Origin of the sequence: Paraliomyxa miuraensis, assembly GCF_026337845.1 — a bacterium.
Taxonomy (GTDB): domain Bacteria; phylum Myxococcota_A; class Polyangia; order Nannocystales; family Nannocystaceae; genus Paraliomyxa; species Paraliomyxa miuraensis.
Genome location: NZ_JAOVZF010000142.1, coordinates 115,344 through 173,014, shown reverse-complemented (window position 1 = coordinate 173,014; position 57,671 = coordinate 115,344). Strand labels below are relative to the sequence as shown.

Sequence of the window (57,671 nt, the reverse complement as noted above, 5' to 3'; positions counted from 1 at the left end):
GCAGCCCTCGGGCGACCGCAACGCCCAGTACGCCGAGGCCCTGCGCCGCGCCAAGGAGGGCGTGTTCGAGGACGGCCACGACCCCGAGCGCTGGGCCAAGGCGCCGTTCATCGTGGTGTTCGACCTCGACTCGACGCTGCTCGACCAATACATGGATCCCAAGGTCGCGCCCTCGTGCCACGACATCGCCTGGGGCAAGCAGAACCCCGACGGCACCAAGGGCAGCGAGCACTTCGTCAAGCTCGCCCCCGGCTGGGACGACGCCTTCCGTCGCATCGCGAAGCTCGGGGGCCTGGTGGTGCTCTACACCGCCAACACCGACGACCTGAGCTACACCAACGCGGCCGGGTGGCGGCTGGACGACCAGCCGATCCTGAAGCACCCCGCGGTGGGCGGCATGCTGACCAACAGCCACCTGGTGCTCGTGCCCAAGAAGGACGGCACGCCGGTGGTCGAGCCCTCCAAGGATCTACGCCTCGTCGATCCCGATCTCACTCGCGCCATCATCGTCGACGACAACCCGCGGCGGCTGTTCCAGTTTCGCAACGTGCGGGTGATCAAGAAATTCGACGCCAGCCAGTACTGCACCACCAAGGATCGCAACGCCAAGAAGGCCCATGACCAGTCGCTGAAGGTGGTGGTCGACGAGGTCGAGGACTCGCTGCGCTACATGAAGGCGCACCCCGGCACGAGTTTCGTGGATGCGTACCTGCCCTACTCGGCGCTGGGCCAGGATGCGGTGCGGTGGCTGCAGACCGGCACCGGGCGCAGCGAGGCCAAGGCGGTCGAGTACCTGCGCACGCATCCCGAGCTGGTGGATCAAAAGTACTGAAGGAGCGGGACTCGCCGGTCCCAGGCAATCCCGTGGGGGGGCTGCGCCTCCTACGCGCGAAGAGATCTCCTTCGTTACGTCTCTCGAACATCGTGCGGGACGTCGCTCCTGGGCATCCCACGACCCTGCGCCATGCGCGAAGCCGAGCAACCGCGCTCCGCACGGGCTACCATCGATTTCCGTGAGGCGGAGTCTGCTCGGCTTGGCGCTGGTGCTCGGGTGCAGTCCCCCGGGCTCGCCCGATGCCGAGGGCTCCGACGCCCCGATCCTCCAAGATCCCCAGGGCTCGATCGGGCTCTTGCTCAACGCCCCGCAGGGCGTGGGCCCCCAGCCGCAGTGCGTGGCCGAGCTTTGCACCTCGCTGGCCGGCCTCATCGACGGCGCCGAGAAGACGATCGACTTTGCGGTCTACGGCGTGCGCGGGCAGCCGCGGATCGTGGAGGCCATGCAGCAGGCCCAGTCTCGCGGGGTGCTCGTGCGCGGGGTGGTCGACCGCGACGCCGATGGCCTGAACTACTACGCCGACACCGAGGCGTTCGTGAAGACCCTGGGCGACGTGCGCGACGACGGCAAGGTCGACCAGCGGCGGCTGAAGGAGGCCCAGCGCACCTCGGTGCCCGAGCCCCGCTGCGCCCGTCCCGAGGGCTACCTCGGCCCGGTGCAGTGCCTGGCCTACGACCTGGGCGACCGGTGCCTGCTGGCGGCGCACTCGAGCCGCGACCACCTCGATCAGGGCGCGGCCATCATGCACAACAAGTTCGTGGTGGTCGACTCGCGCTTCGTGTGGACGGGCTCGACCAACGTCAGCGACACCTGCTCGGGTGGCTACAACGCCAACCTGGTCACGGTGCTCGACTCGCGCCGGGTGGCCCAGGGCTACCTCGCCGAGCTCGACCAGATGTACGAGGACGGCCTGTTCCACGACGACAAGGGCTCGCGGGGCCGCTTGCGCGCGATGGTGGGCGACACCGAGGTGGAGCTGTTGTTCTCGCCGCAGGACAGCCCGGTGCGCGAGCGCCTGCGCCCGATCATCAAGGCGGCCAACGAGCGCATCGACGTGGCCGTGTTCTACCTGACCCACAAGCTGATCACGGCCGATCTCATCGACGCCCACCTGCGCGGGGTGGAGGTCCGGGTGATCATCGACGCCACCGCGGCCAGCAACGGCTTCACCAAGCACGAGCTCTTGCGAGCGGTGGGGATCCCGGTGAAGGTCGAGAACTGGGGCGGCAAGATGCACATGAAGTCGGCGGTGATCGACGGCCACACCGTGATCACCGGCTCGATGAACTGGACCACCGCGGGTGAGGACACCAACGACGAGAACGTGGTGATCATCCACAGCGAGGCGCTCGCGGCCCAGTACGGCGAGTTCTACGAGGCGCTCTGGGCCGACATCGACGACCGCTGGCTGCACGAGAACCCCGACCCCGAGTCGCGCGACTCGGGCACCGCGTGCACCGATGGGATCGACAACGACTACGACGGGGTGATCGATGCCGAGGATCCGGGGTGCGGGCAGAACCCGCCGCCCGTCGATCCGCTGCCGCCGTGGACCATCGTGGACAAGGGCGGGCGAATGACCTGCGAGCCCGAGATGCTGCGCGACGTGAGCCTGGTGGCGCACACGGGCCAGTGACGCGCGAGCGCGGCCGTGCGCCGGCCTACGGCAGCGCGCAGACTCCCACGTCCTCGTAGCCCGCCGGCACCATGCCGGCCTGAAACCATGGCGTGCACACCTGCCCGGGCAAGCACGAGGGCATGGGATCGCCGAGACTGCACACGGCCGTACAGCACCCGGCGATGCTGCCGCAGTCGGGCACGGACTCGGGCTCCACGCAGACGTTGCCGTGATCGCAGGCCGCGAGGTTCTCGCACGAGTCCCCGGGCGCCCCCGTGCCCCCGAAGCCCGCGGGGAGGCAGGCAAAGCCGCTCTCACCGGGGTAGCAGGCGTGATCCGGTCCGCAGTCTTGCAGGAGGGGATCGCAGCTGTCGAGGCACAGCGGCAGGATGCCTTCGTTGGCGATGAGGCACGTTTCGGAGCCCGGGCACGAGGGGAGGTCCTCGGAGCCCGTGCACAGGGCCACGCAGGTGCCCTCGAGGGTCTTGGGATCGACCTCCCAGCAGAACGCTCCGAAGTCGCAGGAATCGATGCCAGAGGTCGGAGAACCTTCCGCCATGCAGGGCTCCCCCACCGCATCCGGGTTCTCGGGGACCTCGCTGCACCGCCAGAAGTCCCACACGGAGCCGCCTCCCAGGGACGAAGGCGAGCACTTCTCACCGTTTGGGCAATCCTGCGCCCAGGGACTACAGGGATCGATGATCCCGCCCCCGTCCCCTTCGATCAAGAACGTGAACCCGGTGTCCTCCGAGCCAGCCGGATCGGTGTCTCCCGTGGAATCGGGAGGAGCCGTGGTGGTGGGGGTCTGACCGCTCGCCCCGCTGGTCGAGCCCCCGGAGGCATCGACACCGGGTCCGCCGGCATCGACGCTCTCGCTGCTGCTGCCAGTGCTCTCGCCTCCATCGGGGCCATCACCGACCGACTTGGGGATCACGCACCCTCCCACGAACGAGGTGACGAGCAACAGGGTCATCGAGGTGCGAGCCGAGATCGAGAGGTTCATGGGTAAGTCTTCCTCATCGTACTTCTCCGGGGTCCGGGGCGATCCGTCACGGAGAATCGATCATCAGCACCCGGGCCACGTCCACCTGCCCCTCGAAGCACTCCGGCAGCACGGCGACGTAGTGCAGCTGCTTGGCCGACGCGACCCATACATCGTAGCCGTCGACGAGCGCGTGCTCCTCGTCGTAGAGCCGCTGGCTCTGGCCATCCCCGACCTGCACGTCGATCGCCTTGCGCTCCACCTGTATGCCGCACGGCTCGACGATGAAGCTCGACCCGGTGTCATCGGGCGGCGGCTCGTAGGGTTCCGGCACGCACACGTCGTGAACGAGCTCGAGGTCGATCGGGGCATACCAGTCGATGTGGTGATTGCGGGGAGCGAGCCCGTACCAGGACCAGTACCCGTAGATCAGGTTGCCGTCCGGTCCGGAGATCGCGAGGAAGACGTCGTGGGCGCCATCGATGGGGATCTCGTGCTCCGCTCGCACCTGCACGGTCTGCCCCTCCCCGAACGGCAGTGTCCCGTCGAACGAGCTCACCTCGTGCTCGATCGCGGTCGCGCCACACTGCAGCACGAGCCGCAGCTGGCCGTCGACCTGCTCGAGCGTCGTCACGTCGCAGGGGCCATCCACGATGACGTTGCCGAAGAAGTCGTCGACCAGGCGAAGGTCGCCGGAGATTTCGAGCGCCTCGGGCGGCGGGTCGCAAACCATGCCCGGGTCCCCGGTGGTGCCCGTGTCGTCGGCCGTGGTGCCGGGGCCGGTGCTCGTGCCGGTGCCCGCTCCCGTGCTCGTGCCCGTGGAGCCGGTGTCGGCCACCGTGGAGCCCCCGGGCCCCGTGGTTCCCGTGGACGCATCGCCATCGCCGGGCCCGTCGCTGCTGGTGCTCCCCTCGCCCTCGCCCACCGTCTTGGGGATCACGCACCCTCCCAGGGCGGTGGCCACGAGGGTCAGAATCGCGAGGGGCACACGGGGACGAGCGTCGAGCATGGGGGCGGCTACCCTGCTCTTCTCCGGGGTCGGCCTCAATCCGTCACCCGTTCTTCTTCGATCGTTCACCTGCTCGTCGAGCGGGCCAAGAGGGAGCGCACCGGCCCGCCGCGGGCCCGAGCTCACCTCGCCGCGTCGAGGGCCTGGCGGATCGCGCTCACCCAGCTCTCGAGCTCCTGGAAATCGGCCGGGACGGCGTCGGAACCCGAGCGCCGCTCGAGGATCGAGCGCAAGCGCTTGCGAGCCGTCGACACCCGGGTGCGCGCGGCGCTCGGGGAGACGCCCAGGACGACGGCGAGCTCGGGTGAGGACATGCCCTCCCAGTGCTGGAGCTCGAGCACGATCTGATCGTCGATGGGTAGCTGCTGCAGCGCGTCGAGGAGCCACTGGCGCGCGATCATCCGGGTGCTGGAGGGCCGCGCGAGCTCGGCGATGCTCACATCGGAGAGGCGCACGTCGGGCTGACGACGGCGCAGCTCCTCGGACAGTACGTTGCGAGCGATCCCGAACAGAAAGCCCCGAACGTGGACCTCGGTGCGCGCCGATCGGAAGAAGCGAGCGAAGACCTCCTGCGTGAGATCCTCGGCCACCTCGGGGAGCTTGCTCCGAAAGAACCTGATGACGCCTCGGGCGTGGAGCGAGAAGAGCAGCCGGCCGGCCTCACGGTCCCCGCCTTGCCAGCGACGATGAAGCTCTCCGTCGTCACTCACCATTCACAACCCTGGCACGCGATTCTATACTATCCGTCGCGGGTGAGCGCGCAGGGACACCACGGCGGCACGACGCTGTCGCTGCTCGAACACGCGCTGTTCCCCGAGGCTCCCCCTCCTCGGATCGGCCGATTCGAGGTTCGTCGGCAGCTCGGCCGCGGCGGCATGGGGGTGGTGTATCTGGCCTTCGATCCCGAGCTCAAGCGGAACGTCGCGCTCAAGGTGCACCCCAGCGACGCCGCTCCCCGCACCCGGCTGGGCATTCGCAAGGAGGCCGAGTCACTGGCTCGCCTCGAGCACCGCAACGTGGTGACGGTCTTCGAGGTCGGCCAGGATGACGACGGGCAGGTGTTCGTCGTCATGGAGTACCTGCGAGGCCGCACCCTCGACGTGTGGGTCCGAGAGGCGCAACCCGACGCACGCACCATCACCAGCACGCTCATCGAGTGCGCGCGCGGACTGGCGGCCGCTCATGCCGCGGGTCTGGTCCATCGGGACTTCAAGCCGACGAACGTCATCGTCGACGACGACGGAACCCCGAAGATCATCGACTTCGGGCTCGCGACGGAGCGAGACGAGCCGATCTCCGAGGCCGAGCTCGCCCGCAGCGCCGGCGCGGAGCAGCACGACCGCACGCAGACCGCCCTGGCCGGCACCCCGCGCTACATGGCCCCCGAGCTGTGGCGCGGCGCTCCCCCATCGGCGAACACGGACCAGTTCTCCTGGTGCGCATCGCTGTTCGAGCTGCTGGTCGGGGTTGGTCCCTACTCCGACACCCGTACCGCGCAGCGCGTGCCGGCGCGCCCTCGTGAGCTCGACCGAGCGCTGTGGTCCGTCGTCGGCCGCGGGCTGAGCCCCGAGCCGACCGAGCGCTTCCCGTCGATCGAGGCATTGATCGCGCGCCTCGATCCCCGCCCTTCGGGCCCGGCCTGGCGCCCGTGGTCCCTCGCCGCCGGCCTCGGCGTGCTGGCGATCGGCGGCATGGTGCTCGCCGGGCAGCGACCGACCGCCGTGCTCTCCCCTTCTCCCGCAGCCGGGGTGGTCGAGCGCCCGCCCCCGTGCACGATCGGCGAGGACTTCCTCGCCTCGACCGAGGCCTGGCAGGCGGACGTCCCCGAGCGGCTGTCGTTCCCGCCGGGTCAGCTCCGGCTCGCCGCGGGCCCCGAGTACGTGCATGCCCGCACGCGACGGCTCATCAGCCTCGACCAACGTGCGCTCGACGTCGAGGTCGTTCATGCACCGACCGGAGGCAAGGGCCGAGAGCTGATCGTCGGCATCGAAGATCGAGAGCATCGCCTGATCGCCGGCATCCTGATCATCGAAGGCCGCTGGGTCTTCCCGCTCGCGCCTGGCCTGCGGGGTCTCGAGCTGGAGCTCGGCCCCGAGGACCGCCACTTCCGGCTCCAATTCGAGCAGCACGACCAAGGATTCCAGACGATCTCCTACGCGTTCGGCGACGATGGTCAGGACTGGCGCCCCATCGCGCGCACGGCCGGCCGTCTCGATCATGCGTACCTGCTGGTCGCCACCGGCACCCGCGAGCCGACGGATCGTCCAGACGAGGCCCGAGTCGCGGCGCTCCGCTGCGCCGCCCCGCAGCCGCTCGGCCCGCTCGACCATGCGCGCGACCTCTCGTTGCTCAGGGGCCGGTAGCCGGGGGCTCCAGCAGCGAAGGATCGGGACCGGGACCACGCAGCGCCTCGAGGAACGCGACGAGGTCTGCGCGCTGCTGGGCATCCAGATCGGTCGGCTGGAGCTCGTTGACCCCGGGATAGCCCACCGGGTGCCCACCCTCGGCGAAGAACCCCACGACCTGCTCCAGGGTCCGATACTGGCCGGTGTGCATGAACGACGGCCGCAGGTCGACGCACCGCAGCGATGGGGTCTTGAACGCACCGAGCATCGAGCGGTCGACATCCCGCGGCAGGCGCCCATCGTCCCCGTCGCTGTGGACCGAGCGCGAGTTGAGCGGGTCGTCGATGGCCCCCGCGATCCCCTCGATCGCGCCCGGGTCGTCGTCATCGATGAACACGGTGGCGACCACGGCCGGGAGCAAGCCGACGTTGTGGAACGAGTGGTCGCTCAACAGCGGGCCGCCGTGGCAATCGATGCAGTGTCCCTCGCCCACGAACCATCGCGCGCCTCGTCGTGCGGCGTCCGACAGCGCCGGCTCGCCTCCGTCGAGCCAGGCGTCGAACTCGCTCGATCCGCACCGCAGCCGCCGCATGTACGCGCCGATGGCCTTGCCCGCCTGCACGACGACGCGGTCCACCGCGAACCGGTCGGCGTCGGCCATCCCGTCGTAGGGGCCTTCGTCTCCCGGCTTTCCGCGGCACTCGGACACCGGCACGTTGAGGGCGTCGCACCCCGCCTCCGTGGGCTCGAGCGGGGGAAAGCGGCCCGGGTCGGAGAAATCCTCCATCGGCCCGAACACGTCCTCGAACGCCTCGCGATGGTGCGCGTGGAGCTGCTGGGCCATGAACAGGCGCGAGCCGTTGAACTCGAGCGGGTTCTCCAGCGCCCCGAACAGGGAGCCGTAGGCGGTGTCGCGACGCCCGTCCCAGCTGAGCAATCGGATCCACCCCATGTCCAGCAGCGATGGGGTCTTGCGCAGGACCCACCCCGAGGCGAGCGAGATCTGCTGGTGCGGGCTTCGGGTGTCGGAGAAGCCGGACTCCGGGATGTGGCAGCCGGCACACGAGACCCGACCGGTCTGCCCCTGCTCGCCCAGCGTGTCCGGGTCGCCGTCGTTGTCACCGTCGAGCAGCGGTCCCGAGAACCGAGGGTCGAAGAACAGTGCCTGCCCCAGCAGCGCGGCGGCGTCGTCGTCGGCCCACGCGTTCGTCACGTCTGCCGGTGGCGGCCCTTCGTCGTAGCGCAGCGTCTGCAGCAGCGCCCACTCCTCGGGGGTCGGGTCTGGTGAGTGCGGCTCGGCGCCGGTCGAGCTGCCCGAGTCGGGATCCGATGGCTCCTCGGTCGTGGCGTCGCCCTCCTCCGTCGACGCCGCGGTCGTTTCCATGGTCGTCCCGGAGGTCGTCCCGGAGGTCGTCGTCGAGTCGCTCGACGGAGCCTCGTCGCCACACCCCGCCATGAGGGCCGCAAGGCCCAGGCACGCGGCTACTCGAGTGCAGTCACGCATGGCAGGATGTCGTGGTTCCACTCGGGTGCGTCCACCCCCGAGCTGAAGCCGAAGTTGTCGACGTGACGCCGAGACTCGGTGAGCTGGTAGTCATGGATGAAGGGCATGTAGTCCGAAAAGACCACCGACTCGTCGACGCCCGAGTGGTACAGGACGTCGCCGTAGGTCACCGTCACGTCCCCGGCGGGGAGCAGGTTGGGATAGTCGACGCACCCCCAGGGGATGCCGCCCACGAACGCGTAGGCTCGGTCGGCGGATGCGTAGAGGTCCATCCGCATCCGCATGCCCGGCGCGGAGAGCTCCCCCACCGGGGGACGCGGGGGCCAGGGGCCGTCGTCGAACTCGCCGCGGTCGAGCGGGAACTGCGGGCACTGATCGTTGACGTCCCAGAAGCGGTCGATGCACTGCTGAATCTCGACCCTGGACGGCCAGCCACCGAACATCTGGAGGTTCAGGGTCGTGGCGCTGATCATGTTGTCCTGGACCGGCGCCTCGGCGCTGGAGATCCACAGCTGCGGGTAGCGGCGTCCCGTCGACCACAGATCGACCTCGACCGTCGCGTGTACGAAGCCCTCCCCGATGCTCGCGTGCTGGGTCGACGTCAGCCGGAAGCGCCCGTTGACGTCTGCCCCCCAGTCGGCGTAGGTGACCCACAGCTCTCCCATCACGCTGCCGAGGCCCCACACGTCCGGCTCGATGCGGTAGAAGCTCGCGAAGAAGTCGTCGTTGGCGAGGTGCAGGTCCCAAAACCCGCTGTCCGACAGGTCCGTTTGCTCGAGTTCGAATGGCTCGTCGAAGTCGAGGAACACGTCCATCGACTCGTTGGCGACGGGCTCGGGGCACACGAACGATCGCGCGATCGGCTGAGGATCGGAGGCGGGGTCGTGCTGCCCGTTGACGAACAGCTCCCCGTAGGGCGACTGGGCCGCCGCCTCCTCGGGGGTCACGAAATCCTGCGCGAACCCGGTGGCGGGCACCGAGCGGGCCGACAGGTGCCCCTGAAACGGGCAGCCGGCGTCGAGCGCTTCGACGACCAGGACCTCGCCCGGCTCGAGGTCGGGCCACTCGAGCTCCCACACCGGCTGGTTGCCCTGCTCGAACGCCCGCTGGAAGCGAGCCTCGCCCGCGGCGAGCACGTCGTGCATCGCTCCTCCACACGGAAAGATGGTGAAGCGCATGAGCGGGACGGCCCCGTCTTGCTCGGCGTCGAGCACGTCGAACAGCACCTCGCCCTCTCCGCGGGCTGCGACCTCGGCATCCGACGCATAGAACAGGTGACCCGAGCCTCGACGCACCGGCCTCGTGCCCGCCTCGGAGACCCAGAAGGCGATGCCGTCGTCGCGGTAGCCCTCGGCCAGCCAGGCCTCGCGCTGCGCGGGGTCGGCGGTGAAGAACGGCACCCGAGTGACCGCGTAGTGCCCGGCATAGCAGAACCCGTCGTGGCCCGACTCCGGACTGCCGAGCTGATACACCGGGACTCGATCGGGCGCCTCGGTGGCGAAGACCCAGCCGAGCGTGATCTCCTCCTCGCTCCGGACGTAGCCACTGATGTCGCCGGTGGACCGGGCGTCGACGGTCAAGAAGCCGTTTTGGGTGTAGGGCAGCGGCGGGGCCATCCGATCCCCCGCACAGCGATAGATGGCGCCGTCGATGTGTTGGCCTTGACCGTCGTCGACGACCGCGTTGGCGGACGGGAGCGTGTACACCCGGTAGTCGCGCGCACCGTCGACCGGCTCGAACGACAAGGACACGCCGGTTCCCCGCACCTGACCGTGCACCCACGCAAACTCCGGCAGCGGCGCGAGCGGGCTCTCGATCCCGCCGAGGTCGCCACAGGACACGTCCTCGCCTCCCGTGGTCTCCGTGGGATCGTCCCCGGTCGACCCGTCCACGCCGCTGCTCGAGTCCACGGATCCCGAGATTGTTCCCCCGGTGTCCCCGGTTGCCCCGGTCCCCGACTCGGTCTCATGACCGGGTGGGCTCGATCCCGAGCCGCCACCACAGCCGGCGCCCAGGGCCGCGACCAGCAGGAACCGCATCATCTTCGAGGTGCTCACATGCAGGCTATGACGATGGGCTCCAAAGTGTCCGCGGTTTCTTGCGTGTCCTGCTCGCGGATCGGAATGATCCGGCGCCACCGCGCGGCTGAGCGGCCCCGACGCTCCGAGGACACCCACCCATGGGAGCAGAACGTTGTTCTGTAGGGCCTGTCGGGGCCGCCGCCAATCCGTCACGGACACCGTGGTTCCGTGTACGGCTCGTAGCACCCGCAGGCCGGCGGTGCTCCGGGGGCGCTGCATGGTTGCCAGCCCACGGGCGGCTCGAACCAGTCGGTCCCGAACATCGCCACCGTGTTCGTGGCCTCGTGCCAGAAGTAGTTGGGCGCGTCCGGGCCACCGATGTCCCCAAGGAACAGCAGGCACGCGGGGACCCCCGGCATGCACTCGCAGGTGTCGGTGATCTGCAGCACGGTGTGGAACTCCGAGCAGTTGGCATCGATGCAGCTCGGCTCGTCCGGCAACCCGAAGCAATCGAGCGCAGGCACCTCGTCGTCCGGCACGCAGAAGCCGCCGCCGCAGTCGGGATCGCCACCGCACTGGCACTCGCCGCCCGGGCCGTCGCTGCAGAACATCCCGCTGCTGGCACAGCCGCCGTAGTCGATGGGGTGCAGGCAGGTCTCCCCGTCGGCACAACCATCATCGTTGGCGCACGAGGGCCGCAGGCAGCCCTGCTCGTCGAAGGGGCTGAAGGGACCGCCGCAGCCCTCGCTGCACGTGACCGGCTGGGTGCACTGGAACTCGGGGGTCGGCGGGCACTGCCAGGCCATGCCGGTCTCGCCCTCGGTGGTGGTTTCGAACCCGGTGAGCGTGGCGCCGGTGGTGGGCACCTGCGAGGTGGCGCCGTCGGTGGGGTCGGTGTCGGCGGGGTCGGTATCGGTCGCGCCGTCGGTGGTTTTGTCGGTGGTTCCGCTGCCATCGCCGGAAGCACCGTCCTCGCCGCTGCCGACCGACTTGGGGACGACGCAGGCGCCAACGAGCGAGGCGAGGAGCACGGAAGCGAAGGGAGCAAAGGAGTGATGCAAGGTCATACCCTGCTCTTCTCCGAAGCCGACCCCATTCCGTCACACATCGGCACAAGAATCGGGCACGCGTCGAGCAACGGCGGAATCGGGGTGCTCGCGGTGCAGCGCGGCGGCCTCGGTGCGAGCCTCGGACTCGCGGCCCAGGCGGCACAGCGCGCGCACGCGGGTGGCCTTGCGCACGTCGACCAGACGACCGTGAGGGAAGCTTCGCTCGTGCTCCGCGAGCCAGTGCAGGGCCCGTGCGGGATCGTTGGAGCGCAACGCCTCTGCGGCGCGATCGAGCGCGGCCACCTCGGCCTCGAGCCCGGGCGGGTCGACGTCGACCGAAGGCTCGACTGCGGGAGATGCCGCCGCAGATGCAGCGGGAAGGTCTCGGGCCACCCCGGCGCCGAACGGGGCTTCGCTCGACGAGCGCGTCGCTGGGGCCACGGAGCGAGCGGACGGCGTGGGAGCCATCGGATCCGACACGGCCACCGTTGCCGATGCGACCGCCTTCGGTGCCGTCGGCATCGCCTCGACCGGCTCGCTCGACCGCTCCCCCGCGTCGTCACCCGAGCTCCCGCTGCGACGCTCGCCCACGGCGCTCGAGTCGGCAGATGCCGCGCTCACCACGGGCGCTCGATCGTCGATCCGCTCGGGCCCAATCGATCCACCCACGACCGCCGCGCCCACGATCACCGCCGCCGCCGCGAGCCCCCCGAGCCACTTGCCCACGCTCGCGCCTCCGAGCAACCCCACGGCAGGACCCTCGTGGAGCATTGGCAGCAGCAGGGCCCAGCCACGCTGCACGTGCTCGGGCGGCGGCTGCTCCTTGCGGCGCACCGCGGCCGCCCAGGGCCCCACCTCGCCCCGCAGCGCCTTGCGCTCGAGCTGACGCCGGGCGAGGCGAAGCCGCGAGTACACCGTGTTCAGCGGGATCTTCAGCTCGGCCGCGATCTCGGGTCCGCTCATGTCGAGCAGATCGGCCATCACGAACACCTCGCGCTGGCTGGGATCGAGCGAGGCCAGCACCGCATCGACGTCGCGAGCCCCATCGCGCTCGGCCTGGGGCATGGCCGAGCGCGCGTCGTCGGCCCGAGCCACCGCCGCCTTGCGCCGCAGGGTGCGAGCCTCGCTGCGTCGATAGCGAAACGCCACCCGCCGCGTCACGCCGTAGAGCCACGCCCGCGGCGAGACCTCGTAGTGCAGGTCGCCCCAGCGCCGGTAGGCGGTGAGGAACACGTCCTGCACCGCGTCATCGAGCGCGGCCGGATGCACGCCCATGCGACGCGCTGCCGCCCACACGAACGGGAGCTCCCGCCGGTAGACCCTCTCGAAGGCGTTGGCCTGCGCCTGCATGGGCACGTGACCAGTATGTTCTCCGGGGTGCGGACCGATCCGTCACGGAGAATTCGGGCTCGGTCGAAATTCCGTCTACTCGCGCGCGTATTGCGCAACATCCCTCACAGTCGCAGCTCGATGCCGAGCCCCAGCCGGCCCACGACCGTCGAGGACTCGAACAGCCGCAGCGGCGGATCGCCGGACAGCTCGAACCCGGGGCTCCGCAGCGGCACGGCAGCGCTGAAGCTCCCGGCCAGCGCCCAGCGGGGTCGAAACCACCACGAAAGCCCCACGCCGGCCTCGATCGCCAGCCACAGGCCCTGTGCGGCCCGAGCCCCGGGGGTATCGACGCCGTCGCCGCGCATGCCTCCGAGCTGGAGCCCTCCACACAGCGGTGCCTCGAGGCGATCGCGACCGAGCTGGCCGCACCCTCGCACCGCGGCGGTGCCCAGCTGCACTCGCACGCGAGCACCCTCGACCGGCTCGCTGGTGCGAGGGATCCAGTAGGCGCCCTCGAGCTCGAGCCGTGCATGAGTCCACCGCAAGCCCGCGGCCAGTGACACTGCACCGGTCACCCCCGGCACTGCGCCCAGGCCCACCGCGGCCCCTGCTCGCAGCAGCCCACCCGGCCTCCGTCGCGCGCCGGGCTCGGGCTCGGTCGGGCGATCGGCCGTCGGCGCTGCGAGCCGCTCGTCGGCGGGCGCGGTGGTCGTTGGCGCAGGCGTGGGCGAAGGCGCCACGGGAGGCTCGAGCGGATCGGCCTCGGCCCACGGCTCGATGACCTCGGCCACCGCCACCGGATCGATCGCCAGGGCCACGATCAACGCGGTCGCGTCCGCAAGCGCGCGGCAATCATCGGCCTCGAGCGTGCGCTCCTCCACCAGCGTCCCCGCGCTCGCTCGCAGCGCCAGCCGGTAGCCGCCTTCGGCCCTCGGCTCCACCCTCGCGTCCACCTGGGCTTCGCTCGACACCAGCGTTCGGCCCAGGCGGCGCTCGATCCCGCGACGCAGCTCGCCCGCCGCGGGACACCCGACCGGCGCCGTCCAGTGGATCGAATCATCCTCGGTCGCGGGCTCGCCCGGGCCCGGTGTCGCGGGCGGCTCGGGCAGAACCGGCGGCTCGGGCAATGCGGGAGGCTCGATCACGAGCGCAGCGAGCAGCTCGATCACGAGCGCAGCGAGCAGGGCGGGGACCAGCACGGCATCCCATTCCTACACCGAACCTCGCCGCGCGCGCGAGCCCCGGCCTACCAGCGATACGTGAGCAGCAGACGCAGATCCTGGAGCTTCTGGATCCCCACCTGTCCCTGTGCCTCGTTGGGCTCGATCCGGCGGTCGCGGAAGATCAGGGTCCCGTAGAGGACGTTGCGCCACAGGTACACGTGGGCCGCGGCACGGTACTGGAACTCGCGGAGCTGGCGTCGCAGATCCGAGCCCAGGAACGCGGGCGGATCCTCGAACTCCGTGCCCAGGTAGGTGCCGGCGTCACCCGCGAACATCAGGCGCTTCTTGATCGCGAGCACCCCCACCTGGCCGTTGACCGCCAGCTGCCAGTTCTTGAAGTTGAGCTCGCGCTTGCCGTAGGCCTCGCCGAGCACGATGAGCCGGCGCCAGCGAAACACGGCCTGGATGTTGGCGGCGGGGTAGCGCTCCTGCGCGCGCTGGTCGTACTTGGCGCCCACGGCCACGGCCAGGGTGGTGGGAGCGGGCGTATAGAGGAACGGCGAGTCCCAGCGGCTGTAGTAGCCCACCAGGTTCATCCAGCTCTGCGCGCCCACCGACCAGGTGTAGTTGCGGTTGTCGTCGGGGAAGAAGCGGCCGCCGATGTTGCCGTTGAAGCGACCCGCCCCGCCGGCCAGGAACGTGCGGTAGAGGAACTTGCCCTTCTTGTCGAGCGGCCCGCCGAACTCCACCGCCGCGCCGTTGCCCTGCTCGAACGCGTTGTAGACGTAGAACGCGGGGTCGGCCAGCAGGCGCTTGTGCACCGAGCGAACCAGCTCGAGCGACAGCCCGCCGCCGCCGCTGTTGACGTTGACGTAGTGCCCCTTCTTGCCCAGCGGCACCTGGAAGGTGGCAAACGTCATGCGAGGCGTCCGCTCGGCCCGCATCGACAGCAGGAAGAACGAGTTCTGGATGAACGGCAGCTGCCCCAGCACGCGCAGCTGGATGGTCTCGAACTGGGTGTCGAAGCGCTCGAAGGTCTCTCCGTCGGGGCTGCGCTGGGCCTCGGTGTCGTTGGTGAGCACGGCGCTCTGCGACACCCGGGCCACCACCGAGAAGCGGAAGTCGCCCTCGCCCTGGCACACGGTCACCGCGGTGTCGAGGCGGCAGCCGAGGTCGTTGCAGTCGACGTTGCCGTCGCCGTCGTTGTCGAAGCCGTCCGAGCAGGTGTAGTTGTCGCGCTCGCCGTCGGCATCGAGCCCCACCCCCATGAGGTCCTCGGGCGCCTGGCCCTCCTGCAGACCCACCGAGGCGCCGTCGTGGGTGGCGCCCCCCTGGCCGAGCGTCACGCTGGTCCCGTTGCCGCCCTGGGCCGCCCGGCTGGTGGTGGGCGCCACGTCCCACGAGCCCTTGCACACGTCGGCATCACCGCAATCGAAGTCGTCGCAGTCGACGTAGCCATCCTGGTCGTTGTCGACCCAGTCGCTGCAGCGCGCATCGTCGTACTCGCGCTGCCCGTCGGACTGGCACGCGGGATCCTTCTTGCAGTCGGCGTCGCCACAGTCGTAGACGAGGTCGCCGTCGTCGTCCTTGCCATCGTTGCAGACCGTCTCGGTCCGTCGCGGCTGGTGCTCGGGCACGGACCCCTCGGGAGCCGGCTGGGCCGTGGTCTCGGGGTCTTCGGCCGCAGGCCCGCTGGTGGAGGGCGGGGAGGTGGCCGGGGTCGCCGGGGTGGCGGGCCCGGCCGGCGCCAGCACTCGAGCCGCGCCCGCGCCAAAGGGCGTGGCGTCGGCGTCGGCGGGCAGCAGCATCGGCAAGCCCAGGCAGCTCAGCCACAGGCAAAGGGACACGGCTCTTGCGCGGAGGTCCATCGGTTTGCTCGTCGGTGCGGTCGGTCGCGGATCGGAAGAGAGGGAAGGTCGGGGGAAGCGGACGGGTCCGGCCGGTCGGGGGTCCCTGGCGGCACGACCTAGCCGGTGCGGCCAGTCGCGCAGTAGCCCAGCTCGGGGCACACGGTGACCTCGGCGTTGTGGCTGCAGTCGAAGTCGTCGCAGTCGGTGAAGCCGTCGGCGTCGTTGTCGAGCCCGTCGCTGCAGCGCCGGTCGGTCTCGGCGTTGGACAGGCCCAGGCTCTCCTGGCACACCTGCAGCACCTCGAACAGGTCGGACTGCGAGCAGCCGAAGTCGGCGCAATCGGTGAACCCGTTGCCGTCGTTGTCGATCCCGTCGGTGCAGGACTCGGGGCTGTTCTCGAGCTTGCCCTCGCAGACCTCGAGGGTGGCGGGGTCGTCGCTCATCGAGCAGCCGAAGTCCTGGCAGTCGATGAACCCGTTGCCGTCGTTGTCGAGCCCGTCCGAGCAGGCCTCGGGGTTGTTCTCGAGCTGGTCCTTGCAGACCTCGATGACGGCCGGATCCTCGCTCATCGAGCACGAGAAGTCGGCGCAGTCGACGTAGGTGTCGCCGTCGTCGTCGATGCCGTTGCTGCACTCCTCGGGGGTGCTCTCCTCGGCGCCCTCGCACAGCTCGATCACCGCGGGGTCGTCGCTCATCGAGCACGAGAAGTCGGCGCAGTCGGTGTAGTCGTCACCGTCGTCGTCGATGCCGTTGCTGCACTCCTCGACCGTGTCCTCCTCGGCCCCTGCGCACAGCTCCTGGATCGCCGGGTCGGTGTTCATCGAGCACGAGAAGTCGTCGCAGTCGATGAAGCCGTCGCCGTCGCTGTCGACCCCGTCCGAGCACTCCTCCACCGTGTCCTCGGGTCCGCCGGTCGGATCGCCCGCGCCCGTGCCCCCGCCGCCGTGGCTGGGCGGAAGCTGGAGCCCGCCACCGCCGCTGGCTCCGCTGCCGCTGCCGCAGAGGGCCACCACCTCGGGGTCGTCGCTCATCGAGCAATCGAAGTCCTGGCAGTCGACGTAGGTGTCGCCGTCGTTGTCGAGCCCGTCGCTGCACTGGAGCACCGAGGCCTCGAGCCCGTTGCAGTGCTCGCGGATCTGGGGGTCGGGATTCTGGCCGCACTCGCGGTCGTCGCAGTCGGCCATGCCGTCGCCGTCGTTGTCGGCGCCGTCGGTGCACTCGGCCAGCGTGACCTCCATGTCGTCGCACAGCTCGACGAGCGCGGGATCATTGCCCAGGCAGTCGTAGTCGTTGCAGTCGATGTAGCCGTCGTTGTCGTCGTCGAGGCCGTTGGCGCAGGCCTGGGGGGTGTTCTCGGGCGAGCCGCACATCGCCGTGTGCGCGCACGACTCGTAGTCGATCACCCCGAGGAATTCGCAGCACCGGGGGTAGAGCTCGTCGGGATCGATGCCCGCCTCCATCAGCTCCTCCATCGTCGCGCTGCAGGTCAGGTCGCAGTCGTCCTCGCAGTCGATCTTGCCATCGCCGTCGCCGTCGAGCCCGTCGGCGCAGTTGCTCCCGTTGGGGCTCACGTCGATCACGCCCTCGGCGTCGGTGGAGATCACCCCTTCGCGGCACACGTCGACCAGGGGGCTACGGCGGCAGCCGAAGTCGGCGCAATCGAGGAACCCGTTCTGGTCGTTGTCGATCCCGTCGCTGCACAGCTCGTTGGTCACCTCGCGCAGGCACCCGGTCTCGAACACGTCCTGGCACTTGCGATCGCCGCAGTCGAACTGACCGTTGAGGTCGTTGTCGACGAAGTCCCGGCAGATCTGCAGGTTGTTGGTGCAGTCCTTCTGACGCGTGCCGTCCTCGAGCGTCACCGTGACGCAGCCCTGCGAGGGATCCTCGATCTGGTCGTCGAGCCCCTCGGGCACCACCTCGCCGCACACCGTCGACAGCACCAGGCAGTCGGGATCCTCGCAGTCGACGAGGCAGTCGTTGTCGTTGTCGTTGTGGTCCGAGCACGAGATGTCGTCGTTCTCGTAGCCGAACACGGGCAGCAGCGGCTCGTTGTAGCAGGCCACCGAGAGGCTCCACGCCGCCAAGAGCGGCAGCGCCAGGCTCGCGATCGACAACCTATTTACTTGAGACATGCGGCGCGACCCGTGCCGAAGCGGCGCTTGAAGTCGATGTGGACCATGCAGGCGCCGGGCTCGGGCTGGCCGTTGCCGAAGCGACCGGCCGCTGCGTAGCCCTGCAGGTGGCGCGTGAGCGCATCGCGGTCGTCCTTGGCGACCTCGCGATCCACGTGGCGGAAGCGAGCGAAGTCGGACACGACCTTGCGCAGGGCCTGGTCGTCGAGCGGCTCCACGATCGTGGCCACCGCCGAGTCCTCGCGCAGCGCCTTGGCGACCTCGTCGATGGTCGCGGCGTCGACGTCGTGGATCATGTGGCAGACCTTGGAGCACTCCACGTAGCGGTTTTGGTGCTTCCACTTCACCGAGTGGCCGTCTTCGGTGGAGACCAGGCGGTTGTAGGTGCCGCTGCCGTCGGAGTCCTCCTCGGCCGAGTGCAGCGAGGTGAGGATGAAGTCGGGCACCCCGTGCGACCACAGCCCGCGGCGCGCCTCGATGGCCTCGCGCTGGGCCTCGACCAGCTTGGGGTCGCCGGGCTCGTCGCCCACCGTGAGCACGTGGGCCATGCCGCGGCGGACGAGGTCCTCGGCCAGATCGGGACACCACACCAGCATGCGGCCGTAGGTATCGGTGGCCCCGTCGGTCTCACACTCCCACACGCCCTTGCGCGCGTGGTAGGTGGCCATCTTGGCCATCACGTAGAGCTCCTTCTCGGTCCACGTGCCCCACTGGTGCACGGGCCCGTAGGACTCGAGCGTGTTGTAGCCCGAGAGGCGCGCCTTGGCGCCCTGCATGTCGCCCGCCAGCACGCGGAAGCTGTCGCCGTCGTTGAAGGTGACCTGCACGAGCTTGCCGTTGAGGATCACCTTGCTGCGCGGCTCGCCGGCGTCGGCGTGCGGGCTGCCGAGCAGGCCGAGCGCCGCGGAGGCGGCAGCCGTGACCAGGGCCATGGCGGGAAGGCAGGCCAGAAGGCCCAAGCCCGGCCGGGTGCGCCGACGGGGTCGATGGTCGTCCATGTGCATCGCGGTGCTCTCCCATGCCTCGGCCTGCACGCGCATCGAGGTGGCGTGGCGGCGATCGCTCGCCCGCGCACCCTCGACGCTCGTTTCCGGACTCGGCACCGCGGGCATCATGGACGAAAGCGAGCCGCGCGTGCAAACGGTTCGGGGCGAGTTCGGGCCCTGGATGGGGGGGAGAAAGTGGATTGATCTCGTGAGGATCCGTCGGCCGTGGTCGGCGGGTCCCCGATGACGCGGGTGGTGGAGAGCAAAGGACGGTGGGAGATCGGCTGGGCGGTGGAGATCGGTCGGGTGGTGGAGATCGGTGGAGCGGTGGGACGGTGGGACGGTGGGCAACGGTGCGGCGTGGGACCGCGGCGCGATGTGAACGCCGCGGGGTCACGCGAGGGTGTCTCGATGCGGCTTGGTGATCGCGCTCGCGAGGTTGCGAGGCGACAGCGGATCGAGCGAGCGCGCACCGAAGATCTTCGAGCGTGCGTCGTGACCCATGCGTGCCGAGTCGATGGTGCATCGCTGCACGCCGTTTGGATTCGGGATGCGTGAGCGCGTCGCTTCTCGATTCCCGATCCGCGTCGTGGTGCTATCGTGGTCGAACCCGCCATGAGCCACGAGACCAAGCCCAAGGAGTCCGCCGACGTCGTCGAGCTTCCGGTCGAGCTCGGTCCGATCACCGCCCCGCGCACGGGCAGGCTGGTCGGACACAACGAGCAGGGTCGTCTGCTCGTCGACTTCCCTGGCAACCCGTTCGGCCCGCTGCGAGCACGCACCACCGTGGTGCTCGCACCCGACGATCTGCAGCGCGCGGTGCAAGAGCAGCGAGCGGTGCTGCTGCTGTTCGAGGAGGGTGATCCCGGGCGACCGATCGTGGTGGGGCTGCTGCAAGACGTCGCCACCTCGGCTCCGCCCCCGCTTCCGGTCGAGGTCCAGGCCGATGGTCGTCGCGTGGAGGTGGAGGCCGCCGACGAGCTGGTCTTGCGCTGCGGCGACGCCAGCCTCGTGCTGCGTCGCAACGGGCGCGTGATCATCCGGGGGACCTACGTGGAGACGCGCTCCCAGGGCGTCAACCGCATCAAGGGCGGCTCGGTCCTCATCAACTGAGTGCCGAGCGCGCTCGGAGTCGCGGAGCGGCGCCCTCGTCGTTGGGCGTAGACGCGCGCTCGTGCGGAAACGATGCGAGCGGCTCACACCCGGGTCGATCTCGGCGGAGTGGGCGCCCGCCTGATTCGTCGCCGAGCCCCCTCGGCATGGACGCCGTTCCATTGGCCAGCATCGTGCACCACTCGTAGCCACGAGGAGGCCGACATGAAGAACGACGAGAAGAGAATCCGAACGAGCGTGTGCCTGCTCGTGCTGGGCGCATCGGTCGTGCTGATGAACCCGATGGAAGTCGACGCCAAGTGGACGCGCTCGACCGCGTTCGATTGCAAGACCTTCAACGGCTCGCCCAAGGACATGTCCTGGGCCCTGATGAACGACAGTCCCACCAGCTCGATGCAGGTGCTGTGCAACCTGCCCGAGAGCGACTACTACCCCAAGGGCAACATCACCCTCCTGAACCTGCACGCTCGCGACGGCACGACCGCCGGCCGCGTCGAGGCGATGGCGTGCGCGTCCGCGTGGTGGGAGATTGGCGGGTGGTGCGGTCCCAAGGCCGTGTCGGAGGTCGGCAACGTCACCGACGTCACGCTCCAGCCCAACCTCGGTCAGTGGCTCAACGACGGCAACTTCGGCTACCTGTGGATCGAGCTGCCGCCTCGCCAGGGATCGTCCCGTAGCAGCATCAACGGCTACTTCACCGTCGACTAGCCAGGGACACCGAGGACCGAGGGCGGCCATGTCAGCGAGGCTCACGATCCTGTTCTCGATCGCCGCGTGCACGATGGGAGCCGCGCTCGTGGTGACCATGCCCGGCAAAGAGGAGAGCGAAGACGCGACGGCCACGGCCAGCGAGCTCCGACCCGTGCCGGGCGAGCGCTCCGTACGCGCGTCATCCACGGTGCGACGGACTCCGCTGGCGCGTCGCCGGTTCGCTGCGTTCGGTCGCCGCGCGCCCGCGACCGACGACGACGACGCGCTGGTGACCCAGCCACCCGTCGAATTCGACCCGACGGCGCTCGACCCCGAGGAGGAACGACGCCGGGTGCGGAGCGAGTGGCAGGCCCAGCTCGATGCCCACGCGCATCAGCCCGTGGACGGATCATGGGCGCCGAAGGCCCGCGCCTCCTTCGATCGGGACCTGCGCCTGCTCTCCACACGGGTCGACGCGCGCCTGCTGGACACCGATTGCCGTACCGACAGCTGCACCGGTACCGTCGAGTTCGGCAGCTTCGAAGACGCCGTGGTCGGCTACGAGACCTTCCTGCACGAAGACTACGCCGTCAACTGTGCACGGGGAACGATCCTGCCGGAACCCGAGGATCGGGCTCGGCCCTACGTGGCGACCTTCCTGTTCGATTGCTCGGCGCAGTAGCGCGACGGGCCACGCCAGCTCGGTGCCGCGTGCCCTCACGGGATCGACACCTCGCCCAGCGCCGGGCAGGTCGCCAGCTCGGTCTTGCCCAGGCTCGCCTCGAACGCGCAGCGTGCCCGTGCGGTGGCTCGCTCGGCGAGCGCGGGGTTCGGGGCGAGGCCTTGCCCCGTGCGGGCGGCATCGGCCAGGTGGTGGCACGCCGTGCTCGCGCCCGCCTCACAGGCCGAGACGAACAGCTGCATCGCTCGCGTCGTGTTCACGGGCCCGGCGCGGCCTTGCATGATCATCACGCCCAGGCCGTTGCAGCTCGGCGCGTAGCCGGCGTCGCAGGCCATGGTGAAGCGCGAGTACGCGAGCCGGTCGTTGTCGGGGCTGGGGATCGCGTAGTAGGCATCGAGCGCCTCGGCGTGACAGGCCGCGGGCTCGCCCCGCTGACAGCCCTCGCGGTGCTGGGTGGCCATCGGCTCGGGGCTCGGGCGGTGCGTGGCGTGCTCGTCGTTGATGGGCTCCACGTCGTGGCGCTCGATCAAGTCGAGCTCGATCGGCGCCTCGGCGGGCGCGGCCTCGGGCGTGGTGGAAGCGGGCGTGGCGGCCGGTGTCGAAGCGCAGGCCGTCAACGAGGCCACGAGGATCCAACCGCCGGGGCGCATCACTTCCAGAGTACCGTGGGCGGCCCCCCCAGCCGAGCGACCAACGCGACCATCGCCGTCTCCACCCTCAGAATCCGCGGCCCGAGCCCGACCATCCGATCCCCGAGCCCCGCGAACCGCTCCCGCTCGTACGGCACGAACCCTCCCTCGGGCCCGAGCACCAGGCACAGCGAGCCCTCCTCGCCGCCACACGGGCACATCTCGGCGGCCTCGGGGTCCGCAACGACCACCACCCCCCGCGCGCGCTCCTGCTCCAGCCGCTCCTCCACGAATGCCGCAAACCCGCGATGCATCTCGATCCTTGGCAGCACCGTGTCCACGCACTGCTCCAGCCCGAGCAGCATGTGCCGCCGTAGCGCCGCGGCCGCGAGCAATGACGAGTCCCAGTAGCTCGGCTCCACGCGGCGGCTGTGGAACAACAAGAAGCGCTTGATCCCGAGCGCGGTTCCCTGCTGCAGCACCTTCTCCAGCGTGGGCGGACGCGGCAGCGCCAGCGCCAGCACGATCCCCGACGCGGCCGGCGGCCGCTCCCCGAGCGACACCCGCAGCTCGAGCGCCTCGCGATCGCAGCGCAGCACCTCCCCGTGCCCGAGGTTGGGCAGAGGAGCCTCGTCACCTTCATCGAGCAACCCGACTCGCAGGCGATCTCCCGGCTCCGCACGCAGGTGCTTGCGCGCATGCTCCCGCCGCCGATCGCACAGACGCACGACCCCCTCGCCGATGAAGTCCGAGGGCTCGAGCACGATCACGTTCATGGCGGAGCGCCGCGATGGTACCGCCGATGACCGCCGATCTCCGGCCGCGGAGGCAGGAGCCGCCTACGGGCAGTTCTGCGACGTCACCTGCTGCCCGGTCACCGGCACCCCTGCGTCCACGAACTCCAGCGGGATCGACTGGCAGTTCGGTGCCCCGCAGTCCTCCTGCCGCGCCACGTGAGCGTGCCGCCCGGTGCTGTATCCGGTCGACCCCGACAGCCCCACCGGATACCCGCGCGGCACCAGCTCCCCGTCCGCCACCAGCACTTCGTTGAGGTGCTTGTAGAGCGACGTGCTCCCGTCGCCGTGCAGCAGCACCACCAGGTTGCCGTAGGCGAAGCACTCGGGCCCGCCACCGGCGTAGCAGGGGTCACCCGGCCCGGTCTCCGCGAACGTATGGAGCACCACTCCGTCGGCGATCGCGACCAGCGGGGTGTTGAGGCCGATCGCAAAGTCGAACGCATAGTAGGCGTTGCCCTGGTGGCTGACTCCGCCGTCGTTGCCCTGCGAGATCGTGGCCGACATTCCGCACTCGAGCGGCAGCCAGAACCCGTCGGGCGGCAAGAGCTCGGGCGGCTCTTCGAACGTGCACTCGGCGAACCCACCGAAGACGTAGCCGTCGAGCGAGTCGGTGGCAATGTGGAACCACAGCGTGATCCCGTCGATCTCCTCGCCCTCGACCTCCTCGATCACGTCGACGATCGCATTGTTGGGCAGGGTGCCGATGGGCGCCTGCGCGGTGGAGGGCGTGGGCCGAACGTTGAGGACCTCGCCCGAGGCCACCATCACGCGCACGCGCGGGCAATCGTTGGGCTCACCGGTGGTCCCGGTGTCGTCGAGCGGCGGCAGGCCGGTCGAGCCCGTGGACTCCGCATCGTCCGAAGCACCGGTGTCTGCGAGGGAGGTGGAGACCTCGCTACCCGAGCCCGCGGTGTCGTCGCTCGTGCTCGCGGGCCCGAGCTCGGGGTTGTAGGCAGGACCGGGGTCCTCGTAGTCACCGCAGCCCCCGATCCCGACCGAGATCGAGGCCGCAACCGCGATCCCGAGCACCCGCCTCGCACCGATCCCGTGCACGCCCACGATCCCGTGGTAACCGATCGAAGGCCTCCCGACCAGCGTTCAGAGGGGTCTAGGGGCCAGAATTCGTCTGTGGCTGACGCCGGGGTGGCTGGGCCAACCCGGGTTTCGCGAGCCGGCGATCGGCGAAGGTAGCCCACGCGACCCAGGACACCACCAAGCCTCCCGGAGCAAGGAGTCATCCGCCGGGTGTGCGGCGGATCATCGACCCCACCGCGGCCGCCGTGGTCCCCTCCGCGCTCCATGACGCTCTCCCGCGAGGACACCCGGGCCGCCTACGATCGGCATCGCAAGCTCCACGAGGCCGGGCACTGGGGGGCCATCGCCGACCTGTTCGCAGAGGACGGCCGCTACTCCGAGCCCTACTTCGGCGAGCTCGTGGGGCGCGAGGCGATCCGGGCGTTCCTGGTCAAGAGCATGGCCGGGCTCGAGGCATGGACGTTCCCCATCGAGTGGACGGTGGTCGACGAGGGACGCGTGGTCTCGCACTGGCAAAACCGCCTGCCGGGCACGCGGCGCGGCGGCGGGCACTTCGAGTTCCCGGGGATCTCGACCATCACCTACGACGATCACGGGATGATCGCCCGACAGGTCGACTTCTACGATCGCATGAAGGTGCTGCAGGTGGTCGCCGAGGCCCGCTCGCGCGTGGTCGAGCACGCGGTGGCGGGCATCGGCCGGATCGGGCGCTCGGTGGTGATGGGCACGCACTGGCTGGTGGCCAAGACCAGCGCCGGCGTGCGCTAGCAACCCACCACGCGCACCCGCTTTGCCGTGGTGCTCCACTTCGCGGGTGGTGCGAGCACCCGCGGCCACGCTATCCCTGCGGCCAGCCGCCCTGCCCTTGACCGGGCACCTGCGTTCCACCAGACGGCGCAAACCCCTGTGGCGCCTGCATCCCCGCGGGTGGGTATCCCTGCGGCGCCTGCATCCCCGCGGGCGGCTGCCCCGGATAGCCCTGCGGGGGCTGCTGCATCCCACCGGGAGGCGGCTGCATCCCTCCGGGTTGCTGCATCCCTCCGGGCGCCTGCTGCATCCCGCCCGGCGCCGGCGGCTGCACGCCGCCTCCCGGCGGTCCCATCGGCTTGGCCTTGGGCTCGGGCATCTTCAGTCCGCTGAGCTTGCCCAGCACCACGAACCCGCCCGCGAAGATCACGATGGCCGTCAACGCGGTCGCGAACTCGGTGCCCACCACCTTTCCGCTGGGCCACTCGAGCAGCGCCGAGAGGAACGAGGCCAGCGCGGGCAGCATGGCAATGCCGGCCACCAGCGCCACCACACCCGCGGCCAGTCGCTTGGCCTTGGGAAACTCGCTGGCGTTGGTCCGCGGAAACAGCACCAACGCCATGGCCACCACCCCCACCGCACCCACGAGCAGCGAGGGCGCGGCCGCCTTGAGCCGCGCACCCACCCCGTCGAAGGTGAACAGCGCGGCCAAGAATCCCTGGAGGCCGAGCGCGAACAACAAGGTGCTCACCACGGACAAGGTGGCGGCCACCGTCTTGATCCCGAGCTGATCATCACCAGCGGTGGGGCTGTCCTTGCGCCGCGCGTCGATCTGCAAGATCACGTAGATGAGGAATGCGATCGGAATCGCCGACCACGCCACGTCGACACTGGGCATCCGGGGCAGGAGGTTCATCGCCCCGAAGACTATCAGGCCGCCTCACCCCGCCTTGCGCATTCAGCGCAAAACCTCGTCAGAAGTCGACCCGCACCCCCAGCGTGGGAAACACCGGCAAGCCGAACGCGCCGATCCGTCCGCGATAGTCGCGTTGGTAGATCCACGCCTCCACGTTCTGCCGGTTGTAGACGTTCTGCACGTCGAGGTAGCCGGTGATGGTCGCCCGCGGGCGAACCCACTGCTTGTCCACGCGCAGGTCGAGCTGGTGGAACACGGGGAAGCGCGCGGAGTTGTCGACGCCGAACACGGGCGTGGAGCGGGTCGGATAGCCGATCTCGTCGAGCTCGGCCACCCCCACCACGGGTCGATAGGGGTTGCCGCTGGCCACCCGAAAGCGCCCGCCGATCCGCCAGCGTCGGGGCAGGCGATAGCTCGCCACCGCCACCAGGTTGTGTGGCTGATCGAAGTCACCGGGAACGACCGTGCCGTCCGCCACCGCCCGACGGCTGCGCATGAGCGTGTAGGCCACCCAGCCGTAGAGCTTGCGGGTCAGGCGACGGCGAAGCAGCAGCTCGCCGCCGTAGTCCAAGCCGGTGGTCGCCGTGCCCGAGAGCCCCAGCTCCGTGTCGTGGACTCCGACGCGGCCGGGATCGTGAAAGCTCCGCACGAAGCCGCCCACCCGCAGGTCGAGCTGCTGCGGCAGCTCGACCTCCACGCTGGCGCTGGCCTGGGTCGACGAGACCACCCGCATGCCCAGGCTGTTGCCGTCGAACGGCACCCGGGGCTCGAACGACGACACCAGCGCCGAGGGCAGGATGATGGTGGGGGCCAGGTCGTCCACGAGATCCTCCACGACCTGACCGGTCAGGCTCACCTGGGTGATGGCGGCCTGCGAGTAGCGACCCACGCCGAAGTCGAGATCGGCGCGGTCGCCCAGCGCGATGCGACTATCGAAGCGGGGATCGATCGCGGCGTGGTGCTCCTCGTTGAGCCGAAAGCCCTGCACGCGCACACCCGGTGACAGCCGCCAGCGCTCGTCGCCGAAGTGCACGATGGAGAACACTCCACCGCTGGCCTCGACCCCGCTCGAATTGCGCTCGGAGAGCACGCTCTCCAGGCCATCCGCATCGGTGACGATATAGGCGGCGTTCGCACGAAACGGTGCGATCGTTCCGTCGGTGCCGACCAGGATGCGCGCACGAGGGGCGATGACGGTCTCGAGCTCGGCGCGCCAGCCCGGCACGACCTCGCGTCGCGACAAGGTCACGTAGTCGATCACCGACGCGAAGTCCGTGCCGATGCGCACCGCAGGCGAGAGCAGCAGCCGCGTGCGTCCCACCTGCCAGCGACCGACGAGATCGAAGCGGTGGAACTGCGTGCGCACCTCGAACACGGTCCTTACGTCCTGGGTCGACCAGCGGTCGTAGTAGCGCTGCCGCACGCGATCGCCGGCCCCGAGCGCGCGGATCTCGAGCTCGCCGTCGCCCACCACCGGCTGCAGCATCCACACCTGGTAGTCCCACAGGCCCGGCAGGAAGAAGCCCTGGCCCTCGACGACCTTCTCGGCCCCGCGCAGCACGGCGTCGAGCCAGCCGCGGCGCGCCGCCACCATGTACGAGCCGAGCCCCAGCGGGCCCTCCACCGAGGCGTTGGTGCCCGCCACGTCGACCTCGGCGTGACCGTGGGTGCCGTCGCGGCGCGGTCGGTGGGGATGCAGCCGCACCAGCCCGCCCGCGAGCGGCCCGTAGCGCGCGGGCGCATTGCTGGGCGCCAGCTCGATCCCATCGAGCGCCTCGGACTGCACCACCGCCGCCAGCGGCAGGGCATGAAAGGCCCGCGGGATCGGGTGCTCGCCCAGCATGGTCAGCGACTGCCAGGGCGGCGCGCCGCGCAGGACCAAGAGGCCCAGGCCACCGGGCGGGCGCGCCACTCCGGGCAGGTTCTGCAGGGCCCGCAGCGCGTCGCCCTGGGTGCCGGGCAGGGTCTGGATCTCCTCGCGCGACAGCACCGTCGAGCGCGGCTCGCTGTGCTGGATCGAGCGCTCGCCCTGCACCACGGTGCGATAGTCGTGGTCGAGATCGCTCATCGGGAACAGCTCGACGGCGACCACGGCGTCACGCACCACCTCGGTGGCCTGCTCGAGCCGCAAGAGGCCCTCGCGCAGCACCACCATCCGCACCGGTCCCGCGGGCACGCCCTCGATGGAGAAGCGCCCCTCGGCGTCGGTGATGGTACCCACGCTCCAGGGCGGCGGTCGGTCGGCATCGAGCGGATGCGACGCGGGCACCACCACCACCCGAGCGCCTTCCACCGGCTCGCGCTCACCGGCCACCCGCACCAGGCCCCGCAGTCCGCCGCAGCCCTCGCGCGAGGCACAGGCCGGGGGCTCGGCCGCCTGCGCGGGCACGGCGATCGCCAGCCCGACCCAGGCCCACGCCGCGAGAAGGACCCAGGCCCCAACGCGGGCTCGCCTCACCGCTCGACCGTCCGTAGCGTCAGCGTGAACCACGACACCGCATCGCCGGGCCGATCGGTGGCCTTCACGTAGAGACGGAACGTCCTTCCCGCCGGGGGCGTGCGCAGGAAGATGCTGCCCACGTAGCCGTAGGCCCAGGCCAGCAGCTCGATCTCCGGGTCATCGACCCATACGTCGTAGTGAAACCACTCGAACCGGCCGAGCCATGTGCCGGGACCCTGTGGGCTCAGCACGATCTGCTGGTCGCGGAGCGGAACCTCCGGCACGATGATCAGCTCGATGTCGGCCTGGACCTCGAGCTCCTCGTCGATGGGGTGGAGCGGCAACGACTCCTCCCAGTCCTCTCCGTATTGCAGCAGCTCCTCGAACACATAGGGCCCCACCCTCACCCGTTCGAACACCGCGGCCGTGTTGGGCGGCAAGAGCTCGAGCACCTCGGAGGGCGGCAAGTCGCCATCATCCCAGCCTTCGAGCCCCGCCGCGGTCAACAGTCGACCGAGCACCCACTCGGGCCCGTACACCAGGTCGCTGGCTCCGATCGCACAGCCCACCAGGTCGACGGGCGGCCCCAGCACGAGCTGCTCGAGGCACGCATCGGTGCCGAGCCCACCCGCACGCCCGGAGACCAGGAGCACCCGAGGGAACAGCGACCAGTCGAAGAACAGCGGCAGCTCGTCGGGCGGCACCGCCTCGGGAATCACCACCTGGGGTCGGTTGCCCCGCCCGGCGAGGCACGCGTGGGCCTGGGCCACCGAGCCCTCGTGACAGTCGGGCAGCTCGCCGAAGCGGCGGCCCTGCTCCTCCAGCGACGCCAGGCACCCAGCCCCGCACAGGACCCATGCGGCATCGTCGAGCGGCAGCGGCCCGTCGATGTCGGCCACCAGCGCGTCGAGCTCGACGACGTCGAGCGGCAGCACCTCGGCGCGCGGACGATCGGCGGGCAGCGGGGCGAGATCGATCGCGTAGGGGCCGTCCTCGACCACGGCGAGCGAGATCCCCAGCACCACCGGATCGTCGCTCAGCGCCCACGGCGGACGAACGTCGTCGTAGCACGCCGACGCTCCCAGGCCCGCCAGGAGAACGCTCGCAACCGACCGACCGATCGGCGTGGCTCGAGCACACACGACGATCCTTCGGATACCGGCGTCGGCCCAAAGGCGCAAGGGATCGATCGGGCCAACGAGGGACGAACCATCCCTTTTTTCGGCTTCGGGCTCGTCCCGTGGCGGTCGCAGGCCCGCGGGCCTACTCGGCCAGCTCCCACGGCAGCAGGCTCAGCGTGGTCATCAGCGCCAGCGTGGCCTCGGTGGTGATCGGATCGAGGTCCTTGGCCACCCACGCGCGCTCGGGCCTCCCGAGCAGCATCGCCAGCACGGCCCGACGCTCCTTGCCCCCGCCCTGCCCGACCCCTTGGCCCACCTCCCCTTGGCCCACCTCCCCCTGGCCCACCTCCTGACGCAGCTGGGCCACGGGCACGGGCAGCACCCGCTCGAGCCGCTTGAAGTGGATCGCCCGCGTCAGCACCTCGAGGTCTGGCCCCGGCGCGTCGCCCTCGCGTCCCAGCGAGCCCACGAAGTTGCGCGACAGCACCGTGCGCACCGAGAGCCGCCACGGCACCTGTCCGCGAGCGGTGGCCGTGCACTCCACCGAGACCTCGTCACCATTCTCGTCGAGCACCGCCCGAAAGTCGGCCTGGGCCGAGACCCGACGCTGCAAGATGCACAGCGCCGTCCACGAGCGCTGCGTGTCGGGAGCGTCGAGCACGAGCGTGGCGCGGTGCTGGGTCACCGGGCGCCGCGCGTCCTCGCGGGCGAGCGGACCCTCGGGATCGGGCGACTCCGATCGCACGCCCACCCCGTGCACCACATAGGGCCCCAGCCCGAACGCGGGACCGAGGCCCTTCTCGCGGTGACGGGTGCGCTCGAGCACGGTGCCCTCGGCCACGAGTGTGGGATCCACCAGCTTCACCGAAGGCCGCTGCGTGACCCCACAAGCGACGAGCGCGAGCGGGATCGACCACAGAGGGCCACCGGGGAGGCGCGTCACGAACCGCACCATAGCCCACCTCGTGGTACCTCCACACCAAGCGCTTCCGAGGCCACGTTGCGATATCCTCACCGCGTCCTTGTCCAAGCTCGCCCAGCTCCTCTCCTACCTGGAGCGCCCCGGAGTCACGGAGCTGGTGTTCCGTAGTGGGGAGGCCGCCGTGATGCACAGCGGCACCCACGTGCATCCGCTGACCGTCACCCCGCTGCAGGCCAACCAGATCCAGCGCTTCTTCGAGGGCACCCCCGTGCTCACGCACCTGCCCAAGGGTCCGGGGGTTCCGTCCCAGACCTTGCCCATGGACCTGCTGGGCGGACGCTACGTGGTGTCCATGAGCTCCGGAGGAGCTCCGCTCGAGATCCGCGTGGCCAAGCCCCGGGCGGCCGCCTCGACCTGGACCGACATCCCCGAAGCCGAACTGCCCGAGGGCATGGGCCGGCGGCCACGCAAGCGCAACCTCACCCCGCCGCCCATGGAGCCCTCCACGTTGCGGGACGCCGTCACCGCGCGCGACCTGCCGCGACACGGCAGCGCCACGAGCACACCGGCGACCTCCGATTCGGCGATCGGGCTCACGAACCCAGAGGCAATCCCCGAGCCGAGCCACGAGGTGGCCACCCAGCGCTACCGAGCCGTCAAGCCCACGCCCGCCCCGATTCCGGTCCCCGCCGCACCCGAGCCCGAGCCGGAGCCCCCGCCGCCCCCGGCCCCCACGCCCACCCTCGCCACCCCTCGTCGACGGCCCCGCGTCGGCGGCACCGTCGACGAAGCCCTGCGCGAGCACCTGATCACCGCGCGGCGACAGGCGGCCAGCGACGTGCACGTGGTCGCAGCAGACCCCGTTCGCTTCCGCCGTGCGGGCGCGCTCGAGCCCATGGGCGAGCCGATCTCCGCCGCCGGCGTGGAGGCGATGGTCCTGCCGCTGCTGAACCCCGAGCAGGCCGAGCAGCTCGAGCGGCTCGGCTATGCCGATCTCGCGGCCGACGTGGAAGGGGCGGGTCGCGTTCGCATCAACGTCAGCCGGCAGCGCACGGGGCTCAAGATCTGCCTGCGCCTGGTCGCGAGCCAGCCGCCCTCGCTCGAGTCGCTGGGCCTGCCGCCCGAGGTCCGCGGGCTCGCCAAGCACCACCAGGGTTTGGTGATCGTCGCGGGCCCCAACGGCCACGGCAAGACCACCTCGATGGCGGCGCTGATCGACATGTTCAACGCCAGCCACCCGATGCACATCATCACCGTGGAGGATCCGGTGGAGGTGGTGCACCCGCGCAAGCAGGCCATCGTGACCCAGCGCGAGGTGGGCACGCACACCCGCTCGTTCGCCCGCGCGCTCGCGGGTGCGCTGCGCGAGGACCCCGACGTGATCGCGATCGGCGAGCTGCGCGACCGCGAGACGGTCGAGATGGCGCTCGCGGCCTCGGAGACCGGCCACCTGGTGATCGCCACCATGAGCACGCCGTCGGCGGCCAAGACCATCGATCGCCTGATCGACATGTTCCCCCCCGACGACCAGGCCCAGGTGCGCGCGACCCTGGCCGGCTCGCTCAAGCTGGTGCTGAGCCAGCGCCTGGTCCGGCGCGCCGACGGACGGGGCCTGGTGGCCGCGTTCGAGATGATCACCGGCGGGATCGCCCTGTGGGCGCTGGTCCGCGACGACAAGCTCTACCAGCTACCCAGCCTGCTCCAGCGCGGTCGCAGCTTCGGGATGATCTCCCTGGAGAGCTCGCTGCGCGAGCTGCTGCAAGGCGGCGTGATCACGCGACAGGAGGCGCTCGCCCACGCCACCGACCCCAAGGCGTTCGCCCACGAAGATCCTCGCCCCCGCTGACCCGAGCCACGAGGCCCCTTCACCATGCCCGCCATCGACGCGCTCTTCGATCAGCTCCTCACCCGCGGCGGCTCCGACCTGCACCTCTCCATCGGCTACCCACCCACCATTCGCCTGCGGGGTCGGCTCGAGCCGCTGCGCAGCGCTCCGGTCGACGCCGCAGAGATGGACCAGCTGCTGCTCCCGCTGCTCGACGACGAGCGACGCCGGGAATTCGAGCGCGAGCGCGACCTCGACTTCGCCTACGCCTACGGGCAAAGGGCCCGCTTTCGCGCCAACTACCTGGTCAAGACCACCGGCCCCGGCGCGGTGTTTCGCACCATTCCCAGCAAGATTCCCTCGGTGCAGGACCTGCGGGTGCCCGAGGCGATCGTGCGCCTGGCCGAGCGCCGCGCGGGCCTGGTGCTGGTCACCGGACCCACCGGCAGCGGCAAGAGCACCACGCTCGCGGCCCTGATCTCGCACATCAACCACAGCCGCGCGGGGCACATCCTCACCATCGAGGATCCGGTCGAGTTCGTGCACCAGCCGGCGCGCTGCCAGGTGACCCACCGCGAGGTGGGCGTGCACTGCCCCAGCTTCGCCGACGCGATCCGCTCGGCCGGCCGCGAGAACGCCGACGTGATCCTGGTGGGCGAGCTCCGCGGCCAAGAGACCATGCGGCTGGCGCTGCAGCTGGCCAGCTTCGGGGTGCTGGTGTTCGCCACCGTGCACACCAACTCGGCGCCCGCCACCATCGATCGCTTCGTCAACGCGTTCCCGGCCTCGCAGCAGCCGGCGATCCGCGGCATGCTCTCCGACGCGCTGGCCGGGATCGTGGCCCAGCAGCTGTTGCGCACCGCCGACGGGCGCGGGCGCGTGGCCGTGCACGAGATCCTGGTGGGCACGCTGGGCGTGGCCTCGGCGATCCGCGAGCGCAAGACCGCGATGATCGGCAGCCTGATCCAGGCCGGCGGGCGCGAGGGCATGCAGAGCCTCGATCGCGCGCTGCAGAACCTGGTGGAGGCAGGCACGGTGAACGCCCACGACGCGCTCGACAAGGCGGTCGACAAGGAGGCGTTCGCGAGGATCCCCGCCGTGCGAGAGCGACTCGATCGCGAGTGAGCCAGCGCGAGCCGGGTGGACCCGAGCCCTACGGCCACAGGCAGCGGAAGATGTCCGTGAACACCTCCTCGCACGTCGTGCCCTCGGGGCACGTGCCGCCATCCTGACAGTTGAGCATGCACAGCACGCCCACCGCCCCGATGCACTCGGGATAGGCGGTTCCGCCGGGGGAGTCGGGGCACTCGAACACGGGCCCGGGGCCGCAGGGCGCCAGGCACATGTCGAAGCGCTGGTACTGATAGCACTCGTTGTCGTCGAGGCACTGCCCCATGTCGTCGCACGGTCCGTAGGGCTCGCCCACGCCGGGGTTCGGCATGCCTCCGCCGCTCGACTCCGAGCCCGACTCCCCGCGGGTGCCCGAGCTGCCCGCGGACTCCGTGCCCGAACCGCCCGACGATCCCGCCGAGCCGCCCGACGATCCCGTGCCCGTGCCATCGGCCGTGCCCTGGCTCGTGGGACCCTCGCTGGCGCTCGTCGACTCGGGCTCGCTCGTACCCGAGCCCTCGGACGACTCGGGGGTGCCGATCCCCGATTGCACGGGCTGGCATGCGAGGAGCGAGGCGAAGACGAAGAGAGCCGCGTACCGCATCGTCCGGCGACGATAGGGCCACGGCAACCTCGGGTCAATCTCGCGCCGTCGGCTGGGTCTCGAGTCGAGCCCGTACAGGTCTCGTGTTGGTCTCGTGTTGGGGGGGCGAATCGAGCGATCCCCGAAGCGGCGGTTTGGATGCGGGCGCCTCACGAGCGCACGAGTGTCACGGGGGCACGGCGACAGGATTCACCCCTCTCCACCGCCGCGCGATCACCGGACGGGTCCTGCGCCCTTCGACGCGACCCGCAGTCTCCTCCCCGCCGCTTGGGGAAGCTCGACCCTCAGCCTACGCCGTCGGTGTTTCACCTGTATGAGACGCCGCGATGGAGCGCGAACGTGCTCGTTCACCGTGAAGTTTGCACCGCGTCCGCACGGCGGTTCATGATCGCCCGCACCCAGAGTCCCATGCCTCGCCTGCGCCGCGCCATCCTGCCGCTCGTCTTCGTGATCGCGGGCGCCGCGATCGCGGGCTGGCTCGTGCACAGCAAGCCCGAGGCGAGGCCGCAGGCGCCCGACGATCCGATCACCTTCGTCGAGGTCGAGATCGCCCAGCCCACCACACACGCGGTGACGGTCGCGGTGATGGGCGTGGTCCGGGCCGAGCGCGAGGTGACGCTACAGCCCGAGGTCTCGGGTCGCGTGGTCGAGCACGCCAAGGCCCTCGTCGACGGCGGCTTGGTGAAGGCCGGTGATCCGCTGGTTCGCCTCGATGCGCGCGACTATGCCTCCGCGGTCGAGATCTCCAAGGCCGATCTGGCCCAGGCTCGCCTCGCCGTGCGCGAGGAGGAGGTGCAGCGTACGGTCGCGCAGGCCGAGTGGCGCGACGCTCCGCCCGACTTCTCCGAGCAGTCGCGCGCCTATGTCATGCGAGAGCCCCACCTCGATGCCGCACAGGCCCGCGTCAGCTCGGCGCGGACCCGCATCGAGCGGGCCAAGCGCGACGTGGGCAAGACGCTGATCCGCGCCCCGTTCGACGCGGTGGTGCTCGCCGAGAGCGTCGAGCTGGGCCAATTGATCGGGCCGCAGACCCCGGTGGCGCGCCTGGCCGGCATCGATCGCTTCTGGATCCAGGCCTCGATCCCGGTCTCGCAGCTCCCGTTCCTCGAGATCCCCGGGGTCAACACCGACCAGGCCCAGGGCTCGCCCGCCACCGTGATCGATCACGCCGCGGGCGAGCTGACGCGCGAGGGCTTCGTGCTGCGGCTCTTGCCCGCGGTGGAGGAGCGCGGTCGCATGGCGCAGATCGTGATCGCGGTCGACGATCCGCTCGGCCTGCGCGTGCCCCCCGGCGAGCGCCCCACCCCGCTCCTGGTCGGCACCTACGTCGAGGCCGAGCTGCGCGGCCGCACCCTCGAGGGGGTGGTCGCCGTTCCCCGCCGCGCCATGATCGACGACGCCCACCTGTGGGTCGTGGACGCGGAGCAGCGCCTGCGCTCGCGCGAGGTCACCGTCGCCTGGCGCGAGCGCGGCCGCGTGTTCGTGAAGGCAGGCCTGCGCGTCGGAGATCGCTTCGTGATCAGCAACCTCCCCGTCGCGACCGAGGGCATGCGCGTGCAGCAGACCGAGCCCGCGCCGAGCCCCACGCCCACGCCCACGCCCGTCGGTCCGAGCTGAGGTCTGTCGTTGGCCACCTCCACCGAGCCGCTCGAGCCCGCCGACGCCAAGGGCGTGGTGTCGTGGTTCGCCCGCAATCACGTGGCGGCCAACCTGCTGATGCTCGCCCTGCTGCTCGGAGGCATCGTGGTGGGCCTGGGCGTCAAGCAGGAGGTCTTTCCCGACTTCAAGCTCGACATGGTGGCGATCACCGTGCCCTACCCGGGTGCGAGCCCCTCGGAGGTCGAGCAGGGGATCATCGTGGCGATCGAGGAAGCCGTGCGCGATCTCGACGGGGTCGACCGCGTGACCTCGTCGGCCCAGGAGGGCGCGGCACGGATCTACGTGAGCCTCGAGCTCGACGCCGAGCCCAACACGCTGCTCGCCGACGTCAAGAACGCGGTCGATCGGCTCACCTCGCTGCCCGAGGACTCCGAGCGCCCGCTGGTCTCGCTGGTCACCAACCGGCTCGAGGTCATCTCGCTGATCCTCTACGGCGACCAGGACGACGCGCTGTTGCGCTCGCTGGCCGAGTGGACCCGCGACCAGCTGCTCGAGGATCCCGAGATCACCCAGTGCGACCTGCTCGGTGCACCCGCCCACGAGACCAGCGTGGAGGTCCCGCTGGCCAAGCTGCGCGAGCATGGCTTGACCCTCGAGGGCATCGCCCAGGTGATCTCCGCCTCGGCCCTCGAGCTGCCGGGCGGCGCGATCAAGACCGATGGCGGCGAGGTGCTGCTGCGCACGGCCGAGCGACGCCAGCGCGGGCTCGAGTACGCCGAGCTGCCCGTGCTCACCAGCCCCACCGGCACCCAGGTGACCCTCGGCGACATCGCCATCGTGCGCGAGAGCTTCGCCGAGACCGACGAGTCGGCCACCTACGACGGCAAGCCCGCCATCATGCTCAAGGTCTTTCGCACCGGCGATCAGACCCCGATCGAGGTGGCCGACGCCGTCAAGGCTCGCCTCGAGGTGCTGCGCACGCGCCTGCCCGAGGGGGTGAGCGTGACCCCCTGGGTGGACTGGTCGCAGATCTACCGCGAGCGCATCGACCTGCTGATGCGCAACGCCCAGCTCGGCCTGCTGCTCGTGCTGCTGGTGCTGGGCCTGTTCCTCGAGATCCGCCTGGCCTTCTGGGTCACCATGGGCATCCCCACCTCGTTCCTGGGGGCGCTCTTGCTCATGCCCGCCATGGACGTGAGCGTGAACATGCTGTCGCTGTTCGCCTTCATCGTGACCCTGGGCATGGTGGTCGACGACGCGATCGTGGTGGGCGAGAACATCCACGAGGCCCGCCAGCGCGGCGAGCCGCCCATGCGCGCGGCCGTCCGTGGCGCCCGTCAGGTGGCGATTCCCGTGTGCTTCTCGATCGCGACCACGGTGGTCGCGTTCATGCCCATGCTGTTCGTGCCCGGGTTCTCGGGCAAGTTCTACCGCGTGATCCCCAGCATCGTGATCTCGGTGCTGGTGATCTCGCTGGTCGAGTCGCTGTGGGTGCTGCCCGCTCACCTCGCGGCCCTGAAGGACCCGCCCGAGCGGGGCCTCCATGGCGCGCTGCACCGCCAGCAGCAGCGGGTCAGCCGTGCCCTCGAGCGCTTCGTGCGGCGCTGGTACGCGCCCGTGCTGCACGGCGCCCTGCGGCGGCGCTACCTCTCGCTGGCCGTCGGCCTGTTCATGCTGCTGTGCACCGCGGGCTGGATCGCGGGCGGTCGCATCGGCTTTCGCTTCATGCCCGAGATCGACGGCTCGCTCGCGCTCGCCACCATCGAGCTGCCCTACGGCGCCGCGCCCGAGGACACCGACCGGATCCGCCGCCACGTGCTCGCCGCGGCCCGGCGCGTGCTCGACGACAACGGCGAGGAGGGCATCCTCCAGGGTGTGTTCAGCCAGCTCGGCACCCCGCTGCCCGGCGACCCCGGCACTGCCAACCGGGCCGTGGTGGGCGGGCACCTCGCCAACGTCCAGGTGTTCCTCGTGCCCTCGGGGGAGCGCGAGCTGTCGTCGGCCACGTTCCTGCAGCGATGGCGCCGCGAGGTCGGGCGCGTGGCGGGCATCGAGAACATGCGCTTCAGCATCGCCCTGGGTCCCAGCCCCGGCGCGCCGATCAACGTGGAGCTGCAGCACGAGAGCATGGAGGTGCTCGAGCAGGCCAGCACCGAGCTGGCCGAGGTGCTCACCACCTACCCCGGGGTCTGGGACATCAACGACGGCTTCGCCCGCGGCAAGCCCCAGCTCGACCTCAAGATGACCAACAAGGCCTCCGTGCTCGGCCTGACCGCCGCCGACGTGGCTCGGCAGGTACGCGCCGCCTTCTACGGGGCCGAGGCGCTGCGCCAGCAGGTGGGCCGCAACGAGGTGCGCGTGGTGGTGCGGCTGCCATCGGACGAGCGTCGCCACGTCCACGACTTCGAGAACCTCTTGCTGCGCACGCCCACCGGCGGCGAGGTGCCGCTGCGCGAGGTCGCCCAGATCGTGCCCGGCCGCAGCTGGCCCGTGATCAACCGGGCCGAGGGCGTGCGCTTCGTGGAGGTCACCGCCGACGTGCGCACGGGCGAGGCCAACCCCGGAACCATCCTCGATGCGCTCGCCGCCCGCGAGCTGCCCGCGCTGATCGAGCGCCACCCCGGGCTCACCTACGAATTCGGCGGCTCCCAGCGCGAGCAGGCCAAGGCCATGGGCAGCCTGGGCAACGGCGCGTGGCTGGCCATGATCGGGATCTTCGCGCTGCTGGCGATCCCGTTTCGCAGCTACAGCCAGCCGATCATCGTGATGGCCGCGATTCCCTTCGGGCTCGTGGGGGCGATCCTCGGCCACGTGATCATGGGCTTTACGCTGAGCATGATCAGCGTGATGGGCATCGTGGCGCTCTCGGGCGTGGTGGTGAACGACTCGCTGGTCCTGGTCGATGCGGCCAACGGCTATCGGGCCGAGGGACGCTCGCTCTACGAGGCGATCGCCGCCGCCGGAGTGCGGCGCTTTCGGCCGATCCTGCTGACCTCACTGACCACCTTCCTCGGGCTCATCCCGATGATCACCGAGACCTCGGCCCAGGCACAGTTCTTGATTCCCATGGCCGTGAGCCTCGGCTTCGGGGTGCTGTTCGCCACGTTCATCGTGCTCTTGTTGGTGCCTGCGTACTACCTGGTGCTGCACGACGTGCTCGCGGTGTTCGGGCGCAGCGAGGCGGTGGTGCTGCCACCGGGCGACGGTCACACCAGCGCGGGTGAAACGCTGGCTCAGCCGGCCGAATAGGGCGCCCCCTACGCTCCGCTGCCTTCGGCGGCGGCGCACGACGCCGCCATGATATGAACACTCGTGCATGCGCAGGTTCAACGTCGCTGGGCCGTGTCGGGCGGAGCAGCACTACATGATCCCTGCCGAGGAGCGCCTGCCAGAGCTGGTGACGCTCGTCGAGCGTCAGGCCTACTTCGTGGTGCACGCCCCGCGACAGACGGGGAAGACCACGAGCCTGCGCGCGCTGGCGCGGCGCCTCACCGCCGAAGGACGCTACGCAGCGCTCTGCTTTTCGTGCGAGATGGGCCGACCGTTCGAGGACGACGTGGAGGCGGCGGCCAAGGCGATTTGGTCGGCGATCGAGCAGCTCGCATCGCGCGAGCTGCCCGAGGACCTGCGGCCACCGTCGCCGATTCCGGCGGCCGAGGGCACCTTCCTCTACAAGCAGCTCAGCCGCTGGGCCGAGGTCTGTCCGCGCCCGCTCGTGCTCGTGTTCGACGAGATCGACGCCCTCGCCGGCCGTAGCCTCTACTCGGTGCTCAGCCAGCTCCGCGTCGGGTTTCCCGAGCGGCCGGCCGCGTTTCCGTCGTCGGTGATCCTGTCCGGAATGAGGGACGTCCGCGACTACAAGGCGGCCAGCGGCGGTGGACCGGTGCGCATGGGCTCTTCGAGCCCCTTCAACGTCAAGGAGAAGTCGGTGTTGCTCGCCAACTTCACCGAGACCGAGGTTCGCGAGCTCTACGCTCAGCACACCGCGGAGACCGGCCAAGCCTTCACAAAGGAGGCGATCTCGACTGTGATGTCACTGACGCAGGGCCAACCCTGGCTGACGAATGCGCTCGCGCGGGAGGTGGTCGAGGAGCTCGGCCCACTGCCATCCGAGGCCATCACCGAGGCCCACATCATCCAGGCCAAGGAGCGCCTGATCCTCTCGCGTGCGACCCACCTCGACTCGCTCCTCGCCCGCCTCCGCGAAGACGCGGTGCGGCGCGTGCTCGAGCCGGTGCTCGCGGGTGAGCTCCCCGGAGGTGCAACCTTCGACGCCGACTTCGAATACGTAGTGGATCTGGGCTTGGTCGCCCCGGGGCTCCCGGTACGCATCGCCAACCCGATCTACCGCGAGATCATCGTCCGCGTGCTCGCAGCCCAAGCCGAGGCTGCCGTGGCCGTCGAGCCGCGCAGCTATGTGGGCACCGATGGCCGCCTCGACGTGCCTGCGCTGCTCGAGGGCTTCGCCCAGTTCTGGCGCGAGCACGGCGAGATCGTCGCGGGACGCATCGACTACCCCGAGGTGGCACCGCAGCTCGTGCTCATGGCGTGGCTGCACCGCATCGTCAATGGCGGAGGCTCGATCCAGCGCGAGGTGGGGGTGGGGCGCAAGCGGATCGATCTGTTGGTGCAGTGGCCCCACGCTGACGCCGACGGCAAGCGCATGGTCCAGCGGATCGCGATGGAGCTGAAGGTCTGGCGCGACCGCGACAAGAAGGGCGACCCGCTCGAGCGCGGGCTGGCGCAGCTCGACGAGTACCTCGACCGCCTCGGGCTCGAGGAGGGCGTGCTGGCCGTGTTCGACTGCAGAGCCCGCGCCGAGGCGATCGAAGACCGCACACGGCTCGAGGACGGACGAACCCCGAGCGGGCGCAGGGTGATGGTGTTGCGGGGGTGAGCCCGGGCCGACCGCGCTGACGTCACGCCGGGAACCGCGAGCCGATGCGCTCGTGTAGGATGGTCGGCGAACTTGGCGGTGGTCGAGGCGAGCATCACGATTGCACTTGCGGCATCGCTCCTGGGTGAGCCCGTCGCCGGACCGACGGAGATCCCCGAACCAAGCGAGACCTCCGAGCCGTCTGGCGCTTCGACGGCGCCCGAAGTCGTCGACGCCCCCGATCCGACTCGAGCGCCCGCGTCGTCCACCGTCGTCGAGCCCGAGCCCGAGCCCGAGCCCGAGCCCGAGCCCGAGCCCTCCGCTCCACCGTGCCGCCGACGGGACTTCGAGCGCTTCGACGACTTCGTGGACTGCCGCTCCCGCGCGGCCGGCCTCTCGCCCCCGAGCCCGTTCGTGGCGCCCAAGCCTTCGACCGCTCGGCCCACGACCCTCGATCCCGCGTACGTACCCGAGCTACGCCGCGCCGTCGGCATGCAGACGGCCGGCAGTGTGGGCTTGTGCCTGGGCATCGCCTCGCTCGGCAGCGCGTGGGCGCTGATCGCCGCGAGCAATCGAAGCATGAGCAGGGTGTGGGATGGGCTGAGCCCCGGTCCCCTCGGATTCCCCGAGGCCCGCTGGATCGACCTCGCGGACCATGCCCGCCGGGCCGAGCGCCTGCGCATCGCAAGCCTCACGACCCTGAGCGTGGGGGCGGCCTTGGTCGTGGGCGGCATCGCAGCCTTGGTCGTCGGCACCTCGTGGAAGCGGTGGGCGAAGCGGCACACCCTCGAGGTCGTCCCCGGCGGGCTGAGCCTGCGCTGGTGAGTCAGTTCATCGCCTCGCACGCATCGATGTAGTCCGCTTCCTCGGCCGGGCACCGCTGATTGAGCCCGAGCGCCATGCAGTACCCGCGATGGGCTGCGGTACCGAGCCGAACCACGCAGTCCCGAAACGCCTGACTGCCGCGATCGCCCCCCGCATGGGCCTCGCAGCCGGCAAAATCCGGGTCCTGGTGGGTGCTGTTCGGGGTCGGTCGCCAGTCGCCACCACCCTCGAGGGAGGCCAGCGCATCCCGTCCGTCGGCTGGTCGCCAGCGCCCTTGCACGGAGTCGAAGACGCAATCGTCCTCGTGCAGCTCCACCGACTGGCAGCATTGCCGCCCCGAGCCGCACACGGCATCGATCACTTGATCGTACCAGGTGGGGTTGCACGGTATGGGACAGCCCTCGGGCTCGGACAGGCCCTGCCCCGCGATGTCGCTCACTCGAACACAGAAGCCCGAGCGGCTGCGCTCGTTGTGCTCGCCGAAGAACAGCGGCTCGCCCTCGGGACCGGCGACCGTCGCGGGGTCGTCCGAGCAGCACACGGTCAGGTCGAGGCAATTGTCCGGCGCCATCGAGCTCGGATCACAACGCGCCGCCACCAGCGGGACACCGGGCTCCAGGTCCCCGCAGCCATGGCCGACCACGCCGCCCACGATCACGGCGCCGAGCCACGAGAGCACCAGCCCACCCCTCGCCGTCCTCGCCATCGCTCCGTCGAATCGTGCCACATCTCGCGCGGCTCGGCCGCGAGGGTGCCGCCCTCTCGTGACACGTCGTTCGAGACGTCTTCGGCCGTCTCGAGCCCCGAGAGCGACCGCGCTACCGCCGCATCGGCGGGTTCGAGGCGAACCCGTGATTACGGCACCGCACGAGCAGTCGAGCTTCGGCGCACCACCTCGTCCGCTCGATTCGCCAGAGCTTCGACCCTTGCCGCGTTCGATCGTAGAGTCACACAGTGCCACCCCGCAGCAGCGCGAAGTCCTCGCGCGGCTTCCTCACTCCCGTCCAGAGCCTCAGCGGCCGCTACGAGCTGCTCGGGCGGCTCGGCTCGGGCGGCATGGCCGAGGTCTACCTCGCGCGTGCGGTGGGCCTCGAGGACTTCGAGTTCGAGAAGATCGTGGTGCTCAAGCGGGTGCTGCCCGAGCGCATGGACGACCCGCGCTACATGGCCATGTTCCGCGACGAGGCGCGCGTGGCCGCCACCCTCGAGCACCCCAACATCGTCCACACCCACGACATCGGGCTCAAGGACGACGAGTGCTTCTTCACCATGGAGTACCTCCACGGCGAGGACCTCAAGGCGATCCTGATCGCCGCCCACAAGCAGCAGGAGAAGCTGCCGCTCGAGCTCGCCCTGCAGATCGCGGTGGGCTGCACCGCCGGGCTGCACTACGCCCACGAGCAGACCGACTACGCCGGGCGCCCGCTCGAGATCGTCCACCGCGACGTCTCGCCCTCCAACGTCATCGTCACCCGCCAGAGCGGCGTCAAGCTCATCGACTTCGGCATCGCCAAGGCCACCTCCGACAAGGAGCAGACCGCGGTCGGCGTGCTCAAGGGCAAGGTCGCCTATATGTCGCCCGAGCAGTGCCGCGGCGAGCCGCTCGACCGCCGCAGCGACATCTTCGCCATGGGCATCGTGCTCTACGAGATGGTCACCATGGAGCGGCCCTACAAGGCCGGCACCGTGCTCGGCACCGTGCACAAGCTGCTCGGCGAGGAGCCACCGCCGCCCCGCCAGCTCCGCCCCGACTGCCCCCGGCAGCTCGAGCGCATCATCATCAAGGCGCTGCACAAGGACGCCAACGAGCGCTACCAGACCGCGTTCGAGATGCAAGAGGAGCTCGAGCTGGTCACACGCGACCACCAGCTCCACGGCCTGCCCGGCGCGCTCGGCCGCTACCTCGAGCACCTGTTCGGCCCCAAGCCCCACCCCTGGCGCGAGCGCGCCAAGCAGCCCCCCGCCGTGCCGCGCTGGGCCTGGGCCGAGCTCGACTCCACCGTCACCACGCCGCGCGAGGACGCGGCCAAGCCCATGCCCGCCCTGCCCACGCCCGGCTCGCTGCAGCCGCTCCCCAAGGAGCGGCGCAACACGGTGCCCTCGCCCCAAGCGGCCGTGGCCAACGCACACCCCAGCGGAGCATTCCCGCCGCTGCCCCAGCCCGCCCCGCAGCCCACCGGGTCCTATGTACCGATCGCGTTCGAGAACACCTACGCGTCGGAGCTCGCCCCCGGGTTCGGTCAGGAGCCCGGGCCCGAGCTCGCTCCCGGCCCCATCCTGCCGCCGTCGTCGAGCACCCACGGCGACGCACCACGCGGGGTGCCGCTCAAGTACCTGCTCATCGGCAGCCTCGTCGGCGGCTCGGTGGCGCTGGGTGGCCTCCGCCTGTGGAACCTCGCCAACGAGCCCACGCACAGCGACGCCTCGCCCAGCCTGACGCAGGGCCCGACCGACGCATCGGTCACGGGAGCCTCGGTCACGAGGCCCTCGCTCGCCATGGCCACGCCCGCCACGTCACCGGCCGCATCACCGGCCGCCGCGACCGGCGGCGAGGAGCCCGAGACCAGCTCGGGCGGCCACGACGACGAGCTGCTCGTCGAGGAGCCCGAGCCCGACGCGAACCCTGCCGACGAACCCGCCCGGCTGCTCGCGCGCGCCCGCGAGGCCTTGCCCCGCGACGCCCGCCAGGCCTACCGCGACGCCAAGGCCGCCTACGATCTCGAGCCCTCCCAGGACGCGCTGGAGATCATGGGCGAGGCCGCCTGCAGGCTGCGGCAGGAACCGCGGGCGCGCTACGCCTACACGCGCCTGCGCGGCAACGCCAAGACGGAGCTGCGCCGCAAGTGCAAGCACGAAGGCGTGTCGCTCGACTGAGCCCGCAGGGCGGGGCTCCCTGGCGCTCGCCTCCCGTCCACGGGCGAATCAGTACAGCTCCCCCTCCGCCAGCCGGTGCGACCAGTCGAACAGCTCCGCGTCGATCCCGATGTCGTCGTGCCACGGCAGCGAGACCGCCCCGCCGATCTTGCCCTTGACGCCGATGTCCGCCGACCAGTGGCCCATGGCGTTGGCGTTGACCGCCGCCCACGGCGACATCGTCAGCTGCGGGCCCACCACGTCGTAGAGCTCGACCTTGAGCACGCCGTCGAGCGCCACGCGGGCGTCGAGCTCGGTGTCGAGCACGAACTCCGGCCCCGAGTAGCGGAAGTTGAAGCCGTGGTCGCCCACCATGTCCCAGCCGTCGTCGCCGTCGTAGATCGCCCCCACCTGGACCCAGCTGTTGGCCCCTGCGCCCATCGTGACCGACGAGGGACCATGCGTGGCCACCGAGACGGTGGCGCCGAGCTCCATCGTGGTCACCACCACCACCGGCACCGGACCGATGAAGCCGTACCACGCATAGCGCGGGCTCTCCCACAGCTTCACCGAGCGATCGAGGATCTCGTAGTTGCCGTCGGTGCCCAGCCGCAGCTCGATCTCCGCGTCCATCGTGCCCTTGGCCAGCACCTCGAAGCGATCGATGCTCCACCAGCCGAGGTCCACGTCGAGGTCGAGGTCGGGGTCGAACGAGAAGTGCCCCCCGGTCAGATCGAGGCGCAGGCCGCCCGCGCTCACGAGCGTGGTGGGATCGAACTCGATGTGCCCCGCCGAGCCCGAGGCGCCCTGGGCATCGACGCCCGCCGTGAACTGGTCGAGCGGCACCGCATTGCCCTGCGCGTCCACCCGCGCCACGAAGTCGCCGAACGCGCCGGAATCGTCGGACAGCCGCAGCCCCTCGGAGAACGGCTTGAACTGCCCGTGGAAGCCCCCCTGCGCCACGATGTCGTGGAGCTCGGCCATCTCGGTCTGCACCACCACCTCGGTCCCCGCCTCCTCCACGTCGACCACCCGACGCAGGAAGCCAACGCCGGCTCCATTGACCAGCAGGTCGCCCGGCTGCCAGTCGTCGTCGAGCTTCACCACGCCGCCGTAGAACACCAGCTCCTCGTCGGCCACGTACATCTCGGTGTCCGGCTCGGCGTCCACCAGGAACGTGCGATCGGCCAGCACCAGGCCGTCGTCCTGCGACGACGGCTGCAGGCCCTGCAGCGCCGGGCGCCCCTCGGGCTCTTGATCACAGGCGACCGGGAGCACCAGCAAGGCGGCGATCCACAGGGTCTTGGGAGCGGTGGGCATGGCGTGTCGCATCGATCGGGTCCTGTTCCTCGGCTCGGGTCTGCGATCGGGTCCTTCGCTTCGGACCCCTCGACACGCGGACCGTAGCGATGGACACGCTGAGCTGTTCGCCCAAACGACGTGGCACGAAGACCAAAGTGCTGCTCAATCCCGGCGCGAACGGGGAGCCCCCTCACCGGATCAACCGGCGGTGTTCCGCCGGGCCCTCCGCCGCTCGTGCCCGGCGGTTCCCCCGACCGGCCTGGTCTCGATCGCCGCGAGGACCCGGCCCTCGGCCACCCGCTTGGGTTTCGCGCCCATTGCGCGGCTCGATCCCGGACCACCAGGGCGGAACCTCGGCCGGTCGCGATAGTCTATGGACCACCCGTGGCGACCCCGGCCAGCTCGAGCCAAGAGGCACCCGTGCCCGAGGCGGAGATCGACGAGGCTCCGGCTGCGTCCAGCGAGCCGCAGAGCCCCGAGGCCGAGGCGCGTCGACAAGCGGACATTCGCGATCGTCGCCTGGTCAGGCGCTTGCGCGCGGGTGACCAGCGAGCGTTCGACGAGCTGGTACGGCTCTACCAGCACCGCATCTTCGGACTCACCCTGCGCATGCTCGGCAACCGCCAAGAGGCCGAGGACGTGGCGCAAGAGGTGTTCATCACCCTGCACCGGGCCATCGGCCAGTATCGCGGCGAGGGGCGCTTCTACACGTGGCTCTATCGCATCGCGACCAACACCTGTAAGAACCGCATCAAGTACCTGCGCGGTCGCAACTTCCACCGCAGCGTCCCGGTCGAGGAGACCCCCGAGGCCCACGACCCCGGCCACGACGGACCCTCGGTCCCGCTGCAGGCTCGCATCGCCGGACCCGAGGCCATGACCGAGGGCGCGCGGCTCCAGGCCGCCATCCAGCAGGAGCTCGCCCAGCTCGACCCCGAGCACCGCCTGCTCATCATCCTCCGCGACATCCAGGGCCTGTCCTATCAGGAGATCCTCAACATCACCGGGCTACAGGAGGGCACGCTCAAGTCGCGCCTGCACCGCGCCCGCGTGGCCCTCAAGGAGCGACTGGCGCCTTACCTGAGCTGACCCAACCATGCCCCCCGCGCCAACCATGCCCATCGAGGGGATGCCAACGGAACCCACGCGACCTATGCTCGAGGAGTAACGACGATGCCCGCCACCCAGGACACCAGCGCCGAGCGGATGACGGCCTACCTCGATGCGGAGCTGCCCGCCGACGAGGCGGCCGAGTTCGAGGAGCAGCTCGCTCTCGACCCCGAGGCCCGCTCGGAGGTCGAGATGCTGCGCAAGATGATGTCGCTGGTGAGCAGCCTCCCCGAGGTCGAGGCGCCGCCCGACTTCGCCGAGAAGGTCTCCCGCCGCGTCCGTCGTCGGCAGGCGTTCACCGAGGCCAACTGGGGCCTCGTCTCGCTGCCGTTCCAGGTGCTGAGCATCGTCGTGATCCTCGTCGTGGCCGCGCTCTACATGATGGCGCAGCTCGAGCAGCGACCCACCGGGAAGATGGAGCGCGAGGCGATCCCGGGGACGCACGAGGCGGGGAAGATGCCTTCCTCGGGGCCGGCGCCCGTCGAGCCATAGCGCGGCCCATGGGCGTCTACGGCCCCGACCACACGTACCCCGCGATCCCCTGATCCTGGAACCCGAGGTTGTCGACCGCATTGTCGCGCTCGGCTGCGCTCACCGTATAGAAGTGCGCGTCGGGCCCGACGTTGAGCAGGCGATAGAGCGGGGTCGCGTTGCAGCGATCATCCGGCGAGATGAACCCCATGGCCAGCTCGGGCGCCGCCGTGCCCTCGCAATCGGTCGACGTCGTCAGCCAGCGCTTGCCGTTGCCCTTGATGCAGCGAAACAGCGGCTGCAGGCCTTCGACCTGCGCGTAGATCCAAAAGTAGTCCTGCGCCTCGAGGTTCTTGTCGCCGCTCTGCGCCTCGGCGAGATCCGTGGTGTAGAAGTGGCCGAGCGTGGGGCTGTTGGAGCGGTGCACGCTCACGCGACACCCGGGCAGCGGACCCTGGTCGCACGCGCCGTCGCAATCGTCGTCGATCACGTTGCAAGCCTCGGGCGGGGCCAGGCACACGGGCTCGCCCGCGGCGGCGCAGACGTCGGTGCAGTCGACCACGCCCTCGGAGCCGCAGGTGGTCGTGCAGAGCATGCCCTCCTGACAGTCGATCGGCGTCTCGCAGCCGCTCTGCACGTCGCCGTCGCAGTCGCTGTAGCCCGGCTCGCAGCTCGCCATCGCGCACTCGCCGGCCACGCACGAGGCCACCGCCTGGGGGACGACGCAGCTGCGCCCGCACTGGCCACAGTTGCTCGGGTCGGTGTCGAGCTCGGCACACATCGCGCCGCACACGACCTCGTTGGCCGCGCACTCCAAGGGCGGCTCACCGGTGTCGTCCACCGTGCCCCCGTCGCCCCCGCTCGCGCCCGTGGTGGCCGTGCCGCCGTCGCTCACCGTGCCCGCGCTGCTCGCCTCGCCGTCACCGCGGGCATCGTCGCCTCCGCATGCGCCCACGAGCCATGGACCGACGAGCACGGCAGTGCCGAGCGCACGGGCGAGCCACCGCCCGTGCGTGCGCAGCGACGAGCGTGCTCCCGCTCGCGCCATCTCAGGCCAGGATCTCCGAGAGGTCCTCGCTGGTCTCGCCGCCGTTGAACCCGTAGCTCGGCGTCTCGATCCCCAGCGCCCGCAGCGCGGTCACGTGGGCCATGCCGAGGTTGCCGTCGGGCACGCGCTGGTGCACGCCGGGGTTGATGGCCCCGCACGCGCGTCCGGCCAGGATCACCGGGTGCTCCTTGTTGCCGTGCTGCCAGCCCTCGCCGTACTCCGAGGTCCCGAACACCAGCATGCGATCGAGCAGCGAGATCCCGGTGGGATCGACGGTCGCCTGCATCACGTCGAGGAAGCGGGCGAACGCCTGCATCTGGTAGAGCGTGATGTCGCGAACCTGCTGCCACAGACCATCGTGGCAGGTCTTGTGCATCTCGTCGGCCACGCCCAGGTTCGAGAACAGGTGGGTGGTGGCGGGCGAGGTGAGCATGAAGCTGAACACCCGCGTCAGCCCACACAGCAGGCCCCGCGCCAGCAGCTGGGCCATGATGTCGGTCTTCTCGATGAGGTCGGCGGAGCCGGCCGGGGCCCCGGGATCGTCGCACGCGGCGACCGAGAGCTCGAGGCGGCGCTGGATCTCGTCGAGGTGGGCGAGGTGCTCGTCCAGGCGAATCCGATCGGCCGCCCCCAGGCGCCCGCGCAGGTCGTTGGCGTCGGCCATCACCGCGTCGAGCAGGCTGGCGCGGTTGGTGAGCGACGTGGTGTCGGCGGGCACGTCGAACAACAGCCCGTAGAGCTGCCCCGGATCCATCACCGGCAGGTTGAGCGAGTCGGGCCCGTTGTACGAGATCGCATTCCAGTGCCCGTAGTCGTGGAAGCGAGCGTCGGAGATCCCCATCACCAGCGAGCGAAAGCGCGGCACGTCGGTCCCGTAGAACTCGTCGTGCTTGGCCACGTACTGGTCGAGGCTGGGCCGCAGCGCGGTGAGCGTGTGCGACGGGTGATCGAAGCCCTCGGGTCGAGGCCGATCCGAGGTGAGCGCGACCATGAAGCCGCGCATGTGGCCGTCACCCTGGCCGGGCGGATCGGACGGCACCTCGGTCTTGGGCTCGAGCCCGGTCGCCACGCTGACCTGGTGGGCAGCCAGCGGCATCAGCAGCTCGCTGGGCGTGTAGCCGACCCCGGTTGCGGCCGGGGTCCACAGGTCGGGGTACCCGCCTCCGCCCTGCGCCGCGCCGTGCCCGGCGTGCCAGGGCGTGCCATTGGCCCAGAAGAAGACCCCGAAGATCGGCTGGTCGTCGGCGCCGTTGGCCAGGGCGCCGTGGGTGCCCAGCATGGCCTCGAGCGGCGGCAGGGCCAGCGACACCGCAGCGCCGCCCGCCGCTCCACGCAGCAGGGTTCGGCGGGAGAGCATCCCCTTTCGTCGGCCGGGCCGACCCCAATCGTCGAGTCTCATGCCCCTTCCTCCTCCGCAGGCGCCAGGGTGCGGAACCCTTCGTGGGTGATCAGGGTGAGCAAGAGCCGCTTGAACCGATAGCCGTCGTCGGCGAAGCGGTCACCCAGATCGAGCAGGATGTCGGCCTCGGTCTCGTGCTCGAGGCGCCCCTGTGCGTGGCGGAACAGCTGCTTGACCACGCAGGTGCCCACGCGCGGATCGGCGGCGAGCATCGGCCCCAGCTCGGTGGCGCTGGCCAGCGGCTGGCCATCGAGCTCGCCGCTGGCATCGATCGTCAGCCCGTCCTTGTCCACGGTTCGGAACACGCCGATCGAGTCGAAGCTCTCGAACAAGAAGCCCGGTGGATCGATGAAGCTGTGGCACCCCGCGCACGCGGGATTGGTCGCATGCTCCGACAGCCGCTCGCGCAGCGTCTTGCCCTCGCCCTCTTGCTCGGGGATGTTGGTGTCCACGTCGTCGGGCGGGGGCTGGACCGTCTGGCACAGCACGCGCTCGCGCAGGTACTTGCCGCGGCGGGTGGGCGAGGGCTCGGTCTCGTGGGCGTTCATCATCAAGAACGCCCCCAGGGTGAGCATGCCCGCCCGCGGCCCGTCGGCGGGCAGCTCGACCGGCACGAACGAGATCGGCGAGGCCCCGGGCGCATCGACCCCGTAGAGCATCGCCAGCTCCTCGTTCACGAACGTGTTGCGGGTGCCGAAGATCCCACGGATGTCCGCATCGCGACGGAACACGAAGTCGTTCACGAGGAGCTGCACCTCGGTCTTCATCGAGGCCGGCAGCGTGCTCGAGAACATCGGATAGACCATGGGGTCGCGGGCGATGCCGTCCAGGCGCCCCAGATCGAAGAACTGCGCGAAGAATTCCTGGATCGCCGCGCTCGCGCGCGGGTCGGCCAGCATGCGCTCGGCGTGCTCGCGCAGGCCCTGCTCGGTGAGCAGCACGTCGGTGGCCGCCGCGTCGAGCAGCTCGTCGTCGGGCGTGGTGTTCCACAGCAGGAACGAGAGCCGGCTGGCCATCTCGTGCGAGGTGAAGCGCAGCCGAGCCGGATCTTCGGGGTCGGGCTCGCCCAGCTCCACGCGGTAGAGGAAGTGGGGCGATTGCAGCATCCCGGCCACGGCCAGGCGCAGGCCCTCCCAGGCGTCGGGGTTGGCGAGCTGCACCGTGATCTGCTGCCAGCGCAGCAGCTCCTCGGACGTCAGCGGGCGGCGGTAGGCTCGACGCCCGAAGTCCTCGAGGAAGCCCTGCACGCACTGGTCGCCGGGAGCCAGCGGCTCGCAGCCCACCAGGGCCAGGCGCGCGTTGGGGTCGCCGAAGATCGCGTGGGTGAGCTCGTCGGCGGCTTCCTCGTAGAGCTGGGTACCCAGCTCGGAGAGGGTGGTCGTGGTGGCCCCGATGTTGAAGAAGAGGTAGGGGTTGGTATCGGGCTCGAGCGCCACCGCGGGCAGACCCGGGGCGAGCACCGACTGCAAGCTGTTGCGGTACTGGTCGGCGGTCAGCCGCGGGAGCACGGCGGGCGCCGGGTCGAACACCAGCGGGGTGCCGTCGGTATCGGAGTCGGTCGGGTCGCCGTCGGTCTCGGTGCCGTCGGTCGCCGAGGCGTCACCGCCGTCGGCTCCGGGCTCGCGCGACGGACCGTCGTAGCAGGCGGCCGTGGCGGCGAGCGTCGTCAGGGCCAGCACCGGCGTGGCGACCCAGCGCACTCGTTGTCGCTCATCCTCGCGAGCGTGTGTCATGCATCCCCCCTCTGGCGCGATCCGCCCGATTCCCCCACCGCGCGCAACTCTATCACGCACGCACACGACCCGCGACGCCGGCCGAATGCGCGCGATGAGCCCGACGATCGTGACCGTGCGAGAGTCCTAGTCGTCGCGGTCGACCCGCCGGCACCCCGCTGCCGGGGCCATTCGTGCGGGCAGCTCGGGCAGCGGCGGCAGCTCGGGGTGCTCGGCCCGCAGCGCCTCGTAGGCCGCCACGGCCTGGGCGTGGGCGGAGAGCTCCTCCTCCCGCTCCTCCTCCGCCTCCTCGCGCCGCGTCGGGTTGGCGAGCTCCGCCCTGATCCGCGCCTCCGCCTCCTTGGCCGTCAGCTCTCCGCGGCGAAACGCCAGGTACTGATCGACCACGAACCCGAGCTCGGGGTTGCGATCGGGCCCGCGAAAGTCCATGCACCGCGTGGCCCCGATCCCCGGGTCCCCCTTGCGACCGACCTCCTCCGGGTACTCGCGCGGGATCGCATCGTAGGGCTCGAAGTCGGGCACGTCCGTGAACATGTCCCACATCGGCGCGGCCGAGGCGTCGGGCCGGCCCAGCGGCGGCACCCCGAGCAGGCGCTCGATCGTCGCGAACACCGACGAGAACGAGTAGTGGGCGTGGCTGACGTACCCGCGCCGCACCCACGGGCTGATGACCAAGAGCGGCGAGCGTGACTCGTCGATGTGATCGTCGGAGCCCTGCGGGTCGTCCTGCAGCACGATGATCACGGTGCTCTCCCAGAAGGGCGAGTGGCTGATCGCATCGACGACGATGCCGACCGCCGCGTCGTTGTCGGCGGTCATCGACTGCGGGGTGGGAACCCCGGGGGAGACCCCCTGCCCGTGGTCGTTGGGCAGCGAGAGGAACGTGAAGTCGGCCAGCTCGCCGGCTGCGACCTCCGAGGCCACGTACTGCGCCTTGACCACGTCCTGCACGTCGTAGTTGATGATGGTGCCGCCCGGAAAGCCGATGTCGGAGAACTGCGACACGGGGCCCACGGTGCTGTCGTGCAGGATGCCCACGATCTCGCCGTAGATCTGGATCGACTTGCCGTTGTCGAGCAGCCACGAGAAGAAGTTGCCGCGATCGGGGATCGCCGGCGGCGAGATCGGGTAGGTCTGGAGCACGTCGTACTCGTCGCGATCGAAGTTGATCCGCTCGACCCACTCGGTCCAGTGCGTGGCGGTGAGGAAGGTATGGCCCATGTCGGACTCCTGGGAGTCCGTGAAGAAGTGGTCGCCGATCACGAAGCGCTCCGCCAGCGCCCGCTTGTTGACGGTGATCGACTGCTCCCACTTGAGGTACGCGGGATCGGCCTCGACCCCGAGCGCCGCGGCGGACTCGCCGAACAGCGCGTCGAAGGTCTGATTCTCGTTGACGATGAGCACCACGTGCTCGATGGCCGGGCTGCCCCCGTAGTCGAGGGGCAGCGGGAAGTCGGAGCCACAGTCGGGGGGCACGGCCAGCTCGAGCGGGCGTCGAAAGTTGGAGATCACCTCGTTGGTCGCGTCGGCGAGCTCGAAGCCCTGGAGGTCGATGATCGACACCCCGCCCCGATAGATCCCGTGATCGCCGGCGTCGCCCAGGACCCGGGAGCGCGAGCCGTTGGCGCGCAGCTCCGAGACCACCAGCTGCTGGCCATCGGGGCTGCCGGCGACCCCCGTGGGGTACCAGCGGGTCGGGATCGAGCCGAGCGGGGTGAGCGTGCTGGCCTCGAACACGCCGATCGCCGAGTCGCTGCCGCGCGCGGCGTAGAGCCGATCGGTGGGGCCGTCGACCCAGAGCGCGTTGACGTTGCTGTGCGGCAGCGGCTGCCCCATCGCGTCGACGAAGTCCGCCTCGGCCACCGGCGTCGAGCCCACGACGGCGCGCGTGACGGTGTCGACGGCCACGATCTGGTCCGCACCCGTGACGGACACGAACACCCGCGACTCGTCCTCGGCCAGCACCATCATCGAGGGCGAGGTCGGCAGCGGAACGGTGGCGCCCACCATGTCGGTGTCGAGCTCGAAGATGCTCAGGTCCTCACCGGTGAAGTCGGTGGACCACAGCTCGTTGCGGCTGGGCACGTACAGCACGTCCCAGGGCTGCACGCCTGGCTGCAGCGTGCGGGTGACGGTCATCGTGGCCGTGTCGACCTCGGTGATGCGGTTGGCGTCGAAGCTCGCGACCCACAGAGTCGCGCCGTCGGGGCTGCCGGCCATGCCCGCCGTCCACCCCCCCACGGGCACCTCGCCCGCGCTGGTCACCATGCCGTCGGCGGCGACGTCGAAGTATTCGATGCCCCCGGGCACTCCGTTGGACGCGTACAGTCGGCTCCCGTCGGGCGAGACCAGCAGCCCGTAGTAGGCCTCCTGTCGATCGATGTCCTGGACGATGTCGCCGGTGCTGCGATCGATGACGTAGAGCCGCCGATCCTCTCGGCTGGCCGTGGTGACGTAGGCGACCTCGGCCGTGGGGTGCACCGCCACGTCGAAGCCGTAGCCGCGCAGCAACCGGCTCTCGCCGAGGCTGTCGGCCCGCCGCCCGTTCACGAGGATCGTGGAGCCGTCGTCCTGCACGCCGGGCCACTGCGTGGCCGCATCGACCGGATCGGCCACGCAGCCCACCTGCGGCGGCACGACCATGTCCGGGATCGGGGTGCCCGTGCTGTCCACCCCGGACGTGTCGGTGGTGGTCGACCCGCCCGTCCCCTCGGTCCCCGTGCCGGTGGTCGGCGCATCCGTGGTCTGGGTCGGGCCGTCGTTGCAGGCCGAGGACCCGGCCAGGAGCCCGGCCAGGAGCCCAGCCGGGAGCCCAGCCGGGGGCCAGGCCGGGAACGAGATCGAGAGGGCGGGAGACCACGCGCGCCGAGGCATGGCCGATGATCGAGGGATCGATGGCCCATGCCAAGTGACGTCGGCGTGCGGACGAAGAACGCCCGTTCGCACGCCCCAGCGGGCTACTCCTCGCTCTTCCAGTTCTCGAGCGCGTCGGTGGCCGACTGCTTCATGTCCGCGCCGAGCTCGTCGTTGCCCTTGACCGCCTCGGCCAGCGCGGTGAGCTTCTCCATGTAGCTCTTCTTGTCCTCGCGGCGATCGATGTCGAGCACCGCCGTGAACACGCGGTCGCTCAGGGTCCCCGCCTTGGCCAGGGCCGTGACCTCGTCGACGAGCTTCGGCAAGACCGCGGCGCAATCCTGCTTCTCGTCGCCCTCACCCACCTCCACGCTGGTGATCGAGCCGATGATCTGCTCGGCGTCCTCGTGGGGGTTGTAGGGATTGTCGGCGTCCTCGGCCGGCGCGGGCGCCTTGGCCAGGGTCACGGCGACCTCCGAGGCGATCGTGCAGCTGTTGCCGAGCAGCTGGTTGGCCGCCATCAGCTCCGCCGCCGCGAAGCCACGGTTGTGCAGCTCGGGGTTCTTCGCCGCCACGTTGGCCAGCAACTCCAGGCACTTGACGTTCTCGCCACACTCCGAGGCGGTCGGCATCAAGCTCACGAACGCCTCCTTGTGGGGCAGCGCGATCAGGGTGGCCTCGAGCGTCGGCCGCAGCGCGTCACCGAACAGCTTCTCTTCCTCGGCGTTGCGCAGATCGGACGCGAGACCGTTGGCGATCTCCTCGTTCTTCTCGCTGGCGAGCGCCACCAACCCCGTGGCGACCAGCGCGTCGTGCTTGAGCCAGTCGAGGTTGCGCAGCACGCTCTGCGCCGACCAGCGCACCACGTCGCTGGAATCACCGAGCAGGTTGACCAGCGTGCGCGCAATCGCCTCCTGGTCCTCGTCCTCGGAATCGTCCACGACCTTCGAGAATGCGTCGTAGGCCGCACAGTCGCCGTCGATGTTCCTGCCTTCCGCGTCGAGCTTGCAGCCCTCGAGCCCCGCGAGCGCATCGACCAAGGGCTTGTGGTTGTCGGCCGCGTCCTTGCCCTTGGGGCCATCGGCCGTGATCGCGGCGGCGGGCTTGGCCTCTTCGGGCTTGGCGGCGGCCGGCTCGGCGTCGCCCGCCTTGGCGGCGGCGGGAGCCTTGGCGTCGTTGGGCTTGGCCTCGGTCTGGTCCTTGTTGCCGCAGGCGGCCAGCAGCAGCGAGACGCAGGAGATCAGCAGGGCGGGACGGGAGAGTCGGGAATTGATCATCGCGGGCCTTTCGGGCGCGCGCGGAATAGCGCAGGCCCCCCTCCCCCTCAATACCACCGCCTCGAACGCACAATTGGCCGGCTCCGCGGCCATCGGACGGAGCCCCGCCAGTCACGCCTTCCGGCGCTCAGGTCAACAGCCCCACCGTGTCGATCACCGAGGGCCGCGTGAACAGCTCCTTGGGCAGCCGCTGGAACTGCCGGTGCATCACGAGCACCACCACGATGTCCGCCCGCCGCAGCGCATCCTCGGCCTCGCACAGCTCGAGTCCCTCGATCGGGCACGCCCGCAGGTGCGGCTCGACCACCAGGAGCTCGGCCGAGAGCTCGGCCTGCAGCGCTCGTACCACCGCCACCGCCGGGCTCTCGCGCACGTCGTCGATGTTCGGCTTGTAGCTCAGCCCCAGGCATGCCACGCGCGGTCGCTTGAAGCGCTCGGCCAGCTCCTTCACCCGCGCCACCACCTTGCGCGGCCGGTCGTCGTTGACCCCCCGCGCGGCCTGGATCAAGGGCGTGTCCTCGGGCGCCGTCGCCACGATGAACCATGGATCCACCGCGATGCAGTGGCCCCCCACCCCGGGTCCCGGTCGCAGGATCTCCACGCGCGGGTGCTGGTTGGCCAGCCCGATCACCTCCCAGGGATCGAGCCCCAGCCGATCGCACACGTTGGCCAGCTCGTTGGCGAACGCCACGTTCACGTCGCGATAGGCGTTCTCGCTGAGCTTGACCAGCTCGGCCGTCTCGGCCCGGCAGCGGTGCACCTCGCCCTTGACGAAGCCCTCGTAGAACCGCGCCGCCACCTCGGTGCAGGCCTCGGTCACCCCGCCCACGACTCGCGCGTTCTCCACCACCTCGCGGATCACCGCCCCGGGCAGCACGCGCTCGGGCGCGTGGGCCACGTAGACGTCACGCCCTGCCACCAACCCCGCCTCGGCGAGCACCCCCGCCACCAGCGAGCGCGTGGTGGTGGGCGGCACCGTGGACTCGAGCACCACCAGGTTGCCCGGCCGCAGCACGGGTACGAGCGCCCGCGTGGCCGCCTCCACGTGCCGCAGGTCGGGCTGGTGACCCTCGCGAAACGGGGTGGGCACGCAGATGAGGAACGTGCGGGCATGCGGGGGCTCGGGCAGCGCCCGCAGGCTGCCCGCCGCCACCGCGGCCCGCACCAGCGCATCGAGCTCCGGCTCGACGATGTGCACCTGCCCCGCATTGATGGTCTGCAGCACATCCGCGCGCAGATCGACCCCGGCCACGGCAAGGCCGTGCGTTGCGAGCACCGCGGCGGTGGGCAGGCCCACGTAGCCCAGGCCTACTACGCACACGTCGTGGGGCTCGCTCGGCTCGCTCGGCCCGCCCGCTCCTCCAAGACCCGACGAACCTTCGATTGCTCCGCTCAACGCCGCTCATGCTATAGCTGACGCCCGATGACGTCCACTGGGGCGAGGACAGCAGGCGACGAGCATCGAGGGCCGTCATGAGGGCCTCGCTCGACACTGTCTGGGTGGGCGCGGTGGGGGCATTCTTCATCACCGCCCTGACCATGCCGCTGGTCTTGCGCGCCTGGAAGGCGCTGGGTCGACGCGACCAAGAAGTCAGCCTGCGCAAGGTCCATACCGGAGAGATCCCCCGCGCGGGTGGCCTGGTGATGCTGTTCGGCTTTGGCGTGGCCCTCATCGCGGGCCTGGCCGGCAACAACCCGCTCAGCCTCACCCATCACCTGTTCTCGGTCACCCCGCTCACGGGCTCGCTGCTCGGTGCGCTCATCGTCGGGCTCACCGGCCTCTACGACGACCTCGTGGGTCTGCGGGCGCGCACCAAGCTGCTGATGCAGATCGTGGCCGCCACCGTCGCGGTGCTCTACGGCCTGCACTGGCCCGCGCTCGAGCTCTTGGTGGGCTGGGAGCTGTGGTGGATCACGCCCCCGCTCACCGCTCTGTTCCTGGTGGCTGCCGTCAACGCGGTCAACCTGATGGACGGCCTCGACGGCCTCGCGGGTGGGATCGCGTTCATCGGCTTCGCCACGATCCTCGTCTCGATCGTCTCCGCCCCGGTGGTGGGCCCGGTCAACATCGCCGTCGCGTGGACCACCGCCTGCGCGCTGGGAGCGGTGGGCGGGTTCCTGGTGTTCAACCGCCACCCCGCCCGCGTGTTCATGGGCGACGCGGGCAGCTACTTCCTGGGCTTCTTGCTCGCGGCGCTCCTGCTGCACACGCGCCCGGTGCGTTGGCGCGTGCCCGAGCTGCAGTTCGTGATCCCGTGGCTGGTGCTCACGCTGCCGTTCTTCGACATGGGCATGGCGGTGCTGCGCCGCAAGCTGCGGGGCCAGCCCGTGTTCAGCAGCGACTCCGATCACGTGCACCACCGCCTGCTCGCCGCCGGGTTCTCCCATGCCCACGCGGTGGCCCTGTTGTGGGCCTGCACCGCCATGTTCGCGGTGCTCGCCTACCTCACCGTGATCGGCGTGGGCGGCTGGTGGAACGTGCTGGGCACGGTGGTGGCCCTGCTCGTCGCCTCGGTGCTGCTGGGCTACCACCGCCTGCTGACCCGCCTGCCCGCGTTCTCGGGCGAGCGTCGGGTGGGCTGGCGCGATCGTCGGCGCGAGGTCATGGAGATCCTCGCCGCCCTGCGGCGACTCGAGGACGATGCGGAGGGCGATGCGGGTCCGACCCGCTGGCGTCGGCTCGCACCCGAGGTCGGCGAGCTGCTGCGGCGCCTGGGCGTGCCCGGCTTCGAGGTCCGCGTGGGCCAGGCCACGGTGGTCGAGCACGGCACCACCGACGGCACCTGGGCCTTCCTCGGCCTGCCGCTGCCCGATCCACAGCAGGGACAGCGCGCCGAGCTGCGGCTGGCGCTCGCCGTGCGACTG

The 57,671-nt window shown here is 70.4% G+C and carries 44 protein-coding genes (2 of these 44 cut by a window edge); 17 read left to right on the top strand and 27 right to left on the bottom strand.

Features of this window, described 5'->3' with window-relative positions; translation table 11 throughout:
* Window positions 1-832: the 3' portion of an NIF family HAD-type phosphatase gene (locus tag OEB96_RS10065; protein WP_266215313.1), read on the top strand. Its footprint begins 362 nt before the window's first position; 832 of the gene's 1,194 nt are visible here — the last part of the coding sequence; the start codon falls outside the window, past its left edge; its stop codon occupies window positions 830-832.
* A gap of 181 nt (window positions 833-1,013) precedes the next feature.
* Window positions 1,014-2,471, top strand: coding sequence for a phospholipase D-like domain-containing protein (locus OEB96_RS10060; protein ID WP_266215312.1), 1,458 nt, complete (start codon window positions 1,014-1,016; stop codon window positions 2,469-2,471).
* Window positions 2,472-2,496: 25 nt separating this feature from the next.
* On the opposite strand, the gene OEB96_RS10055 is transcribed toward OEB96_RS10060, so the two are convergent.
* From OEB96_RS10055 to OEB96_RS10045, 3 genes are all read right to left on the bottom strand, one after another.
* Entirely contained in the window at window positions 2,497-3,456 is a 960-nt protein-coding gene (locus OEB96_RS10055) for a hypothetical protein (protein WP_266215311.1), read from the bottom strand.
* A 46-nt stretch (window positions 3,457-3,502) separates the two neighbouring features.
* Complete coding sequence (locus tag OEB96_RS10050; RefSeq protein WP_266215310.1) at window positions 3,503-4,423, bottom strand: hypothetical protein; 921 nt, start codon at window positions 4,421-4,423, stop codon at window positions 3,503-3,505.
* Between the two features lie 143 nt (window positions 4,424-4,566).
* Window positions 4,567-5,157 (bottom strand): RNA polymerase sigma factor, encoded by a 591-nt coding sequence (locus OEB96_RS10045; RefSeq protein ID WP_266215309.1) that lies wholly within the window; start codon window positions 5,155-5,157, stop codon window positions 4,567-4,569.
* A 39-nt stretch (window positions 5,158-5,196) separates the two neighbouring features.
* On the opposite strand from OEB96_RS10045, the gene OEB96_RS10040 reads away from it, so the two are divergent.
* Entirely contained in the window at window positions 5,197-6,807 is a 1,611-nt protein-coding gene (locus tag OEB96_RS10040; RefSeq protein ID WP_266215308.1) for a serine/threonine-protein kinase, read from the top strand.
* On the opposite strand, the gene OEB96_RS10035 is transcribed toward OEB96_RS10040, so the two are convergent.
* From OEB96_RS10035 to OEB96_RS10000, 8 genes are all read right to left on the bottom strand, one after another.
* Entirely contained in the window at window positions 6,794-8,173 is a 1,380-nt protein-coding gene (locus OEB96_RS10035; RefSeq protein WP_266215307.1) for a cytochrome-c peroxidase, read from the bottom strand. The two genes, OEB96_RS10040 and OEB96_RS10035, sit on opposite strands and share 14 nt — an antisense overlap.
* 98 nt (window positions 8,174-8,271) lie before the next feature.
* Window positions 8,272-10,350, bottom strand: a complete 2,079-nt coding sequence (locus OEB96_RS10030) for a hypothetical protein (RefSeq protein ID WP_266215306.1) — start codon at window positions 10,348-10,350, stop codon at window positions 8,272-8,274.
* Between the two features lie 173 nt (window positions 10,351-10,523).
* The gene (locus tag OEB96_RS10025; RefSeq protein WP_266215305.1) at window positions 10,524-11,345 is read right to left on the bottom strand and encodes a hypothetical protein; all 822 of its coding nucleotides are present in this window, start codon (window positions 11,343-11,345) and stop codon (window positions 10,524-10,526) included.
* A gap of 69 nt (window positions 11,346-11,414) precedes the next feature.
* A complete protein-coding gene (locus tag OEB96_RS10020; RefSeq protein ID WP_266215319.1) occupies window positions 11,415-12,713 on the bottom strand; it encodes an RNA polymerase sigma factor in 1,299 nt (432 codons plus the stop codon).
* Between the two features lie 104 nt (window positions 12,714-12,817).
* Complete coding sequence (locus OEB96_RS10015; RefSeq protein ID WP_266215304.1) at window positions 12,818-13,894, bottom strand: hypothetical protein; 1,077 nt, start codon at window positions 13,892-13,894, stop codon at window positions 12,818-12,820.
* A 47-nt stretch (window positions 13,895-13,941) separates the two neighbouring features.
* Window positions 13,942-15,726, bottom strand: coding sequence for a hypothetical protein (locus OEB96_RS10010; protein ID WP_266215303.1), 1,785 nt, complete (start codon window positions 15,724-15,726; stop codon window positions 13,942-13,944).
* A 98-nt stretch (window positions 15,727-15,824) separates the two neighbouring features.
* Window positions 15,825-17,825: a hypothetical protein gene (locus tag OEB96_RS10005; RefSeq protein ID WP_266215302.1), complete on the bottom strand. Its 2,001-nt coding sequence runs from the start codon at window positions 17,823-17,825 to the stop codon at window positions 15,825-15,827.
* Between the two features lie 5 nt (window positions 17,826-17,830).
* Window positions 17,831-18,946 (bottom strand): thermonuclease family protein, encoded by a 1,116-nt coding sequence (locus OEB96_RS10000; RefSeq protein WP_266215301.1) that lies wholly within the window; start codon window positions 18,944-18,946, stop codon window positions 17,831-17,833.
* 498 nt (window positions 18,947-19,444) lie between these two features.
* Here OEB96_RS10000 and OEB96_RS09995 point away from each other — a divergent pair, with 498 nt between their 5' ends.
* The 3 genes from OEB96_RS09995 (at window position 19,445) to OEB96_RS09985 (ending at window position 21,314) form a co-directional block, all read left to right on the top strand.
* Window positions 19,445-19,942 (top strand): DUF6484 domain-containing protein, encoded by a 498-nt coding sequence (locus OEB96_RS09995; RefSeq protein WP_266215300.1) that lies wholly within the window; start codon window positions 19,445-19,447, stop codon window positions 19,940-19,942.
* A gap of 204 nt (window positions 19,943-20,146) precedes the next feature.
* Window positions 20,147-20,650 carry a hypothetical protein gene (locus tag OEB96_RS09990; protein ID WP_266215299.1) on the top strand — a complete coding sequence of 168 codons (504 nt, stop codon included), beginning with the start codon at window positions 20,147-20,149 and terminating at the stop codon, window positions 20,648-20,650.
* Window positions 20,651-20,678: 28 nt separating this feature from the next.
* Window positions 20,679-21,314, top strand: a complete 636-nt coding sequence (locus OEB96_RS09985) for a hypothetical protein (RefSeq protein WP_266215298.1) — start codon at window positions 20,679-20,681, stop codon at window positions 21,312-21,314.
* Between the two features lie 35 nt (window positions 21,315-21,349).
* Here OEB96_RS09985 and OEB96_RS09980 read toward each other — a convergent pair whose 3' ends face one another.
* The 3 genes from OEB96_RS09980 to OEB96_RS09970 all read right to left on the bottom strand — a co-directional run bounded on the left by OEB96_RS09980 (window position 21,350) and on the right by OEB96_RS09970 (window position 23,793).
* Entirely contained in the window at window positions 21,350-21,964 is a 615-nt protein-coding gene (locus OEB96_RS09980) for a tetratricopeptide repeat protein (RefSeq protein ID WP_266215297.1), read from the bottom strand.
* The gene (locus OEB96_RS09975; RefSeq protein WP_266215296.1) at window positions 21,964-22,719 is read right to left on the bottom strand and encodes a 16S rRNA (uracil(1498)-N(3))-methyltransferase; all 756 of its coding nucleotides are present in this window, start codon (window positions 22,717-22,719) and stop codon (window positions 21,964-21,966) included. Before OEB96_RS09975 ends, OEB96_RS09980 begins: the two co-directional genes overlap by 1 nt.
* A gap of 63 nt (window positions 22,720-22,782) precedes the next feature.
* Window positions 22,783-23,793: a M23 family metallopeptidase gene (locus OEB96_RS09970; protein WP_266215295.1), complete on the bottom strand. Its 1,011-nt coding sequence runs from the start codon at window positions 23,791-23,793 to the stop codon at window positions 22,783-22,785.
* A gap of 246 nt (window positions 23,794-24,039) precedes the next feature.
* Here OEB96_RS09970 and OEB96_RS09965 point away from each other — a divergent pair, with 246 nt between their 5' ends.
* Window positions 24,040-24,543 (top strand): nuclear transport factor 2 family protein, encoded by a 504-nt coding sequence (locus OEB96_RS09965; RefSeq protein ID WP_266215294.1) that lies wholly within the window; start codon window positions 24,040-24,042, stop codon window positions 24,541-24,543.
* A gap of 70 nt (window positions 24,544-24,613) precedes the next feature.
* Here the strand turns inward: OEB96_RS09965 and OEB96_RS09960 are convergent, their stop codons facing one another.
* From OEB96_RS09960 to OEB96_RS09945, 4 genes are all read right to left on the bottom strand, one after another.
* Complete coding sequence (locus OEB96_RS09960; protein ID WP_266215293.1) at window positions 24,614-25,438, bottom strand: hypothetical protein; 825 nt, start codon at window positions 25,436-25,438, stop codon at window positions 24,614-24,616.
* Window positions 25,439-25,496: 58 nt separating this feature from the next.
* Window positions 25,497-27,896, bottom strand: a complete 2,400-nt coding sequence (locus OEB96_RS09955) for a peptidase associated domain and porin domain-containing protein (protein ID WP_266215292.1) — start codon at window positions 27,894-27,896, stop codon at window positions 25,497-25,499.
* Window positions 27,893-29,020, bottom strand: a complete 1,128-nt coding sequence (locus tag OEB96_RS09950) for a hypothetical protein (RefSeq protein WP_266215291.1) — start codon at window positions 29,018-29,020, stop codon at window positions 27,893-27,895. Before OEB96_RS09950 ends, OEB96_RS09955 begins: the two co-directional genes overlap by 4 nt.
* A gap of 121 nt (window positions 29,021-29,141) precedes the next feature.
* Entirely contained in the window at window positions 29,142-29,942 is an 801-nt protein-coding gene (locus OEB96_RS09945; RefSeq protein WP_266215290.1) for a hypothetical protein, read from the bottom strand.
* 79 nt (window positions 29,943-30,021) lie between these two features.
* On the opposite strand from OEB96_RS09945, the gene OEB96_RS09940 reads away from it, so the two are divergent.
* On the top strand, window positions 30,022-31,767 hold the full coding sequence (locus OEB96_RS09940; RefSeq protein ID WP_266215289.1) for a type IV pilus twitching motility protein PilT: 1,746 nt from the start codon (window positions 30,022-30,024) through the stop codon (window positions 31,765-31,767).
* A gap of 24 nt (window positions 31,768-31,791) precedes the next feature.
* Entirely contained in the window at window positions 31,792-32,871 is a 1,080-nt protein-coding gene (locus OEB96_RS09935; RefSeq protein WP_266215288.1) for a type IV pilus twitching motility protein PilT, read from the top strand.
* A gap of 28 nt (window positions 32,872-32,899) precedes the next feature.
* Here OEB96_RS09935 and OEB96_RS09930 read toward each other — a convergent pair whose 3' ends face one another.
* Complete coding sequence (locus OEB96_RS09930; protein ID WP_266215287.1) at window positions 32,900-33,460, bottom strand: hypothetical protein; 561 nt, start codon at window positions 33,458-33,460, stop codon at window positions 32,900-32,902.
* Between the two features lie 408 nt (window positions 33,461-33,868).
* Here OEB96_RS09930 and OEB96_RS09925 point away from each other — a divergent pair, with 408 nt between their 5' ends.
* The 4 genes from OEB96_RS09925 (at window position 33,869) to OEB96_RS09910 (ending at window position 40,760) form a co-directional block, all read left to right on the top strand.
* Window positions 33,869-35,077: an efflux RND transporter periplasmic adaptor subunit gene (locus OEB96_RS09925; protein WP_266215285.1), complete on the top strand. Its 1,209-nt coding sequence runs from the start codon at window positions 33,869-33,871 to the stop codon at window positions 35,075-35,077.
* 9 nt (window positions 35,078-35,086) lie between these two features.
* A complete protein-coding gene (locus OEB96_RS09920; protein WP_266215284.1) occupies window positions 35,087-38,308 on the top strand; it encodes an efflux RND transporter permease subunit in 3,222 nt (1,073 codons plus the stop codon).
* Between the two features lie 67 nt (window positions 38,309-38,375).
* Window positions 38,376-39,956, top strand: coding sequence for an ATP-binding protein (locus OEB96_RS09915; RefSeq protein ID WP_266215283.1), 1,581 nt, complete (start codon window positions 38,376-38,378; stop codon window positions 39,954-39,956).
* 72 nt (window positions 39,957-40,028) lie between these two features.
* The gene (locus OEB96_RS09910; protein WP_266215282.1) at window positions 40,029-40,760 is read left to right on the top strand and encodes a hypothetical protein; all 732 of its coding nucleotides are present in this window, start codon (window positions 40,029-40,031) and stop codon (window positions 40,758-40,760) included.
* Window position 40,761: 1 nt separating this feature from the next.
* On the opposite strand, the gene OEB96_RS09905 is transcribed toward OEB96_RS09910, so the two are convergent.
* Complete coding sequence (locus OEB96_RS09905) at window positions 40,762-41,439, bottom strand: hypothetical protein (RefSeq protein ID WP_266215281.1); 678 nt, start codon at window positions 41,437-41,439, stop codon at window positions 40,762-40,764.
* Between the two features lie 275 nt (window positions 41,440-41,714).
* Here OEB96_RS09905 and OEB96_RS09900 point away from each other — a divergent pair, with 275 nt between their 5' ends.
* The gene (locus OEB96_RS09900; protein WP_266215279.1) at window positions 41,715-43,634 is read left to right on the top strand and encodes a serine/threonine protein kinase; all 1,920 of its coding nucleotides are present in this window, start codon (window positions 41,715-41,717) and stop codon (window positions 43,632-43,634) included.
* 48 nt (window positions 43,635-43,682) lie between these two features.
* Here the strand turns inward: OEB96_RS09900 and OEB96_RS09895 are convergent, their stop codons facing one another.
* Window positions 43,683-44,933, bottom strand: a complete 1,251-nt coding sequence (locus OEB96_RS09895; RefSeq protein WP_266215278.1) for a hypothetical protein — start codon at window positions 44,931-44,933, stop codon at window positions 43,683-43,685.
* A 366-nt stretch (window positions 44,934-45,299) separates the two neighbouring features.
* Between OEB96_RS09895 and OEB96_RS09890 the strand changes: the two genes are divergently transcribed.
* Together OEB96_RS09890 and OEB96_RS09885 are read left to right on the top strand one after the other, a co-directional pair.
* Entirely contained in the window at window positions 45,300-46,004 is a 705-nt protein-coding gene (locus tag OEB96_RS09890) for a sigma-70 family RNA polymerase sigma factor (protein ID WP_266215277.1), read from the top strand.
* 84 nt (window positions 46,005-46,088) lie between these two features.
* The gene (locus OEB96_RS09885; protein ID WP_266215276.1) at window positions 46,089-46,517 is read left to right on the top strand and encodes an anti-sigma factor family protein; all 429 of its coding nucleotides are present in this window, start codon (window positions 46,089-46,091) and stop codon (window positions 46,515-46,517) included.
* A 16-nt stretch (window positions 46,518-46,533) separates the two neighbouring features.
* On the opposite strand, the gene OEB96_RS09880 is transcribed toward OEB96_RS09885, so the two are convergent.
* From OEB96_RS09880 to wecC, 6 genes are all read right to left on the bottom strand, one after another.
* Window positions 46,534-47,544, bottom strand: a complete 1,011-nt coding sequence (locus OEB96_RS09880; RefSeq protein WP_266215275.1) for a hypothetical protein — start codon at window positions 47,542-47,544, stop codon at window positions 46,534-46,536.
* Window position 47,545: 1 nt separating this feature from the next.
* On the bottom strand, window positions 47,546-48,943 hold the full coding sequence (locus tag OEB96_RS09875) for a DUF1552 domain-containing protein (RefSeq protein WP_266215274.1): 1,398 nt from the start codon (window positions 48,941-48,943) through the stop codon (window positions 47,546-47,548).
* Complete coding sequence (locus OEB96_RS09870; protein ID WP_266215273.1) at window positions 48,940-50,676, bottom strand: DUF1592 domain-containing protein; 1,737 nt, start codon at window positions 50,674-50,676, stop codon at window positions 48,940-48,942. Before OEB96_RS09870 ends, OEB96_RS09875 begins: the two co-directional genes overlap by 4 nt.
* Before the next feature lie 126 nt (window positions 50,677-50,802).
* Window positions 50,803-53,550, bottom strand: a complete 2,748-nt coding sequence (locus tag OEB96_RS09865; RefSeq protein ID WP_266215271.1) for a bifunctional YncE family protein/alkaline phosphatase family protein — start codon at window positions 53,548-53,550, stop codon at window positions 50,803-50,805.
* Window positions 53,551-53,633: 83 nt separating this feature from the next.
* Window positions 53,634-54,806 carry a hypothetical protein gene (locus OEB96_RS09860; RefSeq protein ID WP_266215270.1) on the bottom strand — a complete coding sequence of 391 codons (1,173 nt, stop codon included), beginning with the start codon at window positions 54,804-54,806 and terminating at the stop codon, window positions 53,634-53,636.
* A 127-nt stretch (window positions 54,807-54,933) separates the two neighbouring features.
* Window positions 54,934-56,202, bottom strand: a complete 1,269-nt coding sequence (gene wecC / locus OEB96_RS09855; protein ID WP_266215269.1) for a UDP-N-acetyl-D-mannosamine dehydrogenase — start codon at window positions 56,200-56,202, stop codon at window positions 54,934-54,936.
* Between the two features lie 77 nt (window positions 56,203-56,279).
* Here wecC and OEB96_RS09850 point away from each other — a divergent pair, with 77 nt between their 5' ends.
* On the top strand, window positions 56,280-57,671 hold the 5' portion of the coding sequence (locus OEB96_RS09850; RefSeq protein WP_266215268.1) for a glycosyltransferase family 4 protein. Its footprint extends 135 nt past the window's final position; 1,392 of the gene's 1,527 nt are visible here — the first part of the coding sequence; its start codon is at window positions 56,280-56,282; its stop codon lies beyond the right edge, outside the window.

Coding starts and splice junctions, on each gene's coding strand:
- OEB96_RS10055 (WP_266215311.1), bottom strand. CDS start 3,456: ATGAACCTCTCGATCTCGGCTCGCACCTCGATGACCCTGTTGCTCGTC.
- OEB96_RS10045 (WP_266215309.1), bottom strand. CDS start 5,157: ATGGTGAGTGACGACGGAGAGCTTCATCGTCGCTGGCAAGGCGGGGAC.
- OEB96_RS10035 (WP_266215307.1), bottom strand. CDS start 8,173: ATGGAAACGACCGCGGCGTCGACGGAGGAGGGCGACGCCACGACCGAG.
- OEB96_RS10020 (WP_266215319.1), bottom strand. CDS start 12,713: ATGCAGGCGCAGGCCAACGCCTTCGAGAGGGTCTACCGGCGGGAGCTC.
- OEB96_RS10010 (WP_266215303.1), bottom strand. CDS start 15,726: ATGGACCTCCGCGCAAGAGCCGTGTCCCTTTGCCTGTGGCTGAGCTGC.
- OEB96_RS09995 (WP_266215300.1), top strand. CDS start 19,445: ATGAGCCACGAGACCAAGCCCAAGGAGTCCGCCGACGTCGTCGAGCTT.
- OEB96_RS09990 (WP_266215299.1), top strand. CDS start 20,147: ATGAAGAACGACGAGAAGAGAATCCGAACGAGCGTGTGCCTGCTCGTG.
- OEB96_RS09985 (WP_266215298.1), top strand. CDS start 20,679: ATGTCAGCGAGGCTCACGATCCTGTTCTCGATCGCCGCGTGCACGATG.
- OEB96_RS09980 (WP_266215297.1), bottom strand. CDS start 21,964: ATGCGCCCCGGCGGTTGGATCCTCGTGGCCTCGTTGACGGCCTGCGCT.
- OEB96_RS09975 (WP_266215296.1), bottom strand. CDS start 22,719: ATGAACGTGATCGTGCTCGAGCCCTCGGACTTCATCGGCGAGGGGGTC.
- OEB96_RS09965 (WP_266215294.1), top strand. CDS start 24,040: ATGACGCTCTCCCGCGAGGACACCCGGGCCGCCTACGATCGGCATCGC.
- OEB96_RS09960 (WP_266215293.1), bottom strand. CDS start 25,438: ATGAACCTCCTGCCCCGGATGCCCAGTGTCGACGTGGCGTGGTCGGCG.
- OEB96_RS09935 (WP_266215288.1), top strand. CDS start 31,792: ATGCCCGCCATCGACGCGCTCTTCGATCAGCTCCTCACCCGCGGCGGC.
- OEB96_RS09930 (WP_266215287.1), bottom strand. CDS start 33,460: ATGCGGTACGCGGCTCTCTTCGTCTTCGCCTCGCTCCTCGCATGCCAG.
- OEB96_RS09925 (WP_266215285.1), top strand. CDS start 33,869: ATGCCTCGCCTGCGCCGCGCCATCCTGCCGCTCGTCTTCGTGATCGCG.
- OEB96_RS09915 (WP_266215283.1), top strand. CDS start 38,376: ATGCGCAGGTTCAACGTCGCTGGGCCGTGTCGGGCGGAGCAGCACTAC.
- OEB96_RS09895 (WP_266215278.1), bottom strand. CDS start 44,933: ATGCCCACCGCTCCCAAGACCCTGTGGATCGCCGCCTTGCTGGTGCTC.
- OEB96_RS09885 (WP_266215276.1), top strand. CDS start 46,089: ATGCCCGCCACCCAGGACACCAGCGCCGAGCGGATGACGGCCTACCTC.
- OEB96_RS09880 (WP_266215275.1), bottom strand. CDS start 47,544: ATGGCGCGAGCGGGAGCACGCTCGTCGCTGCGCACGCACGGGCGGTGG.
- OEB96_RS09875 (WP_266215274.1), bottom strand. CDS start 48,943: ATGAGACTCGACGATTGGGGTCGGCCCGGCCGACGAAAGGGGATGCTC.
- OEB96_RS09870 (WP_266215273.1), bottom strand. CDS start 50,676: ATGACACACGCTCGCGAGGATGAGCGACAACGAGTGCGCTGGGTCGCC.
- OEB96_RS09865 (WP_266215271.1), bottom strand. CDS start 53,550: ATGCCTCGGCGCGCGTGGTCTCCCGCCCTCTCGATCTCGTTCCCGGCC.
- OEB96_RS09860 (WP_266215270.1), bottom strand. CDS start 54,806: ATGATCAATTCCCGACTCTCCCGTCCCGCCCTGCTGATCTCCTGCGTC.